The organism is Streptomyces sp. NPDC059696, from assembly GCF_042733745.1.
Taxonomy (GTDB): domain Bacteria; phylum Actinomycetota; class Actinomycetes; order Streptomycetales; family Streptomycetaceae; genus Streptomyces.
In genome coordinates, this window is record NZ_JBHWFG010000001.1 from 139,018 (window position 1) to 195,492 (window position 56,475).

The window sequence follows — 56,475 nt, forward strand, 5'->3', positions numbered from 1 at the left end:
CCGAAGCATGTCCTGCATGTCACGCAGTTCTTCGGGCGGTTCGTTCTCGGGGTCGGACCACAGCATGAGTCCAGCGTGCGGCCTGGCAGGGCGGGGCGCCTGAGTAGCGGTACTCAAATCGGCGCCCCGCGTCCGTTCCACCGTGCGCGGTTCCCCGCGCGCCCCTGGGGGCGGGAGTGCTAGCCCGGCCAGTAGGTGCGGCCCCAGGCCGACGGCCCCGGCTGGGGCAGGCGGTGGGCCGCGATGCGGGACGGGTCGGACCAGGAATCGCGGGAGGCCGGCGCGCCGGGCGGGACGGCTGCCGCCGCCGCGGCGCGGGCCCTGACCACCGCCAGGGCGGCGGCCAGCTCCTCCGGGGTCGGGTTGCCCCGTACGACCTTGATCGTCATGTGGGCCTCCTGGGCTCGCTGCGGGCTAGAGGGGGATGTTGCCGTGCTTCTTCGGAGGCAGGGATTCCCGCTTCGTACGCAGTTGACGCAGGCCCCGTACGACGTGCCGGCGGGTCTCGGACGGCATGATCACGGCGTCGATGTAGCCGCGCTCGGCCGCGACGTAGGGGTTGAGGAGGGCGTCCTCGTACTCCTGGATCAGCCGGGCCCGGACCGCCTCCAGGTCCTCGCCGTTCGCCTCGGCCTCCGCGAGGGTGCGGCGGTGCAGGATGTTGACCGCGCCCTGGGCGCCCATCACGGCGATCTGGGCGGTCGGCCAGGCGAGGTTGAGGTCGGCACCGAGGTGCTTGGAGCCCATGACGTCGTAGGCGCCGCCGAAGGCCTTGCGGGTGATGATCGTGATCAGCGGGACGGTCGCCTCGGCGTAGGCGTAGATCAGCTTGGCGCCGCGGCGGATGATGCCGTCGTGCTCCTGGTCGACGCCGGGCAGGAAGCCGGGGACGTCGACGAACGTGATCACCGGGACGTTGAACGCGTCGCAGGTGCGCACGAAGCGGGCGGCCTTCTCGCTGGCCTTGATGTCCAGGCACCCGGCGAGCTGCGTCGGCTGGTTGGCGATGATGCCGACCGGGTGGCCCTCGACCCTGCCGAAGCCGGTGACGATGTTGGGCGCGTACAGCGGCTGCGTCTCGAAGAACTCGGCGTCGTCCAGGACGTGCTCGATCACCGTGTGCATGTCGTACGGTTGGTTCGCGCTGTCCGGGACGATGACGTCCAGCTCGCGGTCCTCGTCGTTGACCTCCAGGTCGGCCTCCTCGGGGAAGACCGGTGCCTCGGAGAGGTTGTTGGACGGCAGGTAGGACAGCAGCTGCTTGATGTACTCGATGGCGTCCTTCTCGTCGCCCGCCATGTGGTGGGCCACGCCGGAGGTCGCGTTGTGGGTCCGGGCGCCGCCCAGCTCCTCGAAGCCGACGTCCTCGCCGGTGACGGTCTTGATGACGTCGGGGCCGGTGATGAACATGTGCGAGGTCTGGTCGACCATGACCGTGAAGTCGGTGATGGCCGGGGAGTAGACCGCGCCGCCCGCGCACGGCCCGACGACCAGGCTGATCTGCGGGATGACGCCGGAGGCGTGGGTGTTGCGGCGGAAGATCTCGCCGTAGGCGCCGAGCGAGGCCACACCCTCCTGGATGCGGGCGCCGCCGGAGTCGTTGATCCCGATGACCGGACAGCCGGTCTTCAGGGCGAAGTCCATGACCTTGACGATCTTCTGACCGTAGACCTCGCCCAGCGCTCCGCCGAAGACGGTGAAGTCCTGCGAGAACACGGCGACCGGGCGGCCGTCGACGGTGCCGTACCCGGTGACGACCCCGTCGCCGTACGGGCGGTTCTTGTCGAGGCCGAAGTTGGTGGAACGGTGCCGGGCGAACTCGTCCAGTTCGACGAAGGAGCCCTCGTCGAGCAGGAGCTCGATCCGCTCACGGGCCGTCAGTTTGCCTTTGGCGTGCTGCTTTTCGACGGCACGAGCGGAGCCGGCGTGCGTCGCTTCCTCGATGCGTCGCTTCAGATCCGCGAGCTTGCCCGCGGTCGTGTGAATGTCGGGCTGCTGCTGCTCTTCCGGCTCGGACATCGGGATGCGGCTCCCTGCCTGCTCAAAAGGGGGGACGGTTACTCATCCGTAGACTAGTGGGGTGCCTCCACATCGGCAGTGCGGCGTTTACCACACCTAGGGTGGCTTGCATGACGCCGCGAGATGCATCAGAGCCCAACGGAAGCCGATGGTCGGACCTGGACCGTCCGCCCCTCAACATCACCGCCCTGCGCCGGGGTCTGGTGCGGCAGGGAGGGCTGTGGTCGGAGGTGGACGTGGTGCAGCGCACCGGCTCCACGAACTCCGATCTGGTGGCCCGGGCGGCGAAGGGGGAGACCGCCGAGGGCGCGGTGCTGGTCGCCGAGGAGCAGACGGCGGGCCGCGGCCGCCTCGACCGCCAGTGGACGGCGCCGCCCCGCTCCGGCCTCTTCTTCTCCGTTCTGCTCACCCCGGGCGAGGTGCCGGTGGCGCGGTGGGGCTGGCTGCCGCTGCTCACGGGGGTGGCGGTGGCGACGGGTCTGTCCCGGGCGGCGGGCGTGGACACGGCTCTGAAGTGGCCGAACGACCTGCTGGTCACGGTGGGCCGGAACGAGCGCAAGGCCGGCGGGATCCTGGCCGAGCGGGCCGGTGACGGCGGGGTCGTCATCGGGGTCGGCGTCAATGTCTCCCTGCGGGAGGACGAGCTGCCCGTACCGACGGCGGGCTCGCTGGCACTGGCCGGAGCGGTGAGCACGGACCGGGATCCGCTGCTGCGGGGGATGCTGCGCTCCCTCGAGGACTGGTACGGCAGGTGGCGTGCGGCCGGGGGCGACGCCGGCGCGTGCGGGTTGCACGAGGCATATGCGGCGGGGTGCGCGACGCTCGGCCGGGAGGTGCGGGCGGAGTTGCCGGGGGACCGGTCGATCGTGGGGGAGGCCGTCGCGGTGGACGGGGACGGGCGGCTGGTACTGGCGACGGAGGCGGGCGTGCAGGAGCCGGTCGGGGCCGGGGACATCGTGCATCTGCGGCCGGCGTGAGCCGGGGCCGGGTGGGACCGCAGCCCGGCGTGGCGGAATGCCGCTGCGCCCACCGGTGCCGCCCTGGGCGGCGCAAGCGCCCGCGGCCCGCAGACCCGGCGGTGGTGCACTTCCAGCCCGTCCGGCGATGGAGGACGAGGCCGGTTCAGCCGATCGGGGGCCCAGGGGGCGGAGCCCCACGAGGCGGCGGCGGACCTGCCCGGTTTCCTGTGCGGCCCGGGAGCCGCACCCCCGACGGCTGAACCTGACGGAGTGAGCTGGCGCACACCTGCCGTAGAGTTGAGGCCGGTCGATACATGACCGTGACAGATCGGAAGGGCAACACGCGTGACCGTCGACGACTCGGGTTCCGGCGAGGACGCGCAGGGCGCCGACTCCGGCGAGGATCCGCTCGCCCTGCGCCTCGAAGGGCTCATCCTGGGCGCCGAGCGCCGCTACACCCCGTTTCAGGCGGCCCGCAGCGCCGGTGTCTCCATGGAACTGGCCTCCCGCTTCTGGCGCGCCATGGGCTTCGCCGACATCGGCCAGGCCAAGGCCCTCACCGAGGCCGACGTCCTCGCGCTGCGACGCCTGGCCGGTCTCGTCGAGGCGGGGCTGCTGAGCGAGGCGATGGCCGTCCAGGTGGCCCGGTCCACGGGGCAGACCACCGCGCGGCTCGCCGAGTGGCAGATCGACTCCTTCCTGGAGGGGCTGACCGAGCCGCCCGAGCCGGGCATGACCCGCACCGAGGTGACGTACCCGATCGTCGAGCTGCTCCTGCCCGAGCTTCAGGAGTTCCTGGTCTACGTCTGGCGCCGGCAGCTCGCCGCGTCGGCCGGACGGGTCGTGCAGGCGGCCGACGACGAGGAGATGGTCGACCGGCGGCTCGCCGTCGGCTTCGCCGACCTGGTCGGGTTCACCCGGCTGACCCGGCGCATGGAGGAGGAGGAGCTCGGCGAGCTGGTCGAGGCCTTCGAGACCACGGCCGCCGACCTGGTGGCCGCGAACGGCGGGCGGCTGATCAAGACCCTCGGCGACGAGGTGCTCTACGCCGCGGACGACGCGGGCACCGCCGCCGAGATCGCCCTGCGGCTGATCGAGACGATGGCGCACGACGAGACGATGCCGGAGCTGCGCGTCGGCATGGCGTTCGGCACGGTGACCACCCGAATGGGTGATGTGTTCGGTACGACCGTGAACCTGGCCTCCCGGCTGACGTCGATAGCGCCGAAGGACGCCGTGCTGGTCGACACCGCCTTCGCCGAGGAGCTGATCCGTACGCAGGACGCCCCCGCCTCGGAGGCGGAGGCGGCCGAGGAGGCCGCGGCGGCGGAGAAGGAGGGCGAGGAGCCCCCGACGTACCGTTTCGGGCTGCAGCCGATGTGGCAGCGGCCGGTGCGTGGCCTGGGCGTGGTGGAGCCCTGGCTGCTCACGCGGCGCGACGGCACGCCGTAGCGGCTCGTCGGGTCCCCCTGCCGCAGTACGTCGCTGCCGAGTGTCAGTGGCGGCCGATCGGTGGATCCACGCAGAGCCCGACGACCGGGACGCACAGGCCCGGGTCGTGCGGTGGTTTCTCCTTCTGGGGTGGTGCGGGTGCCGGGGCCGGTGTGGTCCGGGCCGGCGGTGCGGGGGGAGTCGTGCCCGGGCGTGGGGCGTCGCCGATGTGCGAGGCCGTGGGCAACGGGGCCGGGGCCTCGGCGTTCGGCGCGTCGGGGATGGTCGTGGTCGTGGTCGCGGGGGCGGTGGTGGTGGCCGTCACCGGGACGCCGGCCGCCGTGGACGGGGACGGCCGGGCGCCCTGGGTGACCGGTGACGGGGTCGGGTCTCCCAGGGTCGTGGGGGAGGAGGGGCTCGCGTCGGGGACGGCGGGGAAGGTGGCGGCGGCCCGGGTGGCGCCGTCCGTCGCGGTGGCGGCAGGGTCCGGGCGGGGCCCCGCTTCGAGCGGGCCGGTCCCGGCGCCCGGGCCGGAGGTCAGGCGCAGAAGACTGAGAGCGCCGGCGGCGAGGGCGAGGCCGCCGGTGGCGAGCAGGACCTTGCGGGGGCGGGGCTTGCGGTGCCGGCCCCGGCCTCTGCCGCGCGCAGCGAACGGACCGGTCGTACCCGGCGCCGGCGAGCGGGGCGCGAGCGGTTCACGTCGGTGAGGTGCGGTGCTGCTCTGAGTGGTGCTGCTCTGAGTGGTGCTGCTCTGGTGGGGTGCCGGTTCGCGTCGGACCGGTGGCGTGGGGTGCTGGCCGGGTGTGGGCTCGCGTCGGGGCTGTGGCGCGGGGGCTCGGCGGGGTGCGGACTCGCGTCTGACCGGTGGCGTGGGGTTCTGGCGGGGTGTGGGCTCGTGTTGGGCTTGTGGCGTGGCGGTCCTGGTGTCTCCGCGTGGCGTCGCCGTCGTGTCCGTCGTCATCCCCATCCCCATCCCCATCCCCTCCCCGAACCCTCTCCGGTGCGCGCACGCCCCCTGTGCGCCGTGAAGGATGCACGCTATGCGCTCCCATGGGCGGTTGGGTTGGAGTTGGGGGGATGTCACTCGAACGGGTGGGCGGGGGGTTGCGCGGACCCGGGCGCGTCCGCCCTTTCGCGGGCGGGGCGCGGCTGCGATGATCGGGGCGTCGACCTTGTTAACCCGCGTTAACCGGAGGGTGTCATGAGTGAGGAACGGTTCGGGGAGTTCGTGCTGGTGCGTCGGCATGAGCAGGGGCACGTCGCGGAGCTCGTCCTCGACCGGCCCAAGGCCATGAACGCGGTGTCGACGGAGATGGCGCGGTCCCTCACCGGGGCGTGCGCGGCGCTCGGTGAGGACCGGGACGTACGGGCGGTCGTCCTCACCTCGACGCACGAGCGGGCCTTCTGCGTCGGGGCGGACCTGAAGGAGCGCAACTCCTTCAGCGACGCGGATCTGCTGCGGCAGCGGCCGGTGACGAGGGCGGCGTACACCGGCGTGCTGGAGCTGGCGGTGCCGACGGTGGCGGCGGTGCACGGGTTCGCGCTCGGCGGCGGGTTCGAGCTGGCGCTCGCGTGCGACGTGATCGTGGCGGACCGGACGGCTGTGGTGGGTCTGCCGGAGGTGTCCGTCGGGGTGATCCCCGGAGGCGGGGGGACGCAGCTGCTGCCGCGGCGCGTCGGGGCGGCCCGGGCGGCCGAGCTGATCTTCACCGCGCGGCGGGTGGAAGCCGCGGAGGCGGCCGAGTCGGGGCTGGTCGACCGGCTGGTCGAGGAGGGGCGGGACCGGGAGGAGGCGCTGGCGCTGGCGACCCGGATCGCCGGGAACTCGCCGGTGGGGCTGCGGGCGGCCAAGCGGGCGCTGCGGCTCGGGCAGGGGCTGGACCTGCGGGCCGGGCTGGAGGTCGAGGACGCGGCGTGGCGGACCACGGCGTTCTCGGGCGACCGGGCGGAGGGCGTCGCGGCCTTCAACGAGCGGCGCACACCGCAGTGGCCGGGCGAGTGAGCGAGCGGCGCACACTGCCATGCCCGGGCGGGTGGGCGAGCGGTGCACCTCGCAGTGGCCGGGCGGGTGGGCGAGCGGGCGGCGTACATCGAGGTGGCCCGGGGCGAGTGAGCGAGCGGCGCACACCGCCATGCCCGGGCGGGTGAGCGAGCGACGCACCTCGCAGTGGCCGGGCAGGTGAAACGAGCCGTGCATGCCGCGGTGGCCCGGGGGAGTAGGCGGCTTCGGACGCGCAGCGGTCGCGTGGGCGCAGGCTCGGGTGGCGTGCGCGGTGGTCCGGTGCGACGGAGCGGGAGGCGGGTGACAACCGTCGTCCCCGTTCGCGTCGTAAACAGGTCAGTCTGGCTGGAAACTCCCTAGCCTGGAGTGATGGGTGAGGACAGACGGCTCGCGGCCGTCGTCGCGTTGGCTCAGGGGATGGCGGCCGCACACGGGTCGCGTGAGGCGTGGCGCGCCGCGGCCACCGGGGCGTGCCGGGCGCTGGGTGGGAGTTTCGCCGCGCTGTCGGTGTGGGAGCGCGAGCTGGGGCGGCTGCGGGTCCTGGTGAACGTCGGGGAGCTCGCCGAGGGGGAGGAGGAGTTCCCGGAGGACGAGGCCTACCCGGTGCACCAGTTCGCGGAGATCACTGAGTTCCTGCACGAGCAGTGGGCCGGCGGCGGGGAGCCCGACGCGTGGGTGGAGACCGCCGAGGGGCCCGCCGCCGGCCGGCCCGGCTACTGCCACCAGCGGGTCGCCGCCCTGCGCCGCCGCGGGCGCGGCTGCTGCGTGGTCGCGCCCATCGTGCTGCACGGCCGGGCGTGGGGCGAGCTGTACGTGGCCCGGCCGGCCGGGGAGGCCGTCTTCGGGCGGGCTGACGCCGACTTCGCCACGGTCCTGGCCTCCGTCGTGGCCGCCGGCATCGCCCAGACGGAGCGGCTGGAGGAGGCCCGGCGGCTCGCCTTCACCGATTCCCTCACCGGGCTGGCCAACCGCCGTGCCGTGGACGTACGCCTGGAGCGGGCGATCGAACGGCACCGCCGGGACGACGCCGTGGTCAGCCTCGTCGTCTGCGACCTGAACGGGCTCAAGCGGGTCAACGACACGCATGGGCACGCCGCCGGGGACCGGCTGCTGGAGCGGTTCGGATCGGTGCTGTCGCTGTGCGGGGCCATGCTGCCGGGGGCGTTGGCCGCGCGGCTCGGCGGGGACGAGTTCTGTCTGCTCGCGGTCGGGCCGCCCGCCGACCAGGTCGTGAAGGCGGCGGGCGAACTGTGCCGCAGGGCGGCTGAGTTGGAGCTCGGGGACGGGGTGGCCTGCGGGGTCGCGTCCACCGAGGATCCGATCGGGCCGGTGCGCTCGGCCCGGCGGCTGTTCCGGCTGGCCGACGCCGCGCAGTACCGGGCCAAGGCCGAGCGGGCGGACCGGCCGGTGGTGGCGGGCCGGGCCGGGCCGGACGACCCCGTCCTTCGGCTGGCGGACGAACCGCCCACGGAGGCGGGCGGAGAGCGGCGGCGGTTCCGGGGCCGGCACGCGCCCTGACCTCGGCGACGTGGGTGGTCGCCGGGGTGTGACGTATTCGGTAAGGGGTGAACGCCGCGCCCAGTGGTGACACATTCGAATTCACTGCGTACGCTCCTGAATATGGATATGCACACTGTGGTGGTGGGGACGTCCGGCGTGACCGCGTCCGACGTGCTCGCCGTGGCGCGCGGCGGCGCCCGCGTCGAGCTCTCCGAGGAGGCCGTGGCCGCCCTCGCCGCGGCCCGCGAGATCGTGGACGCGCTGGCGGCCAAGCCGGACCCCGTGTACGGCGTGAGCACCGGCTTCGGCGCCCTGGCGACCCGGCACATCAGCCCCGAGCTGCGCGCCCAGCTGCAGCGCAACATCGTCCGCTCGCACGCCGCCGGGATGGGCCCGGCCGTGGAGCGGGAAGTCGTCCGCGCGCTGATGTTCCTGCGGCTGAAGACCGTCTGCTCCGGGCACACCGGCGTCCGGCCCGAGGTCGCGCAGACCATGGCCGACCTCCTCAACGCCGGGATCACCCCGGTCGTGCACGAGTACGGCTCCCTCGGCTGCTCCGGCGACCTCGCGCCGCTGTCCCACTGCGCGCTCGCGCTGATGGGCGAGGGCGACGCCGAGGGCCCCGACGGCGTCGTGCGGCCGGCTGCCGAACTCCTCGCCGCGCACGGCATCCGGCCGGTCGAGCTGCGCGAGAAGGAGGGCCTGGCCCTCCTCAACGGCACCGACGGCATGCTGGGCATGCTGGTGATGGCCCTGGCCGACCTGGAGACGCTCTACCGGTCCGCCGACGTCACCGCCGCCCTGTCCCTGGAGGCGCTGCTCGGCACCGACAAGGTCCTCGCGCCCGAGCTGCACGCCATCCGGCCGCACCCGGGGCAGGCCGCCAGCGCCGCCAACATGCTGGCCGTGCTGAAGGGCTCGGGCCTGACCGGGCATCACCAGGACGACGCCCCGCGCGTCCAGGACGCCTACTCGGTGCGCTGCGCCCCGCAGGTCGCCGGCGCCGGGCGCGACACCATGGCGCACGCGCGGCTGGTCGCCGACCGCGAGCTGGCCGCGGCGGTGGACAACCCCGTGGTGCTGCCCGACGGGCGGGTGGAGTCCAACGGCAACTTCCACGGGGCGCCCGTCGCCTACGTGCTGGACTTCCTGGCCGTCGCGGCCGCCGATCTCGGCTCGATCGCCGAGCGGCGCACCGACCGGCTGCTCGACAAGAACCGCAGCCACGGCCTGCCGCCCTTCCTCGCCGACGACGCCGGTGTGGACTCGGGCCTGATGATCGCTCAGTACACGCAGGCCGCGCTGGTGAGCGAGCTGAAGCGGCTCGCCGTACCGGCGTCCGCCGACTCGATCCCGTCCTCCGCCATGCAGGAGGACCACGTCTCGATGGGCTGGTCGGCGGCGCGCAAGCTGCGCACGGCGATCGACAACCTCACGCGTGTGATCGCCATCGAGCTCTACGCCGCCGCACGCGCGGTGGAGTTGCGCGAGGGGCTGACCCCGGCGCCCGCGTCGCGGGCAGTCATCGACGCCGCACGGGAGGCGGGAGTCCAGGGGCCCGGTCCGGACCGGTTCCTCGCGCCCGACCTCGCCGCGGCGGACGCGTTCGTGCGCGACGGGCGGCTGCTGGCCGCGGTCGAGAAGGTCACCGGGCCGTTGCAGTAGGGCGAAGGGCCCGGGCGTCGGCAATGCGGCGGGGCCCGGCCGTCGGCAAGGCGGAGGAGCCGATCGTCGGCAATGCCGGGGCCCGGTCGTCAGCCGTCAGCCGGGCAGGGGTCCTCGTCAGCAGGGCGGCGGGGCCTTCCGGGCGGTGGGCCCTGCCTCAACCGCCGTCAGAGACCGAGTCGTTCCCGGCGCACCGAGTACACGACGAAGCCGGCGCCGAGCGTCAGGCAGAAGGTCCCGCCGATCACGTACGGGGTGCTGTCGAAGCTGCCCGTGTCGGCGAGACGGGTGTCGCCGACCGAGGCGTCCGCGGTCGTGGCCGCGATCCGCGCCTGCTCCGTGACCTGCGGCGACGGACTCGTCGAGACCGCGTCTCTCACCGGGGAGTCCGACGTCGCGTTCGCGGACGGGACGAACCACAGGGCGCCCAGCAGGGACGCTGCGGCGGTGGCGGTCAGCAACGGACGGCGAGCGGATGACACGGAATATCGATCCCCTTGTGACGCTGGCGAATTGGCCGTGTGGGGCGATGTTAGTGAAAGTCGCGGGTCACGGGAAAGTCACGGGAGGGCCTGGACGTACGCTCCCGCCATGAGCACTCCAGAGACATCACGTTTTGTACGGCTTCGGGTGGAACTCGTTGTCGAGGTCGACGACGCGGACGCGGTCACCAAGTCCGCGCTGCGCCGGATCGCCGACGAGGCGGACATGCCGGCGGCGGAGAGGACCCACGCCGAGAGCGCTGTGACGGAAGACACCGCGGAGGCCCTCGCGTACCTCGTGGACCCGTTCGACCTGGTCAGCCAGGTGCCCGGGGTGGAACTCCAGCAGGCCTCCTGGAGCAGTGAGCGGATCGACTACGACCCCGACTCGCCGGACTGGGACCTCGACGAGGATGATGGCGAGGACAGTGACGGCTGAGCTGCCCGGAAACCCGTGACCCCGGGCGGCAACCGCCGCCCGGGGTCTTCGCGTCTCAAGCGGCGCACCGACCGCACCCGCACCGACCGCACCGACCGACCGACCGCGCCGTCCGTCCGACGACCGCACCGCCCGTCACGGACGTGTTGATCCCCACACCGGCGTGAACTGGGGAACCGAGCGCACCGGTCGTAGCGTTGAACGTTCCGGATGAGGACTCACGAGTCCCGGCGGGGGCACTCAGTGGTGACGGGGACACTCGGAGTTTTGGGGAAATCGGCAACGATGGAGAAGCGTGTGATGACGGTCAGTAAGCGGCGCAAGGGCCTGACGGTCGCGTCCGCACTGCTCGGCGGGGTTCTGGTGCTCTCGGCCTGTTCCGGTGGTGACGACGACGCCTCCGGTGGCGGCGGCGACAGCTCCCAGTCGAAGGTCGACGAGGCCGCGGCGAAGAAGACCTCCGAGGCCCAGATCAAGATCACGCCTGAGGACGGCTCCGACAACGCCTCCATCAACAACTCCGCCACCGTCACCGTGAGCAAGGGCACGCTCACGGACGTCAAGATGACGACGTCCGAGGGCACCGAGGTGAGCGGCCAGATATCCGCCGACAAGACCAGCTGGAAGCCGACCGCCCAGCTGGAGCGGTCCACCACCTACAAGCTGGCGGCCGAGGCGAAGGACTCCGACGGCCGCGTGGCCCACGAGAACGCCTCGTTCACCACGGTCTCCCCGGCCAACAGCTTCATCGGCAACTTCACGCCGGACGACGGCACCACCGTCGGCGTCGGCATGCCGGTCTCGATCACCTTCGACAAGGCGATCACCAACAAGGCCGCGGTCCAGAAGGGCGTCAAGGTCAGCACGACCAGCGGCCAGGAGGTCGCCTGCCACTGGTTCAACGCCAACCGCATGGACTGCCGGCCCGAGGACTACTGGAAGGAAGGCTCCACCGTCACGCTGAAGCTCGCGCTCGACGGCGTCGAGGGAGCCAAGGGCGTCTTCGGCGTCCAGCAGAAGACGGTCACCTTCAAGATCGGCCGCAACCAGGTCTCGTACGTCGACGCGAAGACCAAGCAGATGAAGATCACCCAGGACGGCAAGACCGTCCGCACGATCCCGATCTCCGCCGGCTCGCCCGAGAACAAGACCTACGAGGGCATCATGGTGATGTCCGAGAAGTTCAAGGAGACGCGCATGAACGGCGCGACCGTGGGCTTCACGGACGACGACGGCAAGGGCGAGTACGACATCAAGGACGTGCCGCACGCCATCCGCCTCTCCAGTTCCGGCACGTTCATCCACGGCAACTACTGGGGCGCGAAGTCCATCTTCGGCAGCGTGAACACCAGCCACGGCTGCGTCGGTCTGCAGGACGCCAAGGGTGCCGACGACCCGAACACCCCGGGCGCCTGGTTCTTCAAGAACTCGATGCTCGGTGACGTGGTGGTCGTCCAGAACACCGGCGACAAGACGGTCGCCCCGGACAACGGCCTCAACGGCTGGAACATGAGCTGGGCCGACTGGAAGGCCGGTTCGGCGGTCTGACGGTCCGCCGGTCCCCACCAGGGCCTCACCGGACGCAAGGCCGCCGCCCACCCCGCACAAGGGGTGGGCGGCGGCCTTTCCGCTGTTCTCCTCCACCTCGTTCTCCTCCACCTCGTTCTCCTCCACCTCGTTCTCATCCACCTCTTATGCGCGGCTCAAGCTCTCATCACGGACCGTCCCTAGCTTGCGGCCATGTTCTTCACCTATCTGAGGCGCGAGTTGCGCCGCCGCAGAAAGGCGGCCCTCGTCGTCGCCTCCGGACTGGCGCTCGGTATCGCGCTGGTCATCGTCGTCACGTCCGTGTCCGCCGGTATGAGCAGGGCGCAGGACAAGGTCCTGCAGTCGCTGTACGGGCTGGGCACGGACATGACCGTCACCAAGGCCGCGGCGCCCGCCGCGAGCAGCACCGAGCGGCCGCGGTTCCGCTTCGACGCCCAGGACGACGGCTCCACCGGTGAGCAGAGCAGCGACCGGGTCATGGTGCGGGGATTCCAGACGCTGGCGAGTTCGACCGTGAGCGAGGTCGGGGACCAGGACGGCGTCGCGGACGCCGTGGGCGGGCTGAGCCTCCAAGTCGTCAAGGTCAGCGGCGCGTTCACGCGGGGCCGCTTGGAGCAGGGCGGGAGCGGCGCGCAGGAGCCCGGCCGGGGCGGTGCCCAGCCCTCGCCGCAGGGCCGGGTCGAGGGCGGCGGCGCCGACTTCGACGTCAACAGCTACTCCGTCTTCGGCACCGACGTCACCAAGCCCTCCCTCGGCCCGCTGACCTCCTCGAAGATCACCAGCGGCCGGACCTTCACGACGGCCGAGACGAACGCCCGGGTCGCCGTCGCGGACTCGGCGTACGCCAAGGAGAAGAAGCTCAGGACCGGCTCCACGGTCACCATCAAGGGCAGCAGGTTCAAGGTGGTCGGCATCGCCACGGCCGACAGCGGGGACGCGGCCGCGAACCTCTACGTGCCGCTGAAGCAGGCGCAGACGCTGGCCGGCGCCAAGGACAAGGTCACCACGGTCTACGTCAAGGCCACCGGCTCGCAGCGGATCGCCGACGTCAAGTCGGAGATCCAGAAGAACGTCCCGGGCACGACGGTCACCACCTCCGCCGACCTCGCCTCCACCGTCTCCGGCTCGCTGTCCACGGCCTCCTCGCTCGCCGCGCGCGTCGGCACATGGCTGTCGGTCGTGGTGCTCGTGGCCGCGTTCCTGGTGGCGGGCCTGCTCACGTCCTCGGCGGTCTCCCGCCGGGTGCGCGAGTTCGGCACGCTCAAGGCGCTGGGCTGGAGGTCGGGCCGGGTGACACGGCAGGTGGCCGGAGAAGCGATGGTCAACGGCCTGGTGGGCGGTGTGCTGGGGATCGCGCTGGGGCTGGCGGGCGCGTACGCCGTGACGGCCGCGAGTCCCACCCTGCAGGCGCAGTTGGGCGCCGGCGGCGGGAGCGAGGGCCCGCGGGGCGGCTTCGGCGGCCCGGGCCGGGCGGCGGCCACGCAGACCCTCGACGTCGCCCTCACCGCACCGGTGAGCCTGACAACCATCGTGCTGGCGGTGGCCCTGGCCGTGACGGGCGGTCTGGTCGCCGGCGCGTTCGGCGGCTGGCGGGCCTCGCGGCTGCGCCCGGCGGACGCCTTGCGCCGAGTCGAGTAGCGCCCCTCAGGGGCGCGGGGCTGTATCGCCATGCGGCTCCGCCGCGTGAGCGCGACCAGTCCCCACGGCCCGCACCCGAAAGACGATCCAAGGAGCCCGACCATGTACGAACTCAGAGCTGTCACCAAGCACTACACCCGGTCCAAAGACACCGTCCGCGCCCTCGACGGCATCGACCTCACCATCCCCGACGGCGACCGGCTGGTCATCCAGGGCCCCACCGGCGGCGGCAAATCCACGCTGCTGCAGATGCTCGGCGCTCTGGACCGCCCCACCGCGGGTGAAGTCGTCCTCGACGGCACCGATCTCGCCGCACTGCCGGAGGCGCGACTGACCCGGGTGAGAAGCGAAAGCATCGGCTTCGTCTTCCAGTCCTTCAACCTCATCCCGACGCTCACCGCGCAGGAAAACGTGGAGACGGCACTCGTCCCTCTCGGGGTGAAGCCGAAACAGCGACGCGAACAGGCCGCCGAGGCACTGAAATCGGTCGGTCTCGGCGAGCGACTCGCCCATCTGCCCGGCGAGATGTCCGGCGGCCAGCAGCAACGCGTGGCCATCGCCAGGGCCCTGGTGAAACGGCCGAAGGTGCTGCTCGCCGACGAACCCACCGGAAATCTGGATGAATCGATGCGCGACGAGATCATGGACGTACTCGAACGCATGTGGGAGGAACTCGGTCTCACCTTCGTGATGGTCACCCACGACTCGGCGATAGCGGGCAAAGCGCCGCGCGTGGCGACGATCCGCAAGGGCCGCATCACTGTCAAGGAGAACGCGCGTGCGTAACCGTGCGGCCCTGTAACGGAGTTCCGTCGGCCGTGTAACAGTCGGCCGAAGGATTTCTTACCGTCATCTCATCTATTGAGCACCTGATCACCCGTCGGCATACTGCGTATTCCGGGGGGTGTACGTGCAGACGTACGAGACCGCCCCCGGCCGGGTGAACGGGGAATTCGCCCGGTTCTTCTGCAAGGGGGAAACTTGCGCAGACAAGTGAAAAGGGCGTGCGCGGCCACGGTCGCCACTGCGGCGGCCGTGGCCCTGGCGGCGGGCATGACCAGCCCGGCGTCGGCCGACGGCGAGCGGGCGGCGACGTCCGCCACGCCGGCATCCCTGACCGCCAAGCACCGCGTCACACTGATCACCGGAGACCGGGTCGTCCTGGACGCCAAGGGCCGTGTCATCGGCCTGGAGCACGCCAAGGGCCGTGAGAACGTACCCGCCCAGGTCCGCAGGGCCGACGGTCACACCCTCGTGATCCCGGCCGACGCGGCCCGCCTGGTCGCCACCGGCAAGCTCGACCAGCGGCTCTTCGACGTCACCGAGCTGAACAAGTCCGCGACCCGCAAGGCCCAGAAGAAGGGCCTGAAGGTCATCGTCGGCTACCGGGGCAGCGCCGCGGCCACCAAGGCCGACGTCCGCGAGGCCGGCACCCTGCGCCACGCGCTGAAGTCCGTCAACGCGGACGCCGTGCAGACGCCGCAGCAGGACGCGCCCGAGCTCTGGGACGCGGTCACCGACGGCGAGAAGACCGCCTCCGGCATCGCGCACGTCTGGCTCGACGGCGTCCGCAAGGCCAGCCTCGACAAGTCCGTCCCGCAGATCGGCGCGCCCAAGGCGTGGGCGGCCGGCTACGACGGCAAGGGCACCAGGATCGCCGTCCTGGACACCGGCGTCGACGCCACCCACGACGACCTCAAGGGCCAGGTGGTCGCCGCCAAGAACTTCACCACCTCGCCCGACGCCTCCGACAAGGTCGGGCACGGCACGCACGTCGCCTCCATCGCGGCCGGAACCGGCAAGAAGTCCGGCGGCACATACAAGGGTGTCGCGCCCGGCGCGAAGATCCTCAACGGCAAGGTCCTGGACGACGGCGGCTTCGGCAGCGACTCCGAGATCCTCGCCGGCATGGAGTGGGCGGCCGCCGAGGGCGCCGACGTCATCAACCTGAGCCTGGGCGGCGGTGACACGCCCGCCATCGACCCGCTGGAAGCGGCGGTGAACAAGCTGTCCGCCGAGAAGGGCGTCCTGTTCGCCATCGCGGCCGGCAACGAGGGCGACTTCGGCGACCAGACCATCGGCTCCCCGGGCAGCGCCGCCGCGGCCCTCACCGTCGGCGCCGTCGACGACAAGGACAAGCTCGCCGACTTCTCCAGCCGCGGCCCCGGTCTGGACGGCGCCCTCAAGCCCGACGTGACCGCGCCCGGCGTGGACATCACCGCGGCCTCCGCCCCGGGCAACCAGATCGCCCAGGAGGTCGGCGAGAAGCCGGCCGGCTACATGGCGATCTCCGGTACGTCGATGGCGACCCCGCATGTCGCGGGCGCGGCGGCGATCCTGAAGCAGCAGCACCCGGACTGGAAGTACACCGAGCTGAAGGGGGCCCTCACCGGCTCCACCAAGGGCGGCAAGTACACCCCGTTCGAGCAGGGTTCGGGCCGGATCCAGGTCGACAAGGCCATCAAGCAGTCCGTGATCGCCGAGCCGGTCTCGGTGAGCTTCGGGGTGCAGCAGTGGCCGCACACCGACGACAAGCCGGTCACCAAGGAGCTGACGTACCGCAACCTCGGTACGAAGGACGTCACGCTGAAGCTGGCGTCGACGGCCACCAACCCCAAGGGCCAGGCCGTCCCGGCCGGCTTCTTCAAGCTCGGCGCCACCTCGGTGACGATTCCGGCCGGCGGCAAGGCCTCCGTGCCGTTCACCGTCAACACCAAGCTCGGCGGCACGGTCGACGGCGCGTACGCGGCGTACGTGACGGCGACGGGCGGCGGCCAGACCGTCCGCACGGCGGCGGCCGTGCAGCGCGAGGTCGAGTCGTACGACGTCACGCTGAAGTTCCTCGACCGCGCCGGCAAGCCGGCGAAGAACTACAGCGCCGACCTGACCGGCATAGCCGGCCTGGGCAAGGGCAAGGGGGCCGCGCCGTACGACGAGGACGGCACCGTCACCGCCCGCGTCCCCAAGGGCACCTACGTCCTCAACACGAACATCTACGTGGGCGACGACCCCGAGAAGTACGAGGGCGCGGACTGGCTCGCCCAGCCCAAGCTGAACGTCACCAAGAACAGCACGATCACGCTGGACGCCCGCAAGGCCAAGCCGGTGGACATCACCGTCCCGGCCACCGGCGTCAAGTCGGAGTTCGCCTCGGCCGACTACACCGTGGGAAGCGGTGACGACGGCTACATCTTCGGCTGGTGGCTGGAGTCCTACGACAACTTCCGCAGCGCCCACGTCGGCCCGCAGATCACCGACGGTTCGGTGACCCAGCAGTGGGACGGCCACTGGACCAAGGGCGGCACGGAGGAGTACGACGTCGTCGCCGGCGGCCCGGTCAAGCAGCTCGCCACCGGCTTCACCAAGCACTACAAGGCGAGCGAACTCGCCACGGTGAAGGCCGGCCTCGGCGCCTCGGCGAGCGGCAAGAAGGGCGCGATCAACGCGGTGGGCTGGATGCCGTGGAGCAGCGGCGCCTCCTCGATCGGCATCCCGCAGACCCTGCCCGGCACCCGGACCCTGCACCTGTCCACCCAGGGCGGCGTGAAGTGGCAGCTCGAGTTCAACCAGTCCGGCGGTGTGGACGAGGAAGGGTTCCCGGTCGACGAGGCCGCCTACACGCTGGGCGAGCACACGTACGCGGCCGGCAAGAGCTACTCCAAGACCGTCAACACGGCCGTCTTCGGACCGCGTCTGAGCGGCGACTTCGGCGTCATCCGTGAGGGCAACCAGATCTACGGCTCCCTGCCGCTGTTCGCCGACGGCAAGGGCAACGTGGGCTGGTCGAAGTTCTCCGCGGTCGACACGACCCTGTACCGCAACGGCACCAAGGTCGGCAGCAACGACGACCCGCTGTTCGGTGACAAGCAGTTCAAGGTCCCGGCCGCCGACGCCGAGTACAAGCTGACGACGTCGGTCAAGCGCAGCGTCAAGGTCGCCGCGGCCTCCACCCGCGTCGACGCCGGCTGGACGTTCCGCTCCAAGAAGACCAGCGGCATCACCAAGCTGCCCGTCTCCACGGCACGCTTCCTCGCGACCACGGACCTGGGCAGCAAGGCCCCGGCCGACCGGACCGTCAAGGTCCCGGTCACCGTCGAGGGGGCGGCCAAGGGCAGCAACCTGAAGTCGCTGTCGGTGTACGTGTCGTACGACTACGGCAAGACCTGGAAGAAGCTGACCGTCAAGGACGGCAAGGTCAGCGTCAAGAACCCGGCGAAGGGGAAGGGCATCTCCTTCCACGCCAAGATCGCCGACAAGAAGGGCAACAAGTCGACGATCTCGATCTACAACGCGTACTACGGCAAGTAAGCGGTAGCCCCAACGCGTTGACGGCCCGTCGGAAGCCACGGCTTCCGGCGGGCCCGCCGCGTCAGTGGCGTCCTCGTAAAACCGGCGCCGTGACCGCCATGATCACGGCGACCGTCGACCGAGGCACGACGGTGAAGGCCGACCGAGGCACAACGGTGAAGGCCGACCGAGGCACGACGGTGAAGGGCGCACCGGTGCCGCTCAGTCCGACGGTGTCGACGCCCTGGTGCCCGAGCGGGTCGCGTCCGTGCCCCAGCTCGCCAGGAGGCGCAGGGCCTCCGCCGAGGGGGTGCCGGGCTCCGCGTGGTAGGTGATCAGGGACTGTTCCGCGTCGTCGACCAGGCGGAAGGTCTCGAAGGACAGCGTCAGGTCGCCGACCAGGGGGTGGCGCATGCGCTTGACGCCATAGCTCTTCTCCTTGACGTCGTGGGCGGCCCAGAGGCGGCGGAACTCCTCGCTCTTCACCGACAACTCACCCACCAGCGCGGACAGCTGCGGGTCGTCCGGGTGACAGCCCGCATCCAGGCGCAGATAGCCGACGATGTCGGCCGCCTTCTGGTCCCACTCGACGAACAGCTCGCGGTACTCGGGGCGCAGGAACACCATCCGCGCCCAGTTCCGCTCCTGGGCCGGCAGGTCCGCCCAGTCGCCGAAGAGGGCCGCGGCCATCCGGTTCCAGGCCAGGACGCTCGAGCGGCGCCCGACGACGTACGCCGGGACGCCGTCCATCGAGTCCAGCAGGTGCCGCAGCGCCGGCCGCACCTGCTGGCTGCGCGCCACCTGCTTCTTCTTGTGCTGTTTCGGCTTCGCCAGATGCGTCAGGTGCGCGTGCTCGGCGTCGCTCAGCCGCAGGGCCCGCGCGATCGCGTCCAGCACCTCCGCCGAGACGTTGCGGCCGTTGCCCTGCTCCAGCCGTGTGTAGTACGCCACGGACACCCCGGCCAGCTGCGCCAGCTCCTCGCGGCGCAGCCCGGGCACGCGCCGCCGCCCGAAGTCGGGCAGCCCCACGTCCTCGGGCTTCAGCCGGGCCCGCCGGGTGCGCAGGAACTCACTGAGCTCGGCACGCCGGTCCAGGCCGCCGCCGGTCGTCCGCGCGGATTCGGGCTGTTCGTCCATGCCGTCCAGTATTCACGGTCGTACGCACACGAGCCTGACCCCGCCAGTGGTACGCACCGTGTGCGTACGCAAAACCGTGGTCTGGGTGAGTCCCGAGGGAACGGGCACGCTGGTGATCGTGCCCGGTCAGAAGATCCAGAAGGCGGCCGGGCCACGACCCCGCTAGGAGAACCCCGGCATGACCACGACTGCTGCGTACGCCGCTCCCGCCCCCAAGGCTCCGCTGGAGCGCACCACCATCGAGCGCCGCGAGGTCCGCGAGTTCGACGTCCTGATCGACATCAAGTTCGCCGGTATCTGCCACTCCGACATCCACCAGGCCCAGGAGGGCTGGGGCGAGGCGATCTTCCCGATGGTCCCCGGCCACGAGATAGCCGGTGTCGTCTCCGCGGTCGGCCCGGGCGTCACGAAGTTCGCCGTGGGCGACCGCGTGGGCGTCGGCTGCATGGTCGACTCCTGCCGCGAGTGCGAGAACTGCAAGGCCGGCCGGGAGCAGTACTGCGTGCAGGGCAACGTCCCGACGTACAACGGCATCGGCAAGGACGGCGAGCCCACCTACGGCGGCTACTCGCAGAACGTCGTCGTCGACGAGAACTTCGTCGTCCGCATCCCCGACGGCCTCTCCCTCGACGTCGCCGCTCCGCTGCTGTGCGCCGGCATCACCCTCTACTCCCCGCTGCGGCGCTTCGGTGCCGGCCCCGGCAAGAAGGTCGCGATCGTCGGCCTGGGCGGCCTCGGCCACATGGGCGTGAAGATCGCCCACGCGCTCGGCGCCGAGGTGACCGTGCTGTCGCAGTCCCTGCGCAAGCAGGAGGACGGCCTGCGGCTGGGCGCCGACCACTACTACGCCACCAGCGACCCGAAGACCTTCGAGGAGCTCGCCGGCACGTTCGACCTGATCGTGTCCACGGTGTCCGCCCCGCTGGACTTCAACGCCTACCTCTCGCTGCTGAAGACCGAGGGCACGCTGGCCAACGTCGGCGCCCCCGAGGAGCCGATCTCCCTCAACCTCTTCTCGGTGATCGGCGGCGGCAAGACCCTCGCCGGTTCCATGATCGGAGGCATCGCGGAGACCCAGGAGATGCTGGACTTCTGCGCCGAGCACGGTCTCGGCGCCGAGATCGAGCTGATCCGCGGCGACCAGATCAACGAGGCGTACGAGCGGGTCCAGTCCAGCGACGTCCGCTACCGGTTCGTGATCGACACGGCGACGATCTGACGTCGGGCCCGTGTGCGGCAGCCCTGGGCCCCGGCGCGTGCCGGGGCCCAGGGCTTTCCTGATGCACGGCGGGCCGCACGCGGGGTACACGTGGGGGAGTGCACCAGAGGGGTTCACCGCTACGTCAGGGGAGGCCCGCCATGACCGTGCAGCTGAACCACACCATCGTCGTCGCCCACGACAAACGCGTGTCCGCCCGGTTCCTCGCCGACCTCCTGGGACTCGACGTGAGCCCGCCCTACGGCCCGTTCCTCCCCGTCGAGCTCCCCAACGGCGTGACGCTCGACTTCATGGACAGCCCCGGCGCCATCACGCCGCAGCACTACGCCTTCCTCGTCTCGGAGGAAGAGTTCGACGAGATCTTCGGCCGCATCCGGGAAGCCGGACTGACCTACTGGGCGGACCCGTTCCACAGCCGCCCGGGGGAGATCAACCACAACGACGGCGGCCGCGGGGCCTACTTCGACGACCCCGACGGCCACCGCCTGGAGATCATCACGAGGCCCTACGGAAGCGGCAGCTGAGGAGCGGGCCGTCGCCGAGCCGGGCCGATGCGCACCACCCGGAAAAGCAGCCCCCGGACCCCCGAGCCCGGGGCACCGGGACCCTCGGCCCCACGAGCCCCGGGCCGCGGACTCCGGGCTCCCTGGACCCCGGCCCCACGAGCCCCGGGCCTCGGACTCCGGACCCGCTGGACCTCGGCCCCACGAGCCCCGGGCCTCGGACGCCCGGACCCCCGGGACCCCAAGACGCCGGGGGCTTCAGGGACCCGGAAGCTCAGGACGGGTGGCCCGTTTCCGTGGGCCGGTCCTGCTGCTCGAAGGTCCATACCGCGCGGGTCCCCGGTCCGACGCGAGGGAGCGTAGGGCGGGAGGAAACGCTTCCGCTGCGGATTTCGCCTGCGCGTGCTCAGGCCTTGGCCAAGGGGTCGGCCGGTGGCGGTGCCGCCGCCGCGGGCTCCTGCCCGCCCTGGTCGAGCCGGAACGGCGGGTACGCGTCCGTCAGCAGCGCCGCGTAGGCCGCCACCCGGGCCGCCCAGCGGGCGAGGCCGATCAGGAAGTCGAAGAGCGGCCGCGGGTAGCGGGCGGTGAAGAGCAGGATGACCACGGCGACCAGCGAGAGAAACGGCAGCAGCCCGGCTCCCCGCCAGTCGTCGCTGTCGCCCCAGCCGCCCCCGACGATCATCGCGACGACGATGTACTGCGGGATCGCCAGCAGCCACCACTTGACCAGCACCAGCCCCCGGGACAGCCGCTCGGGGTAGACGACGTCGAAGCGCGCCGGGTAGTCGGGCACGTCGGCGAGGGTGAACGGCGGGTACCGGTCGGTGCCGAGCACGGTGTGGGCGTAGTAGCCGACCCGCCAGTTCCAGCGCAGCACTCCGACGCTGAAGTCGAAGAGGGAGCGCGGGTAGCGGGCGGTGAACAGGACGGCGAAGAAGGCGATCACCGTCACGACGACGAACGCGATCCACAGGAAGAACAGCACGAAGTAGTGCGGGATGGCGAGCAGCCACTTCACCAGCCACATCCACCGGGACAGGCGGGGGTCGACGGAGGCTTCCAGTCGTACGGGTGACACGGCGGCAGGAATCATGAGGCGGCACTCCTCTCGCCTGCAGCCTCGCAAGCGGGAGTCGGCCCCGCGACCCGGGCGGGGCCGTTCGCGCGCCCGGCCCCCCGGCCGCCGGGCCTCTCAGGACGGGACGGCGGCCCCGGGGTCCGGCTCGTCCGCGTCCGCTTCGGCGTCCGGATCGGCGAGCTGCTCGCGCACGTAGTTCCAGACCACCGCGATCAGCGCGGCCACCGGCACGGCGAGCAGGCTGCCGACGATGCCGGCCAGGTTGCCGCCGAGGGTCACCGCCAGCAGGACGACGGCCGCGTGCAGGCCCAGCCCGCGGCTCTGCAGCATGGGCTGGAAGACGTTGCCCTCCAGTTGCTGCACCACGACGATGATGACCAGCACGATCAGCGCGTCCGTCACACCGTTGGAGACGAGCGCGATGAGCACCGCGACGAACCCGGCGAACAGGGCGCCGATGATCGGCACGAACGCCGAGACGAAGGTCAGCACCGCCAGCGGCAGCACCAGCGGCACGCCCAGGACCCACAGGCCGATCCCGATCAGGACGGCGTCGAGCAGCCCGACGGCCGCCTGGGACCGCACGAAGGCGCCCAGGGTGGCCCAGCCGCGGTCGCACACCGTGGGGACGTCGGTGGCGAGCCGGCCGGGCAGCTGGCGGGACAGCCACGGCAGGAACCGCGGGCCGTCCTTGAGGAAGAAGAACATCAGGAAGAGCGCGAGGACGGCGGTGACGACACCGTTCACCACCGTGCTCACGCCCGTCACGACCGCGCCCACCATGCTGCCGACGCCTTCCTGGGCGCGCGAGACCGCGCTGTCGAAGGCCTTGTTGATCTGCGCGTCCCCGATGTTCAGCGGCGGCCCGGCCGCCCACTCGCGCAGCTGCTGGATCCCCTTGACGACCCCGTCGGTCAGCTCCCCGGACTGGGACGCCACCGGCACCGCGATCAGCGCCACCACACCGGCGGCGACCAGCAGGAACAGCACGGTCACGACCGACGCGGCCAGCGCGGGCGGCCATCCGCGCCGGCGCAGGAGCCGGGCCGCGGGCCAGGTCAGCGTGGTCAGCAGCAGCCCGACGACGAGCGGCCACACCACCGACCACATCCGGCCCAGCAACCACAACGCCAGGGCCGACACGGCGAACACCAGCAGCACATCGAGGGAAACGCGCGCGGATATCCGCAGCGCGGCACGGGATCGGTCGGAACTCAAAGGCGCAGTCACGCAGGCACCCTACGGGCTGACCGCGCGACCGCAGCAGCCCCGTGCACCCCAGGAGCGGGGCCGTCAGCGGACGGTGTACATGCCGAAGATGTGCAGAAGGGCCGCAGCGGGCTCAGTGCGGCAGGCTCGCCGGGCTGCCGCCGTTCGCCTCGTAGCCCGCCACCGCCAGAGCCCGGTACACCGCGAACTCCGCCGCCGGATCCGCGGACAGGGTCCAGGGCAGGGCCCCCACGTGGCCGTCCACGTGCACCAGCTGGCTCATGGCCTCCGACCAGCGCTCGCCGCGCACCAGGAAGAACACCAGCATGTGCCGGACATGGGCGAGCATCGGGTCGTCGGGGCGGGCCGAGTGCACCGCGTGCAGCGCGCCGTGGACCGCCTTCGTGACGACCTCGCTCTGCCAGAAGCTCGCGACGAGGGTCACCTCCGGGAGATGCTCGAACACCGCGAAGAGCGGCATCGCCGACAGGAGGGAGCCCCGGGGCGCCCGCGCGGCCGCGGCCTCGGCGAACGCGTACGCCTCCGCGCGCGAGCCGTGCCACTTCTCGCACCAGTAGTGCAGCGCCGCCAGGTGCGCCCCCATATGGGCCGGGGCGCGGTCCAGGATCTTCAGCCAGAGCTGCTCGAAGTCCTTCTGCGCGTAGCCGAGGCCGCGGGCCACCGACAGCTCGACGACGTACGGGATGGGGTCACCGGGGGCGAGCAGTGCCGCCTCGCCGCACGCCGTCCTCGCCTCCTCCATGATGATCCGGAACTCGTCCGTCCCGGGCGTCGCCGTACGCCACGCCTGCTGCACCAGGAACTCGGCGTGCACCGCCGCACCGCCCGCGTCCTTGGGCGCCTCGGCGCGCCACACGCGCAGCCACTGCCCGCCCGGCGCCTCGCTCACCCCGCCCGGCCGCCGCGACAGCTCCAGCGACGCCGCGCCCGCGAAGGCCTGCACGCGCTGCCAGCGCCGCTCGCCCTCCGTCTCGGTGCCCGCCAGGAGCTGCTGCGCCGCGCGGTAGTCCTGCGTGCGCTGCACCACGTCCAGGACGTCCAGCAGGTCCTGGTCCGGCCCCGGCATGCGGATGTCGAGCTCTTCCTCCAGGACGAAGCCGTAGTTCGCCGGGTCCGCGGCGTCCGGGTGGTCCGGCGAGACCAGCCCTATCGCACCGCCGCGCTTGCGCCGCAGAAAGGGGAGCAGCACGAAGCCCAGCATGACCAGCGCGATCAGGACCCAGAGAATCTCCATGCGTCAAGCGAACCAGACCGCGCCGACAATTGGCCAACCTGCTCCCGGAACCTGTGGAAAACCCCGCGCCGCCCCCGTCCCCCCGCGCGCTGCGTCTTCGCGCATTACCCTCGGTGCCCATGAGCGACAGGCACATCAGTCAGCACTTCGAGACGCTCGCGATCCACGCGGGCAACACCGCCGACCCCCTGACGGGCGCGGTCGTCCCGCCGATCTACCAGGTCTCGACCTACAAGCAGGACGGCGTCGGCGGGCTGCGCGGCGGCTACGAGTACAGCCGCAGCGCCAATCCCACCAGGACCGCGCTGGAGGAGAACCTCGCCGCCCTGGAGGGCGGCCGCCGCGGTCTCGCGTTCGCGTCCGGGCTGGCGGCCGAGGACTGCCTGCTGCGTACGCTGCTCAGCCCCGGCGACCACGTGGTCATCCCGAACGACGCGTACGGCGGGACGTTCCGCCTGTTCGCCAAGGTCGTCGCCCGCTGGGGCGTCGAGTGGTCGGTCGCCGACACCGGCGACGCGGCCGCCGTGCGGGCCGCCATCACGCCCAAGACCAAGATCGTCTGGGTGGAGACGCCCTCCAACCCGCTGCTCGGCATCACCGACATCGCCGCCGTCGCGCAGGTCGCCCGGGACGCCGGTGCCCGCCTCGTCGTCGACAACACCTTCGCCACGCCCTACCTCCAGCAGCCGCTGTCGCTGGGCGCGGACGTCGTCGTGCACTCGCTGACGAAGTACATGGGCGGTCACTCCGACGTCGTCGGCGGTGCCCTGATCACCGGTGACGCGGCCCTCGGCGAGGAACTGGCCTTCCACCAGAACGCGATGGGCGCGGTCGCCGGACCCTTCGACTCGTGGCTGGTGCTGCGCGGGACCAAGACCCTGTCCGTCCGCATGGACCGGCACAGCGAGAACGCGGCCAAGGTCGCCGACATGCTCACCCGGCACGCGCGCGTGACGAGCGTGCTGTACCCGGGCCTGCCCGAGCACCCCGGCCACGAGGTCGCCGCCAAGCAGATGAAGTCGTTCGGCGGCATGGTCTCCTTCCGCGTCGAGGGCGGCGAGGAGGCGGCCGTCGCGGTCTGCAACCGCGCGAAGATCTTCACGCTGGGCGAGTCCCTGGGCGGTGTGGAGTCGCTGATCGAGCACCCCGGCCGCATGACGCACGCCTCCGTGGCCGGCTCGGCCCTGGAGGTCCCGGGCGACCTGGTGCGGCTGTCCGTCGGCATCGAGAACGCCGAGGACCTGCTGGAGGACCTGCAGCAGGCACTCGGCTAGCAAGACCGCGCCGGCCGGACCGGCCCCCACGCGGGGGTCACCAGCCGGTGAGGGGTGGGGTCGTGTCGGACGGCGGCTCCACCCACGGCCGGGCCGTCAACGCCCACACCGTGAACGCGACGGCCGCCGCGCACAGCAACAGCCACATGGCGCGGCGGGCGAGCGTCCTGCGCCGCAGCATGCGACCGCCGCGGCGCACCGCCTCCGCGTGGATCTCGGGCGGCACCGGCAGTGACGGGCCCTGAAGGAGCCTGCGTACGGCCGCGTCGCGGTCGTTCCCGCTCATGCCGGCCTCCCGCCTGCCGGCCTCCCGCCTGCCGGCCTCCCGTCTGCCGGACTCATGGCGTCGCCTTCGCGGGCGACACCGCGGGCGCCGGGCCCCCGCGAGCGGTGCAGCAGGGCCGACGTCGCCCGGTGCGAGATCGCCCGGACGCGTTCCGGGGACAGCCCTAGCAGGGCCGCCGTCTGCTCCTCGGCGACACCCTCGTGCAGCCTGAGCACCAGGATGAGCCGCTCCTGCGGGGTGAGCGGCGCGAGAGGGCTCGCGGGGTGCGGCCGGGAGCGGCCGAGTACGCCGTGGTGGTGCCAGGCGCCGCGCGCGAAGCGGATGGCCAGTTGCCGGCGGGTGTGGTCGTAGGGGTCTTCGCCGTGCAGCCGGTCCCAGCACGCGTACGTGTGGGCCAGCGACCGCGTCAGCAGGCGCCGCGCGCGGGGGTTGTCGTCGGGGGACTCGGCGGTGAGCAGTGTGGCGGCGTGCAGCAGCCGCCCGGCCGCGCCCGCGACGAACGCCTCGAACTCCCGGGCGCGACGGGTTGCCCGGGACGCATGCCGCTCCAGCACTGCGCCTCCCGCCTGACGGCGACCCTGAGGATGCGGGCCCCGGCCGCGCGCGACGGGGGCCCGGTCTCATATCAGGCCAGTGACGGCCCCCCGGTCAAGAGCCGCGCAAGGGTCGCTGGGCGCCACGCGCGCGTGCGACGCCGGTCGTCGTGCGGGAGAGGGACAGGAAGCGGGCGCGAGAGGCTTCAGGGCGTGGCCGGGAGCGGCTTCAGGGCGTGGCCGGGAGCCGGGCTGCGGGGGCGTTCGCGACGCGGTCGGGACGGTCCCAGGCGCGTACGCGACGCTGTCCGGACGGTGCCCCGGGGCATTGGCGACGCGGTCCGGACGCGTGATCACGGGCGTTCGCGACGGGGGTCGGGACGGTGCCCCGGCGCGTCGGCGACGCGGTCCGGACGGTGCCCCGGGGTGTTCAGGGCACGGCCGGGAGCCGCGGCGCGGGGTGGTCAGGACGTCGACGGCGCCTCCGGACCCGGTACGCCCTGTGCGCTCATCCGGGAGGACAGCGCGGTGTTGAAGCGCGTGAGGAGGTCGCAGAAGGCCTCGCGCTCCTCCGGCTCCCAGTCGTGCGTCAGTTCGGCCATCAACTGGCGCCGGGAGGAGCGCACTTCCTCCAGGCGGGCCTGGCCGCGCGGGGACAGCTGCAGCACCACCGCGCGCCCGTCCTCGGGGTGCGAGGTGCGTTTGACCAGACCGGTGTCGACGAGCGGAGCCACCTGCCGGGTGACCGTCGAGGAGTCGATCCCCATGCTCGCGGCGAGCGCCTTGACGCCCATCGGGCCTTCTTTGTCGAGGCGGTTGAGCAGCAGATACGCGGCGCGGTCCATGGAGTTGCGCACCTGCCCGACCCCGCCGAGCCGGGTCTGTTCGGCACGGCGGGCGAACAGCGCCACCTCGTGCTGCAGCGTGTCGAGAAGACCGGTGTCACCGACGGTCGTCATGTCCATCGACATTTCAGGTGTTGTGGGCATGGCCGGGGGCTCACTTCGTGGAGGGCTGGCAGATTGGGGGACAGGGTACGCGGCCGGAAGGCAGGCCGTACCGGCGCTGCGCAAAGCGGGTCTCGGAGGTTGGTCACAACGGCCGTTCCCGCCTGTGAACTGCGATGCTGGAGTCATGAGCTACAGCACGGCTGACTCCTTTCGGCCCGTCACCCTCGACGACGTGCGCGGCGCGCAGAAGATGCTGTCGGGTGTGGCGCGGGTGACCGCGATGGAGGGCAGCAGGCACCTGTCCCAGATGGTCGGCGCGCCGGTGCACCTCAAGTGCGAGAACCTCCAGCGGACGGGCTCGTTCAAGCTGCGCGGCGCGTACGTCCGGATCGCGGGCCTGCTGCCGGAGGAGCGTGCCGCCGGTGTCGTCGCCGCGAGCGCCGGCAACCACGCGCAGGGGGTCGCCCTGGCGTCGTCCCTGCTGGGCGTGCGCTCGACGGTGTTCATGCCCAAGGGCGCCCCGCTGCCGAAGGTGAGCGCCACCCGGGACTACGGGGCGGAGGTCCGTCTGCACGGCCAGGTGGTCGACGAGACGCTGGCCGCCGCGCAGGAGTACGCGGCCGAGACGGGCGCCGTGTTCATCCACCCCTTCGACCATCCCGACATCATCGCGGGCCAGGGCACGGTGGGCCTGGAGATCCTGGAGCAGTGCCCCGAGGTGCGCACGGTCCTCGTCGGTATCGGCGGGGGCGGGCTGGCCGCCGGCATCGCGGTGGCGGTGAAGGCGTTGCGGCCGGAGGTGCGGGTCGTGGGCGTGCAGGCGGCGGGCGCGGCGGCCTACCCGCCCTCGCTGGCGGCGGGCCGGCCGGTGGCGGTGGAGAATCCGGCGACCATGGCCGACGGCATCAAGGTGGGGCGGCCGGGCGACGTGCCGTTCAGGATCATCGACGAGCTGGTCGACGAGGTGCGCACGGTCAGCGAGGACGAGCTGTCGGCCGCGCTGCTGCTGTGCCTGGAGCGGGCCAAACTGGTCGTCGAGCCGGCCGGGGCGAGCCCGGTCGCGGCGTTGCTGAGCGATGCCGGCGCCTTCGAGGGCCCGGTCGTCGCGGTGCTGTCCGGCGGGAACGTCGATCCGGTGCTGATGGAGCGGGTGCTGCGGCACGGCATGGCCGCGCAGGGCCGCTACCTGGCGGTCCGGCTGCGGCTGACGGACCGGCCCGGTGCCCTTGCCACTCTTCTGGGCGTGTTGTCAGTGGTCGACGCTAACGTCCTCGATGTGAGCCACGTGCGGACCGACCCACGGCTCGGGCTCACGGAGGCGGAGGTCGAGCTGCACCTGGAGACGAAGGGCCCGGCGCACTGCGCCGAGGTGGGTCAGGCACTGCGCGAGGCGGGCTACACGGTCATCGGCTGAGCGGGCCCCGACCCGGTCGCGGGACCCTGCCCGGACCCGTCAAGATCCTTTCGTCTCACGGAGAGCAACACGGAAAAACTCATTGTGAGACGCGATACATCGCGTTATGGTGTGTTGGTGAGACAAAGCTTCGCCGGACATCCGTCCGGTCATCCCCGAAGACGTGGAGACTCATATGCCAGGCGCCATCTACGCCGAAGGTCTGGTGAAAACCTTCGGTGACGTAAAGGCCTTGGACGGCGTCGACCTCGACGTGCCCGAAGGCACGGTCCTCGGCCTGCTCGGGCCGAACGGCGCGGGCAAGACCACCACCGTCCGCTGCCTGACCACCCTGCTGCGGCCCGACAGCGGGCGAGCGGTCGTCGCGGGCATCGACGTGCTCAAACAGCCGGACGCGGTCCGCCGCTCCATCGGCCTGTCCGGCCAGTTCGCGGCCGTCGACGAATACCTCACCGGCCGGGAGAACCTCCAGATGGTCGGCCAGCTCTACCAGATGCGGGCGAAAGCGGCGAAGGAGCGCGCGGCCGAACTGCTCGAGCAGTTCCACCTCACCGACGCCGCCGACCGCCCCACCAAGACCTACTCGGGCGGCATGCGCCGCCGCCTCGACCTCGCAGCCGCCCTGGTCGTCTCGCCGCCCGTGATGTTCATGGACGAGCCGACCACCGGCCTCGACCCCCGCAACCGCCAGCAGCTGTGGGAAGTCATCAAGCAGCTGGTCTCCGGCGGCACCACCCTGCTGCTCACCACGCAGTACCTGGAGGAGGCCGACCACCTGGCCCACGACATCGCCGTGGTCGACCACGGCAAGGTCATCGCCAAGGGCACCTCCGACCAGCTCAAGGCCCGCACCGGCGGCGAGCGCGTCGAGGTCGTGGTGCACCAGCGCGAGCACATCCAGGCCGCCGCCGACGTCCTGGCCGGCTTCGGCAAGGGCGAGACCAGCGTCGAGGAGCACATGCGCAAGCTCACCGCCCCGGTGACCGGCGGTGCCAAGCTCCTCGCCGAGGTCATCCGCGAGCTGGACACCCGCGGCATCGAGATCGACGACATCGGCCTGCGCCGGCCGACCCTCGACGACGTCTTCCTCTCCCTGACGGGACACGTGGCCGAGACCAAGGACCAGGAGAACGACAAGGAGGCCGTCCAGTGAGCGCCGTCACCGACACCGTGCGGGTCGCGCCGGCCGCGAACCCGGTCAGCCAGTCGATCCGGGACTCGATGGTCGTCGCCAAGCGCAACCTGCTCCGCATGTCACGGATCCCGAATCCTGTTCGCTCGGGTCGGTCAGGACTCATCTCGTCGCGGACCCGAGAACTGCACGTGAGCGCCGGGAAGGGGCAGGCGAAGTGAGCGCTGTGAGCGATTCCCTGGTCGTCACTCGCCGGAACCTAATTCGGATGAGCCGGATTCCCGAGATGATCATCTTTGGGCTTGTCCAGCCAATCATGTTCGTCGTGCTGTTCACCTATGTGTTCGGCGGCTCGATCCAGGTCGGCTCGTCCACCTCCACCCAGGCCTACCGCGAGTTCCTGATGGCGGGCATCTTCGCCCAGACCGTCACCTTCGCCACGGCGGGCGCCGGCGCGGGCATCGCCGATGACATGCACAAGGGCCTCATAGACCGTTTCCGCTCCCTGCCTATGACGCGTGGTGCGGTGCTGACAGGCCGGACCATCGCCGACCTCGCGCAGACGGCGCTCACCCTCGTCGTCCTGGCGGTCGTCGCCCTGATCGTCGGATGGCGCACGCACGAGAACCTCGGCAAGGTGCTCGCCGGATTCGGCCTGCTCCTACTCCTCGGCTATGCGTTCTCGTGGATCGGCGCACTCATCGGCCTGTCCGTGCGCACGCCTGAAGCGGCGACCTCGGGCGGCCTGATCTGGCTGTTCCCGCTGACATTCATCTCGAATGCCTTCGTCGACGCGAACATGATGCCGTCGTTCCTGCGGCACATCGCGGAGTGGAACCCGTTCAGCGCCACTGTGCAGGCGTGCCGTGAGTTGTTCGGAAACCTCCCCCCGGGCTTCAAGGCGCCCGACGCCTGGCCCATGCAGCATCCTGTGTGGGCGTCGCTGATCTGGTCGGTCGTGATCATCCTGTTCTTCCGCACGCTGGCGGTCCGCAAGTACCGCCAGGCGTCTGGTTGATGGCCTCGTCTCATGGCCCCCGGCTCGGTGGCGGATTCAAGGGGTCGTCGCAACACGTGGTGTGTTGATCAAGCCGCGAGCAGTTTGGACAGACGCTCGGCTGGGGTTTCCCAGCCGAGCGTCTTGCGTGGGCGGCTGTTGAGCTCGGCAGCGACGGTGGCGAGGCGTTCGGGGGTGTGGGCGGACAGGTCGGTGCCTTTGGGGAAGTACTGCCGCAGCAGACCGGACGAACTGGACTCGGCGACCACGACCACGCGACACTTCGACAACAGGGCCTCTTGCTTCTCGCTGGACTCGACGTCCGCGAGCTACCAAGAGGCCCTTCCTTCATGCACTCGCCCTGGACAACTCACCCGAACCAGGCTCCCGTTCGAACCTGTCCGACCGCGCGAGCGGATAGAGAACAGGCAGTAAAGCCTCATAGGCCGTCGGCTCCCAGCCGGAGGGATGAACCCCTGCTCTGGACAGTGCAGATCGGCTCGGGAATCGCTTGGCCAGTGCTCGGCTGGGAGATCATCATGTGGGAATGCCTGAGAACCCATCCTCCGTGGCACCGACTGTGGTGCGCCTTGCCCGGTACACGAAGGCGGACCAGGAGGAGATCCTTGGCAACAGCGATGATCCCTTCGGTGTCGCCTGGACCGGTCTGACCTGGCTGCCGAAAGATGACCACTTCGGCATCAGACGCGACGACCGGCTCGTGGCGCACGCTGGCCTGCTCCGACTGCCTATCGCAATCGGTCACGCCGAGACAGAGGTGGTGGGCGTCGGTGGGGTGGCCGTCGCACCGGGCATGCAAGGTCAGGGGCTGGCGCGGCTCATCGTCACGGCTGCATTGGAGCACGCCCGCACGATGGGGCCTCAGCACGCACTCCTGTTCTGCCGACCTCCCCTCGTGCCGCTCTACCAGCGCCTCGGATGGCACCCGCTCGACAAGGACGTACTCGTCGAACAACCCGGAGCCCGCCTGGTGACCATGCCGCTGCGGACCATGGTGACGCCCCTGTGTGACGGCGCCCGCTGGCCTTCAGGGCCAGTGCGGCTGTTCTCGCTCCCCATGTGACGGCCTCTTGCAACACACGGTCACGGAAGCGGCCTGGCGTTATGTCGGTTCCGGCTGCACCCCTGGAGAGGCTGCCTTCGCTCTCGGCATTGCCGAAGACCTGGCAAACCTGCGCGAGATCAGGCGGCACATGATCGCCGAGGGGTGGAAATATGCCGAGCGAGGAGCGCCCGGAGAAGGAAAGAAGAGAACCATGCCCCGGCGAAGTGACCTCCCATTGGCGTCCTGTTGAGTGGACCGAGGCGCAAATGATTCGCCTAGCAACGCTCTTGATCGAGTTGATGCCCAATAATCCGCTATCGCATAAGAGTTGAGCGAGTAAAGCCAGACCGTGAGGCCACCTCACGAATTACGATGTGCAAAAACAACGCGACCCCGGCGGGAGATTAGGGCCTGCCGCTGGGGTCGCTGGCCAGTCGTGGAGGACTGACTATGGCGAAGCGTACCCTTGCGCGCTCCCTTCAGCAGAGGACCCTTCGGGTTGCCATCTATCTGCGGGTGTCGACGGCGCAGCAGCTCGAAGCTTACGGGCTCAAGGTTCAGGAAGAGCAGTGCCGCGCCTGGCTGGCGTACGCCCTGCGCGACGTGCCTCACACCATCGTTGACGTCTACGTGGACGGGGGCGTGTCGGGCAAGCTTGCCAACCGCCAAGACCTCGACCGCCTCACGGCTGACGCTCTTGGCGGCCGTCTGGACTTGATCGTCTTCGGCAAGCTGGACCGCATCGGACGCACCATGAAGAACATCCACCGTTGGGTCTACGACGTGACGGACAAGGGTGTGCGTGTGGCCACCGCTGACGGCCGGATCGACTCCGATGATGACATGTTCGGCATCCAGCTCTCTTTGCTCGCATACCTTGCCGAGGTAGAGCACGCCCTGATCTTGGAGCGTACGTCCGGCGGTCGGATGCAGAAGGCTGCGGTCGGAGGCTGGCCTCTGGGTGAGCCGCCCTTCGGCTACATGCTCGACGCTGACGGGAACCCTGCGCTCAACCCCGCAGAGATCGAACAGATCGAGAAGTTCGCAGACTTCATGATCGATTCGCCTGAGCCGGTGACTCGGGAGGGCGGCGCCCGCCACCTCAGTGCCCTTGGCTACCGAACGCGCCGGGGCAGGGAGTGGGAGGGCGGAAACCTCGTCGGCCGTGTCATGGCTGCTCTCAAGGGCTACGTTGAGTTCGTTTTCGCCGGAGAGAACGAGGACGGTGAGGAGATCACCACCACCTTCCGCATTGACCTCCCCAAGGCATTGCCGGAGAACCGAGCGGAGGAGCTGAGGGCCGCCCTCGCGCGCGGTGCCCGCGTCAAGGGCAAGCACGGCAAGTACCTGCTCTCGAACCGTCTCTTCAGCGTCTGTGGTGCGCACCGCACGGGCGCGATGGTCACGGAGAGTCGCTCGACTCATACGGCTGGCCGCTACTACCGATGCATGGCCAGCCGCACGGACGGAGAGGTGCCCGAGTCCCACGCGGACTGCTGGGAGATCCCCTGTGACGAGGTGGACGAGGCAGTCTGGGCTGAGGTCGAGAAGCTGATGTCCGACAAGGACAAGCTCCGCAGGCTGGTGGAGGAGTCCTTGGGGACCGTGCCCCAGCGATCCGCGTCCTATCGCCGACGGCTGGCGGAGTTGGACGAGCAGATCGAGAAGAAGCGTGCCAGTCGCAAGCGCAAGACTGCCCTCCTCCTCGCCTCCATCGATGACCGGGACGACGATGACGACGCCAAGCTTGTCGAAGAGATGAAGGCGGAGCTGAGGCAGCAGGAAGCCGACCTTGTTGCCGAGCGTGAGCGTGTCGCCGAGTGGCTGTGCGAGGTTGAGGGGCAGGAAAGCCGCACTCAGAACATGCTCGCCAAGATCGAGAAGGTTGACGGTCGCTTGGACGACTTCACGTTCGAGCAGAAGCAGGACCTGTTGGACCTGCTGGATGTGCGTGTGCAGATCACTGGCAAGGGCGAGTCTCGCCACAAAGGCGTGACGGACCCGATCGCTGCGTGGCACCAAGAGACCGGCGTGACCATCCCTGTCGCGATCACAGACGAGCAGCGGCACGAGATCGAGGGCATCGTCTCACCCAGCCGTCAGTGGAAGGACGTCCGGGACGGCTTTGAGGCGATGCTGGACAAGGTGCGTTCCGGGAAGAAATGGAAGGACTACGACGGCTCGGAGCAGATCGGGGGACGGGGCTGGGCGGCCCTGTATCGGCGTGCACAGCACTGGTGGGGCAGTGGCGAGTACGAGGCTGCGCTAGAGGCTCTGGCGCCCTACGAAGGCGTTGCACCGCCGCCCCTGTACGTGCTGCCCCCTATGGAGGTGACGGGCGCATCCGATCCGGAGTACACCGCCGAACGGGCTGGTCGGAGGGGCAGTGACGCCGAGTGCAACAGCGCGAAGATCGGGGCAGACGTTTCCCGATGATCATCTACGGCCTGATCCAGCCGATCATGTTCGTGGTGCTGTTCACCTACGTCTTCGGCGGCTCCATGCAGATCGGCAACAGCACCGGCGCCGCCGACTACAAGAACTTCCTGATGGCGGGCATCTTCGCGCAGACCGTCACATTCGCCACCGCCAGCTCCGGCGCCGGCATCGCCGACGACATGCACAAGGGCCTCATCGACCGCTTCCGCTCCCTGCCGATGGCACGCGGCGCGGTGCTCACCGGCCGTACCCTCGCCGACTCCGTGCAGACGGCCCTCATTACTCCATCCTGATCCTGGTGATCTTCCGGACCCTGGCGGTGCGCAAGTACCGCTCGGCGACGGCATGACAAGGCCCCCGGCACCGCTGCGGCGCCGGGGGCTCTGGCAGGGTCGGGCGGCCGGTCAGCCCTCGTACGGCTCGGCCTTGAGGATCTTCACCAGGGCCTTCTTGCCGTTCGGCAGCTCGTACTCGGCGTCCTCGCCGACCTTGTGGCCGATCACGCCGCTGCCCAGCGGGGACTGCGGCGAGTAGGTCTCGATGTCGGAACTGGCGTACTCCCGGGAGGCGAGCAGGAACGTCAGGGTGTCGTCCTCGTCGCCGTCGAACGCGATCGTGACGACCATGCCCGGCGCCACCGCACCGTCCGCCGCGGGCGCCTCACCGACCTTGGCGCTCTCCAGGAGCTGGGTGAGCTGGCGCACGCGGAGCTCCTGCTTGCCCTGCTCCTCCTTGGCCGCGTGGTACCCGCCGTTCTCACGCAGGTCGCCCTCTTCGCGCGCGGCGGCGATCTTCGCGGAGATCTCCGCCCGCGCGGGACCAGTAAGGTGCTCAAGCTCAGCCTTGAGCTTGTTGTACGCCTCCTGGGTCAGCCAGGTGACGTTCTCGCTGGTCTGGGTCACAGGTGCTCCTCGTAGGTACTGGGAATACAAAGCATCGCCCTACCCAGAAGAATGTTCCTTCACGGAAGGGCGAAACCACGAGCCTAACAATTCAGGGGCCCGAGGGGGAGGACATATGCGACGTCAATCACGTCAATGCAGGTCAGGCTCTACGTATTCCAGGTGAGGTCGAGCGGTCTCAGCCGGTGTGGCAGCCCAGCAGCTCGGCGGTGGTCCCCGGTGAGGTCGTACGCAGGGTGACGACCTTGTCGATGCGGGTCCCGTCCCCGTCGAAGCGGAAGTCGGCCCGGCCCACCTCGGCGCCGCTCTCGGCCTGCGAGCGCACGGTGCAGTAGCCGTCGGTACCGGCGTCCTTGCGGACCTCCAGATGCACCCGGACGGACTTCTCGCCGGGCTCGAAGCTGATCACCTCGGCGCTGATCTCGTTCTTGGCGACGTAGTGGTAGCCGAACCAGCCGATGAGTCCCAGCAGTGCCACCGCCAAGACGGCGCCCACGACCTTGAGCGTGCGGTCGGCGCGCTCGTCCGAGGAACGGCCGTAACGGCCCTCGGGCGGTCGCGTGCTCGCCGTACTCATGATCGTCCTCCTGGAAGGGCCGGGACGAGGGTCCCGGAAGGGGCTCCGGGACCCGGGCCCCGGAATTATTCGCCCCCCGATTCGGTCACTATAGAAGCCGCTGATTGCGCCGACGCACACAGGGCGCCGACTTACTGAGGATTGAGTCTTGACTGACCAGTTGCGACTGATGGCCGTTCACGCCCACCCCGACGACGAGTCGAGCAAGGGCGCCGCGACCATGGCGAAGTACGTGTCCGAGGGGGTGGACGTGCTGGTCGTGACCTGCACGGGCGGGGAACGCGGCTCCATCCTCAATCCGAAGCTCCAGGGCGACGCGTACATCGAGGAGCACATCCACGAGGTGCGCAAGAAGGAGATGGACGAGGCCCGGGAGATCCTGGGCGTCAAGCAGGAGTGGCTCGGCTTCGTCGACTCCGGGCTGCCCGAGGGCGACCCGCTGCCGCCGCTGCCGGAGGGCTGCTTCGCCCTGGAGGACGTGGACCACGCGGCCGGTGAGCTGGTGCGCAAGATCCGCGCCTTCCGCCCCCAGGTGATCACCACCTACGACGAGAACGGCGGCTACCCGCACCCCGACCACATCATGACCCACAAGATCTCCATGGTGGCGTTCGAGTCGGCCGCGGACACCGAGAAGTACCCGGAGGCCGAGTACGGCCCCGCCTACCAGCCGCAGAAGCTGTACTACAACCAGGGCTTCAACCGCCCGCGCACCGAGGCCCTGCACCAGGCGATGCTCGACCGCGGCATGGAGTCCCCGTACGGGGACTGGCTCAAGCGCTGGGAAGAGTTCGGCATGAAGCAGCGCACGCTCACCACGCACATCCCGTGCGCCGAGTTCTTCGAGATCCGTGACAAGGCGCTGATCGCCCACGCCACGCAGATCGACCCGGACGGGGGCTGGTTCAAGGTGCCCATGGAGATCCAGAAGGAGGTCTGGCCGACGGAGGAGTACGAGCTGGCGAAGTCCCTCGTCGATACCTCCCTCCCCGAGGACGACCTCTTTGCGGGCATCCGCGACAATGCCTGACATGAGCGCAAGCGCAAGCCTGGCAATGACGCATCTCGTCTCCTTCGCCAAGGAGGTCGACGAGGACAAGGTCACCCCCGGAGTCCTCGGCTTCATCGTCTTCGCGGCGATGGCCGTGGCGGTGTGGGCCCTGATGAAGTCCATGAGCCGGCACATGAACCGGGTCGACTTCACCCAGGTCCCGGACCCCGAGGCCGAGCAGCGGGACCAGTCGGCGACGGAACCGTCCCCGGCGAAACCGTCCGCGGCGACCCCGGCGGCAGAGCCCTCCGGCGGGACCGGCAAGAAGCAGAGCTGACGCCCCCGAGGGGGCGCCCTCGTCGACGGGGACCGCACCCGTCGACGAGGGCGCCCCTGCCGGGATCGCCGGCGTGCGGGGGTGCTCCGCGCCGCGAGGCCTATGCCCTCGGTGTCACCGGCACCCCCATCACCTCGCGCGCGTGCCGGTTCGGGACCATGCCGAGGCGCCAGGCCTGCCAGCCCGCCTCAAGGGTCACGCCGCGCTCCAGCAGCAGCCGGTAGGCGTCGAGGTAGTCGTCGAGTTTGGCGTCGCGCAGGTCGTGGCCCGTGCGGGACAGGTGCGCCAGTTCCTCCTGCGCCACCGCCGTCCCCACCTCGATGCCGCCCGGGGCGGCGTAGGGGAGCAGGGTGCAGCGCAGGAACCGGGCCCAGTCCTCGCCCCGGCGGTCGCCGTAGGACGTGAACAGCTCCACCGCCTCGTCGCACAGGGCCAGGGCCTGCTGGACGCGGGCGTTGCCCGCGTCGACGACCACCAGCTCCAGGCACGTCCACGCCTCCCCGTGGGCGACGCCGATGCGCTGGAAGTCGGCCCGGGCGTCGACCAGCAGCTGGCGGGCGAAGCCGGAGTTGCGCAGGGAGCCGGTCTGGGCCGCCCGCTGGTCCCGGGTGACGCGGGCCGAGTGGTGGCGTGCGCAGGCCAGGCCGTAGACGTCCCGCATGCGGGAGAACATCGTGCGGGCGCGTTCCAGTTCACGGACGGCCTGGTCGAGGTCGCCGGTCTCCTCCAGGGCCTGGCCCAGGTAGTACAGCGTCCAGGCCTCGCCGCGCGCGTCCTCGTTGTCGCGGTGGCGCGCGGCCGCCCCGCGCAGCTCCTCCACCGCCGGGGACGCGTCACCCGCGACCAGCAGCGCCCGGGCCAGCTGGGTCAGCGCCCAGGCCTCACCACGGGCGTCACGGGTGCGCCCGTACAGGTCCAGGGCCGCCCGCAGCTCGGCCTGCGCACGCGGGACGTCACCCATGCGCAGCCCCAGCTGGCCGAGCTGGAAGTGCGCCCACGCCTGGCCGTGCACGGATTCGCCCGCGCGGTGCAGGACCAGTGACTCGGTCAGCAGGTCCAGGGCCTCGCCCACCCGTGCGCGGTCCCGCTCGACCGCGGCCAGGGCGTGCATCGTCCAGGCGCGGTCCGTGGCCAGCTCGGGGGAGGCCTGCAGCGCCAGGGCCTCGCGGAGCTTCTCCGACGCCTCGGTCAGATTGCCCTGGTGGTGCAGGGTGATGCCGAGGGAGCACAGCGCGCGGGCGGCACCGGCGTCGTGGTGGGCCTCCCGGTAGAGGTCCACGACCGACGCGAGGGTGGTGCGGGCCTTGTCCAGTTCGCCCAGCTGCCGTGCCGCGATACCCGTGCGCCACTGCACCGAGCGGACCAGCAGGCCCTCGTCCACCGCCTGCGCCAGCTCACTGATCTCGCCCAGCCGGTACAGGTCGCCCCGCAGCAGGCAGTAGTCGCACAGGGCGCCCAGCAGGTTCAGCACCGCCGCCTGGTTCACGCCCTCGGCGTGCCGCAGCGCCGCCGTGATGAAGCTCGACTCGTCGTCCAGCCAGCGCAGCGCCTCGTCGAGGGAGGTGAAGCCGTACGGGCTGAAGCGGTTGGTGCGTGTCGACATGTTGCCGTCGACCATGCGCAGCACCGAGTCGGCCAGCTCGGCGTAGTTCACGATCAGCCGCTCCTGCGCGGCGGTGCGTTCGGCCGGCTCCTCCTCGTCGAGGAGGCGGGCCTGGGCGAAGGAGCGGACCAGGTCGTGCAGCCGGTAGCGGTCGCCCCGGACGTGGTCGATCAGGCCGGCCCGGGTCAGGATCTCCAGATGGCGTTTGGCCTCCGCCTCGTCGGTGGCCAGCAGCGCGGCGGCCGCCGCGGCACCCAGCGAGGCCCGCCCGGCCAGGGCCAGCCGGCGCAGCAACCGCCGCACGGTCTCCGGCTGGTCGGTGTAGCGCAGCCACAGGGCGCGCTCGACCGGCTCGACGGGGCCGTACGCGTCGAGGTCCGTGGCCAGCGCACGCGGGGAGCGCGGGCCGAGGCAGGAGCCCGCGATGCGCAGTGCCAGCGGCAGCCCGCCGCACAGCTCCCGGACCCGGTCGGCGGACTCCGCGTCGTACGGTCCGGTGCGGTCCTGCGCGGCCGCGCCCAGCAGTTCCTCCGCACCGGCGGCGTCCAGCGGCTCCACCGCCAGCCGGTGCACCCGGGCGGGCAGGCCGTCCAGCTCCAGCGGGCCCCGCGCGGTCACCAGCACCAGGCTGTCGGACCGCTCCGGGACCAGCGCACGGATCTGCTCCGGGTCCGAGGCGTCATCGAGGACGACCGTGACGGGCAGGCCCGTCAGATGCTGGTGGTACAGCTCGCTCAGCCGTTTGACCTGCTGGTCGGGGGACGAACGCTCGCGGAACAGGAGCTGCTCGCGGGGCGCGCCGAGCCGGTTCAGCAGATGGAGCAGGGCCTCACGGGTGGACAGCGGGGATCCCCCCGGCCCTTCGGCGCGCAGGTCGACGACACAGGCGCCGCGGAAGTAGTCCCGCAGATCGTGCGTGGCGTGCACCGCGAGCGCGGTACGGCCGCTGCCGGGCTCGCCGTGCAGCACCACCACGGTCGGCTGGGTCTCCGTGCTCGCCCGGGCCGCCTGCACCCACTGCCGGATCTGCGCCAGCTCGGCCCGCCGCCCGGCGAAGGGCCGCGCGGGCTCGGGGAGCTGCCCGAAGGACTGCTCCAGCACGTTGCGCCCGCGAGCCGCCGCGCTCTTGTCCGCGCCGCGCAGCCGCGGGCCCGTCTTCGTGGGCCCGGTCGAGGCCGCGAGCACCCGCTGCTGGTCCAGGAACGGCCGGATGCCGCGCACCTCCAGCGCCGTCAGCCACTGCAGCCGCAACTGCTCGGGCCCGCCCGGCTGGCTCGCGGCCCCGGCGCGATGGTGCGCGGCCGGCAGATGCGACCCCACGACCTTCAGCACCGTCGCCGCGGCCCCCACGACGCCCACCGTGGCACCCGCCCCGAGCGCGGTGCCGGTGCCCGTGCCCAGGGCCATGTCGGCGACGACGGCCGCGACCGCCGCCACGCCGGCCACCAGCAGCGGTGTCCCGGCGCCCTCGCGGGCGTAGCGCTGCCCGAAGGTGAGCTGGCCGGCCGCCGCCTCGTCCAGGGCGCGGGTGTAGGCCTCGTACTCCTCGGACGCGTTGCGTGCCATCACGTCGAGCGCGCCGCGCGCCCGCGCGAGCAGCACGTTCCCGTCGGTGCGGCCGCCCGTGCGGCGCACCTCCTCCTCCACGGCTCTTCCCAACAGCCGCTCGGCCTCCGCCCGATGACCGTCCCGCATGTCAAGGTCCCCCTCCGGCCACAACTCCTGTGCCTACGAGTGTCCTTGGTGGGAGGCGTGAGCGCGAGGGGGCGACGATCAACGGTGCGTCCGGTGCCCCCAGCCGCTCACCGGAGGGCGGGAACGCCGCGGGAACGGGACGGGAAGCCGCGTCCGGCCACGTCGGCGTCCGGTGGTACCGAGCGCGTAGCTCCTCACCGGGGCCCGGTACCGGACCACTACCGGGCGGATCCCGCGCACCGGCTGGAAGGTGGAGCGGAGCGGATCCCGCGCACCGGCCGGAAGGGGGAAGGGAGACCGCGGCAGGCGCCGCGCGACGCCTGACGCGTGCGGGGCCGGGTACTGCGGCAGGATGGACACCATGCCGAACCGACTGGCGCACGAAACGTCCCCCTACCTCCTTCAGCACGCCGACAACCCCGTCGACTGGTGGCCCTGGTCGGAGGAGGCTTTCGACGAGGCCCGGAAGCGGAACGTGCCCGTTCTGCTCAGCGTCGGCTACAGCAGCTGTCACTGGTGTCACGTGATGGCGCACGAGTCCTTCGAGGACCAGGAGACCGCCGAGTACCTCAACGCGCACTACGTGAGCGTGAAGGTCGACCGCGAGGAGCGTCCCGACGTGGACGCCGTCTACATGGAGGCCGTGCAGGCCGCGACCGGGCAGGGCGGCTGGCCCATGACGGTCTTCCTCACCCCGGACGCCGAGCCGTTCTACTTCGGTACGTACTTCCCGCCCGCCCCCCGCCAGGGCATGCCCTCGTTCCGGCAGGTGCTCCAGGGCGTGCACCAGGCGTGGGAGGAGCGGCGGGACGAGGTGACCGAGGTCGCCGGGAAGATCGTCCGGGACCTGGCCGGGCGGGAGATCTCCTACGGCGACGCGCAGACCCCGGGTGAGGAGGAGCTCGCGCAGGCGCTGCTCGGGCTCACCCGGGAGTACGACCCGCAGCGCGGCGGCTTCGGCGGGGCGCCGAAGTTCCCGCCGTCCATGGTGCTGGAGTTCCTGCTGCGCCACCACGCCCGCACCGGCGCCGAGGGGGCGCTGCAGATGGCGCGGGACACCTGCGAGCGCATGGCCCGGGGCGGCATGTACGACCAGCTCGGCGGCGGCTTCGCCCGCTACTCCGTCGACCGCGACTGGGTCGTGCCGCACTTCGAGAAGATGCTGTACGACAACGCCCTGCTGTGCCGGGTGTACGCCCACCTCTGGCGCTCCACCGGCTCCGAGCTCGCGCGCCGGGTCGCCCTGGAGACCGCCGACTTCATGGTGCGCGAACTGCGCACGAACGAGGGCGGGTTCGCCTCCGCGCTGGACGCCGACAGCGACGACGGCACGGGCCGGCACGTCGAGGGCGCGTGCTACGTCTGGACGCCCGGGCAGTTGCGGGAGGTCCTCGGCGAGCAGGACGCCGACCTCGCGGCGCAGGTCTTCGGCGTCACCGAGGAGGGCACGTTCGAGGAGGGTGCGTCCGTCCTGCAACTACCTGTACGGGACGGTGTGTTCGATGCCGGGAAGGTCGCCTCGATCCGGGAGCGGCTGCTCGCGGCGCGGGCCGAGCGGCCCGCGCCCGGCCGGGACGACAAGGTCGTCGCCGCCTGGAACGGCCTCGCGATCGCCGCGCTCGCCGAGACCGGCGCCTACTTCGACCGGCCCGACCTGGTCGAGGCCGCCGTCGCCGCGGCCGACCTCCTGGTCCGGCTGCACCTGGACGAGCAGGCCCGGCTCACCCGCACCAGCAAGGACGGCCACGCCGGCGCCAACTCCGGTGTCCTGGAGGACTACGCCGATGTGGCGGAGGGCTTCCTCGCGCTCGCGTCCGTCACCGGGGAGGGCGTCTGGCTGGAGTTCGCCGGGTTCCTCCTCGACCACGTCGTGGTCCGCTTCACCGACCCCGAGTCGGGCGCGCTGTTCGACACCGCGGCCGACGCGGAGCGGCTGATCCGGCGCCCGCAGGACCCGACCGACAACGCGGCCCCGTCCGGCTGGACGGCGGCCGCGAACGCCCTGCTGAGTTACGCCGCGCACACCGGTTCCGAGCCCCACCGCACCGCCGCCGAACGGGCGTTGGGGGTCGTGAAGGCGCTGGGACCACGGGTGCCCCGCTTCATCGGCTGGGGACTGGCCGCGGCCGAGGCCGTGCTGGACGGTCCGCGGGAGGTGGCGATCGTGGGTCCGGCCCTGGACGACGAGGGCACAAGGGCCCTGCACCGCACGGCACTTCTGGGCACCGCGCCCGGTGCGGTGGTCGCCGCGGGCGTGCCCGGCAGCGAGGAGTTCCCCCTGCTCGCGGACCGTCCGCTGGTCGGCGGTGAACCGGCCGCGTACGTCTGCCGTAACTTCACCTGTGACGCCCCGACGACCGACCCCGATCGGCTCAGTACGGTCTTGAGTGGCTGAAGTCACGTATCAACGGAAACATGGTCTTTATCTGAACAGCCCCCGTGCTTCACAGTTCCCCCCTAATCTCTGCACAGTGACGTGGCGGACGAGGCCGCACCGGCCCACCGTCACGACAGGGGGTTCTGGGATCTGGGGGGATCTGTTTGCTGACGTCTGTCTTCATCGCTGCCGTTTCGCTTGCCCTGTTCTGGATGGCGGCGTTCACCCTGTGGTGGCAGATGCACGCCTGGCGTACGCCGGAAGTGCTCGCCTCCACCCGGTTCAGCAGCCCGGACGGGGACGGGCACGTCTCCTTCTCGCTGCTGCTGCCCGCCCGGCACGAACAGGCGGTGCTGGACCACACGATCCAGCGGCTGCTGGAGTCGAGCCACACCGACTTCGAGATCATCGTGATCGTCGGACACGACGACCCGGAGACCACCGCGGTCGCCGAGCGGGCCGCCGCGCGTGACCCACGGGTCCGGGTCGTCGTCGACACGCACGAGAAGAAGAACAAGCCGAAGGCGATGAACACGGCGCTGCCGCACTGCCGTGGCGCCGTCGTCGGGGTCTTCGACGCGGAGGACCAGGTCCACCCCGAGCTCCTCGCCCACGTCGACCACGCCTTCCTCACCACCGGTGCGGACGTCGTCCAGGGCGGGGTGCAGCTGATCAACTTCCACTCCAGCTGGTACAGCCTGCGCAACTGCCTGGAGTACTTCTTCTGGTTCCGCTCGCGGCTCCACCTGCACGCGCAGAAAGGTTTCATTCCGCTCGGCGGCAACACCGTCTTCGTCCGCACGGACGTCCTCAGGGAAGCCGGCGGCTGGGACCCGGACTGCCTCGCCGAGGACTGCGACCTGGGCGTGCGCCTGTCCAGCGTCGGCAAGAAGGTCGTCGTCGCCTACGACTCCGACATGGTGACCCGCGAGGAGACCCCGGGTTCGCTGATGTCCCTGCTGAAGCAGCGCACCCGCTGGAACCAGGGATTCCTCCAGGTGTACCGGAAGAAGGACTGGAAGCAGCTGCCCACCCTCGGGCAGCGCCTCCTCGCCCGCTACACCCTCATGACGCCGTTCATGCAGGCCTTCACCGGCCTGATCATCCCGCTCAACGTGGCGATCGCCCTGTTCCTGGACGTGCCCGTCGGCATCGCCTTCGTCACCTTCCTGCCGGCCGTCACCGCCCTGGTCACGTTCGTCTTCGAGATCGTCGGACTGCACGACTTCGGCAAGCAGTACGGCCTGCGGGTCCGCTTCGCGCATTACCTGAAGCTGATCGTGGGCGGCCCCTTCTACCAGGTCCTGCTCGCCGGCGCGGCCGTGCGGGCCGTCTGGCGCGAGCAGCGCGGCCGCAACGACTGGGAGCTGACGACCCACGTCGGCGCGCACCTCGACGAGACGGCAGTGACCCGAGAGGACGTTCCCGCGTGACCTCCACCCTTCCCGCGGTGACCGCTGCGAAGGTCCCCGCGCAGCGCGGGCCTGCGCCCCGCGCCGGTGCGCACCGGCGCGTCGAGCCGCCGAGCCGGCTGCGCTCCTCCCGGCCCGACCTGCTCCTGTGCGGTGTCCTCCTCGCGGCGATCCTCGTCGTGCAGGGCTGGAACATCGCCGACTACCCGGCCCTCAGCGACGACGAGGGCACCTACCTCGCCCAGGCCTGGTCGGTCCAGCAGGGCGACGGACTCGCCCACTACACCTACTGGTACGACCATCCGCCGCTCGGCTGGATCCAGATCGCCCTGCTGACCTGGATCCCCGCGCTGATCAGCCCCGAGTCGATGACGGTGGGCACCATGCGCGCCGCGATGCTGGTGATCAGCGGCATCAGCGCGGTCCTGGTCTTCGTGCTGGGCCGGCGCCTGGCGCTGCCCCGCTGGGCGGCCGCCCTCGGCATGGTGTTCTTCGGGCTCTCGCCGCTGTCGATCGTGCTCCAGCGGGAGATCTTCCTCGACAACCTCGCGGTGATGTGGACGCTGCTGGCCTTCACGCTGGCCGCCTCCCCGAGCCGCCACCTCTGGCACCACTTCGGCGCGGGCATCGCGGCCGCCACGGCCGTCCTCACCAAGGAGACGATGCTCATCGTCCTGCCCGCCCTGTTCCTCACCATGTGGCGCCACAGCCACCGCGACACCCGCAAGTTCGCCCTCACCGGAGCCGTCACGGCCTGCGCCCTGATCGGCTTCTCGTATCCGCTGTTCGCCCTGCTCAAGGGCGAGCTGCTGCCGGGTGCCGGGCACGTGTCCCTCTGGGACGGCGTCAAGTACCAGATGACCAGACCCGGTTCGGGCTTCATCCTCGACCAGGGCTCCGGCTCCTGGGGCGTGCTCCAGTCGTGGCTCTACTACGACCGGATCCTGCCCCTCGGCGGCCTCGCGGGCGCCCTGCTGCTGCTCCTCACCTGGCGCTGGTCGGTCACCGCCCGCGCCCTGGCCGGACCCGCCCTGGCCGTCGCGATCTTCGCCGCGCTGGCCCTGCGCCCCAACGGCTACCTGCCCGCGATGTACGTCATCCAGGCCCTGCCGTTCCTCGCGCTGGTCCTCGCCGGGGGCACCGCCTCCGTCGCCCACGCGGTGCTGAGCCGCTGGCGCTCCGAGGCGGAGAAACGGTACGTCAGCGTGGGCCGGTACACCCTCGCCGCCGTCCTCGCCCTGGCCGCCGGCGCCTACGTCGTCCCGCACTGGTACGACGGTGCCCGCACGGCCGTCACCACCGACGCCAACGCCCCCTACAAGGCCGCCTCGACGTGGCTGGCCACGGAGGTCGAGGACCCGGAGAAGACCCGGGTGCTGGTCGACGACGCGCTCTGGCTGGACCTGGTGCACCAGGGCTACCGGCCCGGCCTCGGCGTCATCTGGTTCTACAAGGCCGACCTCGACCCGGCCGTGACGAAGACGATGCCGCACGGCTGGAAGGACCTCGACTACGTCGTCGCCTCGCCGACCGTGCGGCGGGACGCGGCCGACCTGCCCAACGTCAAGGCCGCCATGGAGCACTCCGAGCCGGTCGCCACCTTCGGCACCGGTGAGGACCGCATCGAGATCCGCCAGATCCAGACGTCCGCCGGAGGCGCGCGATGAGCCAGGAGCACACCGTCCCCGGCGAGGTCGTCGGGACCGAGCCCACCGAGATCCCCGAGCCGGGCGCGGTCACCATCGTCGTACCGACCTTCAACGAGTCTGCCAACGTACGGCAGTTGCTGCACCAGATCACCGAGGCCGTCCCGGCCCGGCTGCCCTGCGAGGTCGTCTTCGTGGACGACTCCACCGACGACACGCCCGCGGTCATCGAGAAGGCCGCGCAGGACTGCCCGTTCCCCGTCACCGTGCTGCACCGCGAGGAGCCGGTGGGCGGGCTCGGCGGCGCGGTCGTCGAGGGTCTGAAGGCGGCCACCTCGGACTGGATCGTCGTGATGGACGGCGACTGCCAGCACCCGCCGTCCCTCGTGCCCGACCTGGTCGCCACCGGCGAACGGGCGGGCGCCGGACTGGTCGTGGCCTCCCGCTACATCAAGGGCGGCAGCCGGGCCGGCCTCGCGGGCAGCTACCGCATCGCCGTCTCGCGCGGGGCGACCTGGCTGACCAAGGCGCTCTTCCCGCGCCGGCTGCACGGCATCAGCGACCCGATGAGCGGCTTCTTCGCGATCCGCCGCAGCGCGGTCACGGCGGACGTCCTCCAGCCGCTCGGTTACAAGATCCTCCTCGAACTCGCCGTCCGCAGCCGCCCGCGCACGGTCACCGAGGTGCCCTTCGTCTTCCAGGACCGGTTCGCCGGCGAGTCCAAGTCGACCGCTCAGGAGGGCCTGCGCTTCCTGCGTCACCTGGCCGGACTGCGCACCGCCTCCCCGGTCGCGCGCATGATCGGGTTCGGCCTGATCGGGCTGACCGGCTTCCTGCCCAACCTGGTCGGCCTGTGGGCGCTGACCGCCGTCGGCATGCACTACGTCCCGGCGGAGATCCTCGCCAACCAGCTCGGCGTCGCCTGGAACTTCCTGCTCATCGAGCACCTGCTGTTCCGCGAGCGACGCCGGCACCGGCGCTGGTTCGACCGGGCCGGACGGTTCGCGCTGCTCGCCAACGCCGACCTGGTGCTGCGCATCCCGCTGATCGCCCTGTTCGTGCACCAGCTCCATCTGGGCGTGCTGTCGGCCACCGCGCTCGCGCTGGTGACGACGTTCGTCCTGCGCTTCGCCGGGACCGAAGCGCTCGTCTATCTGCCGCGCCGGGGCCGGAACAAGCCCGTGCGCGGGAGCACCGCACAGCAAGGAGAGCCGTTTGACTCCTCCCCCTCCTGAAGAAGGGGGATTCCTGGCTCAGGCTGCCTCCGGGAGCAGCGCTCCCGGGGGGCTTACGCCCTCGGCACCAGCCGGGTTGAGACCAGCCCGGACCAGCATCACGCGTGCGGAGTTCTTGTCCCGAGGGGATACGGCTTTGCACGCGGTGCAGGTGTAAGTACGTTCCGAAAGAGGAAGTGCGTGCTTGGTTCTCGCTCCGCAGGACGCGCATTCCATGGTGGTGTGCGCGGGGTGAACGAGGCGGATGTCCCGCCCGTGCTTGCGGCCCATCTCGATCAGGGCCGTCTTGGTAGCGCCGATGGCGGCGTCGGCGGCTTTGCGGGCCATGGTGGTCCTCGAGAGGAACTTCGGCCGGAAGTCCTCGACGGCGATGGCGTCGTGGTCGCGGACGACCCGCTTGGCCCACTTACGGGCGGTGTCCTGCCGCTGCCGGGCGACCTTCTTGTGCAGCTTCGCGACCTGCGCCCGGGCTTGCCGGTAGCCCTTGGACGCGGCGTGCCCCCGCGTGGGCTTACGGCGGGACGTCATCCGCTGGTAGCGGGCGAGCTTGTGCGCCGCGGTCTTCCCGTGCTGGGCGTGCGGCAGGTCGTGCGCGTCGGATGTGGTGGTGGCGGTCTCCTTGACGCCCCAGTCCACGCCGAGCACACGGCCGGTCTCGGGGAGCGGCTGGACCTCGGCGGCGGCGACGAACGACGCGTACCAGTGTCCGAGGCTGTCCCGGTACACACGCACCGAGGACGGCACGGACGGCAGATCCCGCGACCACACCACCGTCAGCACGATCCCGCCCGCGAGATGCAGACGGCCATCTTTCAAGCGGAAGCCCCGGACGGTGTAGTTCAGCGTCGGCAGCGCTTGGCGCTTCTTCCTTACCCCGGGCATGCCCGCGCGCTGCCGGATCGGCAGGCGCGTGTCGATGTCCTTCAGCGCCTTGGAACGGGCCGTGCCGAAGTCGCGGACGGTCTGCTGCTGCGGCACCGAGGCGCCTTCGCGGAGCCAGGGGAGTTTGGCGCGGGCCTCGGTCAGCATCTTGTCGAGCTGGGCTGGGCCACACGTCAGCTTGTCGTCCGGGTGCGCGCGGTTGTGGGCGTATATCCGCCGGGACTTGGCAACGCACTCATTCCAGATCCAGCGGCAGCGGTCCCACTCGGCGAGCAGCGCGGTGCGGGCCGTGGACGACACGCGGAGCCGGTAGGTGTACCGGGCGTGCCCCGTACCCTCCGCCGTCTTCCGTTGTGTCGTCATGACACCATTCTACCACTAAACTTGGGGTATGGATCATGAAGAAGTACGCATCACGCTCCGTTTGCCCGCCGACCTTCACGCATGGCTGGTCTCCGAGGCCAAACGCGCCCGCAGGTCCCTCAACTCCGAGATCTTGCACCGGCTTGAGGGCGGTGGTGGCCCAGTCCCGGCAGACGAGCAATCGCCCTGACGGCAATTGCTCTTTCCTTGTCCTGCTCCGCAGGAGTCTGATTCCTCCCCTGCCTGAAGGCCGGGGCATCCTCGGAGGCTCCCGGTGAACAGACTTCGTAGAGGTACCGCGTTCCTGGCCGTGGCGGGCCTCACCGCGGGCCTGCTCCTGACCGCACCTCAGCCCGCCTCCGCCGCCAACCTCATCAAGAACCCCGGTTTCGAGACCGCGGGCGCCGACGGCATGCCGTACTGCTGGGAGAAGTCCGGCTGGGGCGACAACGACTTCACCTTCACCACCACCTCCGACGCGCACACCGGCTCCCAGGCCATGAAGGTCGAGCTGACCCGCCGCGTCGACGGCGACCGCAAGGCGCTGATCACGGAGTCCGCCGCGTGCGCCCCGGTGGTGACGCCGGGCAAGCAGTACGACCTCGGCCTCTGGTACAAGACGACGACCCCGGACGCGGCGATCACCCTCTTCCGGCACGACACGACGGCCGGCTGGCAGTACTGGACCGACCTCAAGACGCTGGACCTGGCCGGGAACTGGACCGAGGCCACGGTCCGCACGCCCGAGGTCCCGGCCGGCACCGACCGCATCACCTGGGGCGTCTCCGTCTACGGCACCGGCTCGGCCACCACCGACGACTACCGCATGGACCAGGTGCCCGACCCGGTCCTGCCGCCCGCGTGCACGGGCACCGCCCAGCAGTGCGCCGACGGCAAGTGGGACGTGCTGCCCACGCGGAACCCGGTCCGCTCCATGCACTCCGTCGTCCTGAACAACGGCAAGGTGCTGCTGATCGCGGGCTCCGGCAACGACGAGTCGATGTTCGAGGCCGGCACCTTCACCTCGGCGGTGTACGACCCGCAGAAGGGCACCTACAAGGTCGTCCCCACGCCGAAGGACATGTTCTGCGCCGGGCACGTGCAGCTCCAGGACGGGCGCGTGCTGGTGATGAGCGGCAACAAGGCGTACCCGGTGCCGGGCGGACACGGCTACGAAGGGTTCAAGGACTCGTACATCTTCGACCCGAAGACCGAGACCTACGCCAAGACCAACGACATGAACGACGGCCACTGGTACCCGTCGGCGACGATCCTCGGCAACGGTGACGTCATCTCCTTCGGCGGGCTGCGCGAGGACTCCACCGGCTCGGTCACCGCCGAGCTGTTCTCCGAGGCCGAGCAGCGGTGGCAGCCGCTGTGGAAGGTCAACCAGACCTGGTCGTACTGGGGCCTGTACCCGTCGATGATCCTCATGCAGGACGGCCGCCTCTTCTACTCGGGCAGCCACGTCTTCGGCAACAACATCCCCGGCACCGGCTCGGCGATCTACGACTACGGCGCCAACACCACCACCCAGGTGCCCGGCCTGCGCGACAAGGACGAGCGCGACCAGTCGGCGAGCGTGCTGCTGCCCCCGGCGCAGGACCAGAAGGTCCTCACCCTCGGCGGCGGCAACATCGACTCCAACCCGGAGGCCAACCGCCTGACCGACATCATCGACCTCAAGCAGCCGAACCCGTCCTACGTGGCCGGGCCGCCGATCCCGCAGGGCACGGTCGACCTCGGCAACGGCCCGGTCCCGCAGACCGGCGACCAGGGCAAGATGTACGTCTCCGCCGTGCTCATGCCCGACGGCAAGGTGCTGGAGACGGGCGGCGCGCTGCACAACCGTGCCAACCCGGTCCACGAGACGTCGATCTTCGACCCCGCGTCGCAGACGTTCGACCCGGTGGCCGCCGACCCCGAGGCACGCGGCTACCACTCGTCGGCGTTCCTGCTCCCCGACGGCCGCGTGATGACCACCGGCGACAACCCGGGCAACGGCACCTGGAACCACGACGTGTCGGTGTACAGCCCGCCGTACCTGTTCAAGGGCCCGCGCCCGGCGATCACCTCCGTCATCGACACCGAGTGGACCTACGGCGACACCCAGCGCATCACCGTCGACCGGCCCATCGCCAAGGCCGAGCTGATCCGCCCGGCCGCCGTCACGCACTCCTCCGACCCGAACCAGCGGTTCGTGGACCTGCCGCTGTCCGTCGACGGCGACAACGTCGACCTCAACGTGACGAGCAACCCGAACCTGGCCCCGCCCGGCTGGTACATGCTCTTCGCGGTCGACGCCAACGGGGTTCCCTCGGTGGCCAAGTGGGTGCACCTCCAGGGCCCGCAGGCACTCAAGGCGACCGACGCCTCGGCCCACGTCCACGACTTCGCGGACGAGCCCACGGGCAAGGTGGTCGAGCCCGGCAAGAAGCGGACGTCGCAGAAGGTCAGCCCGACGCTCTCCGGCTGCGCCCGCCACTACGGCTCGATCAACGTCTGCGTACCGACGGACTTCCCGGCGGAGGTGAAGAAGACGACGGCGGCCCGCTGCGAGTGGCTGAAAACGAACGACTACGGCCGCCTGCGGATCAACGGCAAGGACGACCCGCTGGGCCTGGACAGGAACAGGGACGGCATCGCCTGCGGCAAGAAAGACCTGACCAGGCGCTGACGCCCCCTCCCGGGGCGCGGGGAACTGCGCGACCAGCCACGACGGCCGCGCGGTTCCCCACAGCGCTCGACCCGCAACGGCGCTCGACCGGCAACGGCGCTCGACCCGCCACGGCGCTCGACCGGCAACGGCGCTCGACCCGCTACGGCGCTCAACCCGCAACGGCGCTCTCCGCTCAACCGCGCTCAACCCTCGATCGCGCTCCGGGAGAAAGCGACCGCCTCCTCCACGATGGCCTCCAACTGCTCGTGATGCGCCCCCCGCCAATACGCCCGCCCGCACGCCGTGCACTGCGCGAACACGTCGTACGTCGCATGCGTACCGTGCTTCAACTGATCGGCGACCTCGTCCTTCGTCGCCTCACGCAGCACCCCGTTGCAGGCCGTGCACCGCGTCCAGGGCCGCAACCCGGGCCGGAACCGGTCCAGCACGTCCCGCAACTGCTCCTCGGGCCGCGTGCTGTACACGAACGCCCCGGCCCACAGTTCCCGGCGCCGCAGCAGCCCCCGGTCGCGGCTCAGCATCACCCGCCGCTCGGCCGCCGAACGCGCGGCCAGCGCCGGATCCCCGATGTCGGTCGACTCGTACGCCGTGTCCACGCCGAGCAGGCGCAGCCGCCGGGCCAGCGTGCCGAGGTGCACGTCCAGGAGGAAACGCAGGGGAGCGCCCGGGACCTGCTGGGGCCGGGCGACGGACCGGACCGTCACCGACTCGCCGGCCGCGGGGACGTGCGCGAAGGGCACCTCACGGCCGTCGACGACCAGCGCGCCGACCTCGGTCAGCGGCACCCCGAGGGACTCGACGACTTGCCCCAGGCTGGAGACGCCGTCGGTGGCGGCCCGCACGGCGCCCGCCTGCCGGGCACGGGGCACGAAGACGTGCAACTCGGGGGCGAACTCGACCTGGATCTCGGGACCGTTCACCCGGTCAGGATGCCATGGCGCAAGGGCGCCGGCCTCAGGGTTTCGCGGCCGGCAGGCCGTGTTCGAGGACGGCCAGGGGCGCGGTCGACGAGATCCCGGACGTCGTGGCGGTGGCCGGTCTTTCACCTCGGGCTCCTCGGCGAGGCTGCTCCTCGACGAGCGCGTAGGCCGCGGCGCGGATCGCCCCGCGGGTCTTGATCTTCTTCCGCTCCCGGAGCCCCGGCCGGGACCGGTCGGCGGGGGTCGTGCTCGGAGCCGTCATGGGGTCATTGTCGGCCATCACCGGGGGCCGGACATGCGAAGGGCCACGGCCGGCAGCCGTGGCCCGACGGGGGAGGGAGGGTGCTACCCGTGCTGGTAGGCCACCAGCGAGATCCCCACGTAGTGCGTGATGAAGGCCGCGAGCGTGAACGAGTGGAACACCTCGTGGAAGCCGAACCAGCGCGGTGACGGGTTCGGCTTCTTGATCCCGTAGACCACGCCGCCCGCGCTGTAGAGCACACCGCCGACGATGACCAGGACGAGGACGGCGATGCCGCCGGTTCGCATGAAGTCGGGCAGGTAGAAGACGGCCGCCCAGCCCATCGCGATGTAGCAGGGCGTGTAGAGCCAGCGCGGGGCGCCGACCCAGAAGACGCGGAAGAGGATGCCGGCCACGGCCGCGGTCCAGATGCCCCATAGCAGCCACTGCCCCTTGGCTCCCGGCAGGAGCAGCATGGTCAGCGGCGTGTAGGTGCCCGCGATGATCAGGAAGATGTTGGCGTGGTCGAGCCGTCGCAGGACGCCGTCCATGCGGGGGCTCCAGTTGCCCCGGTGGTACAGCGCGCTCACGCCGAACAGCAGGCAGGCCGTCAGAGCGAAGATCCCGCAGGCGACGCGTCCTCTGGTGGAGTCGGCCAGGGCGGTCAGCACCAGGCCCGCGATCAGTACGGCCGGGAACATGCCCAGGTGCAGCCAGCCGCGCAGCTTCGGCTTCACCGGGTGCGGCAGGGAGAGCGCCTTCGGACCGTGGCCGTCGGCCGCCGAGTCCGTGGGCGCGTCGGGGACGTACGCAGTCATGGCCGAATGGTAGCTACGGAACCGTAAGTCACGTATCAGTGCCTCCGCTTGGCAGGCGAAGAGTGGCCATCCTCTCGTCACCGTTCTGCGGCGGTCACGCAAACGGACTCCCAGGTGAACGCAACGTGCACGTAAAGAGGCCGCGGGAAACCGTGGCGAGCCTCACGTTGCTCACCTGTGCGCTCCTCTGGACAGATGGGCGCATACGTCGGATGATCAAATGAGTGCGGTCGGCACCGGATGAGCGCCAAGATCCACCCAGAAGCATCCGGGTCGCAGCCCCCACGGGGCCTCCACATCACAAAAAATCCCTCATTTAGGAGCAATCGTGGCGCGCGACATCGCGGCTCCCACCGTCCCCACCACCCATCAGGGGCTGATCTCGTGGGTGAACGAGATCGCCGAACTGACGCAGCCGGACAACGTGGTCTGGTGTGACGGATCCGAGGCCGAGTACGAGCGACTGTGCGAGGAGCTCGTCGAGAAGGGCACCTTCCGCAAACTCGACCCGATCAAGCGCCCCCACTCCTACTACGCCGCCTCCGACCCCACCGACGTCGCGCGCGTCGAGGACCGGACGTTCATCTGCTCCGAGAAGGAGGCGGACGCGGGCCCGACCAACCACTGGAAGGCCCCCGCCGAGATGCGGGAGATCTTCCAGGGCACCGACGGCCAGGGCGGCCTGTTCCGCGGCTCGATGCGCGGCCGCACCATGTACGTCGTGCCCTTCTGCATGGGCCCGCTCGGCTCGCCGCTGTCCGCACTCGGCGTGGAGATCACCGACTCCGCGTACGTCGCCGTCTCGATGCGCACCATGACGCGCATGGGCCAGGCCGTCCTGGACGAGCTCGGCTCCGACGGCTTCTTCGTCAAGGCCGTGCACACCCTGGGCGCCCCGCTGGAGCCCGGCCAGGCGGACGTCCCCTGGCCCTGCAACCAGACCAAGTACATCTCCCACTTCCCCGAGGACCGCGAGATCTGGTCCTACGGCTCCGGCTACGGCGGCAACGCCCTGCTCGGCAAGAAGTGCTACGCCCTGCGCATCGCCTCCGTCATGGCCCGTGACGAGGGCTGGCTCGCCGAGCACATGCTCGTCCTCAAGCTGACCCCGCCGCGCGGCGAGGCCAAGTACGTCGCCGCGGCCTTCCCGAGCGCCTGCGGCAAGACCAACCTCGCCATGCTGGAGCCGACCGTCCCCGGCTGGACGGTGGAGACCATCGGCGACGACATCGCCTGGATGCGCTTCGGCGAGGACGGCCGCCTCTACGCCATCAACCCCGAGGCGGGCTTCTTCGGCGTCGCCCCCGGCACCGGCGAGCACACCAACGCCAACGCGATGAAGACGCTCTGGGGCAACTCCGTCTTCACCAACGTCGCCCTCACCGACGACAACGACATCTGGTGGGAGGGCATGACGGAGGAGACCCCGGCCCACCTGACGGACTGGAAGGGCAACGACTGGACGCCCGAGTCGGGCGTCCCGGCCGCGCACCCCAACGCCCGCTTCACCGTCCCGGCCTCGCAGTGCCCGATCATCGCGCCGGAGTGGGAGGACCCCAAGGGCGTGCCGATCTCGGCGATCCTCTTCGGCGGCCGCCGCGCCACCGCGGTGCCGCTGGTGACGGAGTCCTTCGACTGGAACCACGGCGTCTTCCTCGGTGCCAACGTGGCCTCCGAGAAGACCGCCGCCGCCGAGGGCAAGGTCGGCGAGCTGCGCCGCGACCCGTTCGCGATGCTGCCGTTCTGCGGCTACAACATGGGCGACTACATGGCCCACTGGGTCGACGTGGCCAAGGACAAGGACCAGTCCAAGCTGCCGAAGATCTACTACGTCAACTGGTTCCGCAAGAACGACGAGGGCAAGTTCGTCTGGCCCGGCTTCGGTGAGAACAGCCGCGTCCTGAAGTGGATCGTGGAGCGCCTGGAGGGCAAGGCCGAGGGCGTCGAGACCCCCATCGGCATCCTGCCGACCAAGGAGGCCCTCGACACGGACGGCCTGGAACTGGCCGAGTCCGACCTCGACTTCCTGCTCACGGTCGACAAGGAGGTCTGGCGCGAGGAGGCCGCCCTGGTCCCCGAGCACCTCAACACCTTCGGCGACCACACGCCGAAGGAGCTGTGGGACCAGTACCGCGCGCTGGTGCAGCGCCTGGGCTGAGACCCACCCCGAACTCCGCGGCCGGCCCGAACCGACAGTGCCCTGACCAGCAACATCGTCACGGCCGGCCGCGGAACCGACTGGCGGGACCCGTACAACGGCGTGCGGGGTCCGGGGCCGGTCACCGCGCCCTCCGTCCGCCCCGACGGAAACCAGCGACGACCGGCCCCCTCCCGCCCGCTTCGGCGCGGCCCCCCAGGCGGGCTCACGAACGTGCCGATGAATGACCGAGCGCTCCGGCCGACGGCCTACGTCGACCGGAGCGCTCGGGCGTTCTCGAGGTGCGGGTATCGATGCCGGCGTCGGCGTCGGCGTGGGTTTCGGTTTCGGTTTCGGTTTCGGTGAACAGCTCGCACCACACCGTCTTGCGACCCGGCTCCTGCTCCACACCCCACCGCACGGCCAGCGCGTCCACCAGTGCCAGCCCGCGCCCCGACTCGGCTTCGGTGCCGACGCCCGCGACCAGAACGGGCAACACCCGGGGGTCGGGATCGCTGACCCCCAACCGGATCCGCCCGCCTTCCTCGCGCCACACCCGCACCGTGACGGGGACGGCCTCCCCGACGTGTCGGACCACGTTCGTGACGAGCTCGCTCGCGCACAGCTGCACATCGGTCCCGTACGGGCGCAGCGCCCGCCGCACGCCGGACACCCCGGCCGGGGTCGCGAGCAACTCCAGCGTCGTCACCGGCGGCATCACGCGGCACGCTGCCGCAGGGCTGCGGCCAGGGCCTGCGCGGTCAGGAGATTGCAGGCTCCGAGCGTGATCAGCGGCCGCGCGGGCCGGGAGGCGAGGGCCGGGAGATCGAGTCCGAGGGACGGCAGGGTGATGCCGTGTGCGGCGAGCGCGGCTCGCAACTCCTCGACGCAGGCGTCGGCTTCGGCGGGGCTGTGCATGGGGGTTCACACCTTACCTTCCAGTGCGCTGTGTGACGAACCCCTCACACTCTGCCGCCGTCGGCCGTAGCGTGACAGCCGTTCGGTCTCCCGCTCCTGAGCTGCGCGTATGCGCCGCTGGATCCGGTAGCGGGCGGTAACGGCACACCAAGGACGGTGAACGATGGGTCAGCGCAAGGACATCGACGGTTCGACGGGCGTCCCGACCTTCTACGGCAGTGAGTTGCGCTTCAAGCGGGAGGAGGCCGGCCTCACCCTCCAGCAACTCGTCGAGGGCAG

The 56,475-nt window shown here is 70.9% G+C and carries 49 protein-coding genes and 3 pseudogenes (2 of these 52 cut by a window edge); 30 read left to right on the plus strand and 22 right to left on the minus strand.

Annotated elements, in window-relative coordinates:
• The 3 genes from mmpB to ACFV20_RS00645 form a co-directional block, all read right to left on the minus strand.
• A protein-coding gene (mmpB, locus tag ACFV20_RS00635) for a morphogenic membrane protein MmpB (RefSeq protein WP_086025112.1) crosses the window boundary here: on the minus strand, positions 1-66 show its 5' portion. 63 nt of this gene lie to the left of the window's left edge; only the first 66 of its 129 coding nucleotides appear in the window; it begins with the start codon at positions 64-66; its stop codon lies off the left edge, out of view.
• Between the two features lie 113 nt (positions 67-179).
• Positions 180-389: an acyl-CoA carboxylase epsilon subunit gene (locus ACFV20_RS00640; RefSeq protein WP_385650716.1), complete on the minus strand. Its 210-nt coding sequence runs from the start codon at positions 387-389 to the stop codon at positions 180-182.
• A 25-nt stretch (positions 390-414) separates the two neighbouring features.
• Positions 415-2,019, minus strand: a complete 1,605-nt coding sequence (locus tag ACFV20_RS00645) for an acyl-CoA carboxylase subunit beta (RefSeq protein WP_385650719.1) — start codon at positions 2,017-2,019, stop codon at positions 415-417.
• A 110-nt stretch (positions 2,020-2,129) separates the two neighbouring features.
• On the opposite strand from ACFV20_RS00645, the gene ACFV20_RS00650 reads away from it, so the two are divergent.
• Both ACFV20_RS00650 and ACFV20_RS00655 read left to right on the plus strand, forming a co-directional pair.
• The gene (locus ACFV20_RS00650) at positions 2,130-2,996 is read left to right on the plus strand and encodes a biotin--[acetyl-CoA-carboxylase] ligase (RefSeq protein WP_385650722.1); all 867 of its coding nucleotides are present in this window, start codon (positions 2,130-2,132) and stop codon (positions 2,994-2,996) included.
• 327 nt (positions 2,997-3,323) lie between these two features.
• Entirely contained in the window at positions 3,324-4,430 is a 1,107-nt protein-coding gene (locus ACFV20_RS00655; protein WP_385650724.1) for an adenylate/guanylate cyclase domain-containing protein, read from the plus strand.
• Between the two features lie 43 nt (positions 4,431-4,473).
• Here ACFV20_RS00655 and ACFV20_RS00660 read toward each other — a convergent pair whose 3' ends face one another.
• Positions 4,474-5,370, minus strand: coding sequence for a hypothetical protein (locus tag ACFV20_RS00660; protein ID WP_385650727.1), 897 nt, complete (start codon positions 5,368-5,370; stop codon positions 4,474-4,476).
• A gap of 240 nt (positions 5,371-5,610) precedes the next feature.
• Here ACFV20_RS00660 and ACFV20_RS00665 point away from each other — a divergent pair, with 240 nt between their 5' ends.
• The 3 genes from ACFV20_RS00665 (at position 5,611) to hutH (ending at position 9,576) form a co-directional block, all read left to right on the plus strand.
• Positions 5,611-6,411, plus strand: coding sequence for an enoyl-CoA hydratase/isomerase family protein (locus ACFV20_RS00665; RefSeq protein WP_385650730.1), 801 nt, complete (start codon positions 5,611-5,613; stop codon positions 6,409-6,411).
• Positions 6,412-6,780: 369 nt separating this feature from the next.
• Positions 6,781-7,929, plus strand: a complete 1,149-nt coding sequence (locus tag ACFV20_RS00670) for a diguanylate cyclase domain-containing protein (protein WP_385650732.1) — start codon at positions 6,781-6,783, stop codon at positions 7,927-7,929.
• A gap of 108 nt (positions 7,930-8,037) precedes the next feature.
• Entirely contained in the window at positions 8,038-9,576 is a 1,539-nt protein-coding gene (gene hutH, locus ACFV20_RS00675; protein WP_385651260.1) for a histidine ammonia-lyase, read from the plus strand.
• 167 nt (positions 9,577-9,743) lie between these two features.
• Here hutH and ACFV20_RS00680 read toward each other — a convergent pair whose 3' ends face one another.
• The gene (locus ACFV20_RS00680; protein ID WP_385650734.1) at positions 9,744-10,058 is read right to left on the minus strand and encodes a hypothetical protein; all 315 of its coding nucleotides are present in this window, start codon (positions 10,056-10,058) and stop codon (positions 9,744-9,746) included.
• Positions 10,059-10,167: 109 nt separating this feature from the next.
• Between ACFV20_RS00680 and ACFV20_RS00685 the strand changes: the two genes are divergently transcribed.
• The 5 genes from ACFV20_RS00685 (at position 10,168) to ACFV20_RS00705 (ending at position 17,991) form a co-directional block, all read left to right on the plus strand.
• Entirely contained in the window at positions 10,168-10,497 is a 330-nt protein-coding gene (locus ACFV20_RS00685) for a hypothetical protein (protein WP_385650736.1), read from the plus strand.
• Between the two features lie 300 nt (positions 10,498-10,797).
• Positions 10,798-12,045 carry an Ig-like domain-containing protein gene (locus tag ACFV20_RS00690; RefSeq protein ID WP_385650738.1) on the plus strand — a complete coding sequence of 416 codons (1,248 nt, stop codon included), beginning with the start codon at positions 10,798-10,800 and terminating at the stop codon, positions 12,043-12,045.
• Positions 12,046-12,237: 192 nt separating this feature from the next.
• Positions 12,238-13,683 (plus strand): ABC transporter permease, encoded by a 1,446-nt coding sequence (locus ACFV20_RS00695; RefSeq protein ID WP_385650740.1) that lies wholly within the window; start codon positions 12,238-12,240, stop codon positions 13,681-13,683.
• A gap of 102 nt (positions 13,684-13,785) precedes the next feature.
• Complete coding sequence (locus tag ACFV20_RS00700) at positions 13,786-14,469, plus strand: ABC transporter ATP-binding protein (RefSeq protein WP_385650743.1); 684 nt, start codon at positions 13,786-13,788, stop codon at positions 14,467-14,469.
• A gap of 207 nt (positions 14,470-14,676) precedes the next feature.
• A complete protein-coding gene (locus ACFV20_RS00705; RefSeq protein WP_385651262.1) occupies positions 14,677-17,991 on the plus strand; it encodes a S8 family serine peptidase in 3,315 nt (1,104 codons plus the stop codon).
• A 201-nt stretch (positions 17,992-18,192) separates the two neighbouring features.
• On the opposite strand, the gene ACFV20_RS00710 is transcribed toward ACFV20_RS00705, so the two are convergent.
• Positions 18,193-19,107, minus strand: a complete 915-nt coding sequence (locus tag ACFV20_RS00710) for a helix-turn-helix domain-containing protein (RefSeq protein ID WP_385650745.1) — start codon at positions 19,105-19,107, stop codon at positions 18,193-18,195.
• Positions 19,108-19,285: 178 nt separating this feature from the next.
• Between ACFV20_RS00710 and ACFV20_RS00715 the strand changes: the two genes are divergently transcribed.
• Both ACFV20_RS00715 and ACFV20_RS00720 read left to right on the plus strand, forming a co-directional pair.
• Entirely contained in the window at positions 19,286-20,326 is a 1,041-nt protein-coding gene (locus ACFV20_RS00715) for an NAD(P)-dependent alcohol dehydrogenase (protein ID WP_385650747.1), read from the plus strand.
• Between the two features lie 140 nt (positions 20,327-20,466).
• Positions 20,467-20,850: a VOC family protein gene (locus ACFV20_RS00720; RefSeq protein ID WP_385650749.1), complete on the plus strand. Its 384-nt coding sequence runs from the start codon at positions 20,467-20,469 to the stop codon at positions 20,848-20,850.
• A gap of 385 nt (positions 20,851-21,235) precedes the next feature.
• Here ACFV20_RS00720 and ACFV20_RS00725 read toward each other — a convergent pair whose 3' ends face one another.
• The 3 genes from ACFV20_RS00725 to ACFV20_RS00735 form a co-directional block, all read right to left on the minus strand.
• Entirely contained in the window at positions 21,236-21,922 is a 687-nt protein-coding gene (locus ACFV20_RS00725; protein ID WP_385650751.1) for a DUF4389 domain-containing protein, read from the minus strand.
• A gap of 99 nt (positions 21,923-22,021) precedes the next feature.
• Positions 22,022-23,125: an AI-2E family transporter gene (locus tag ACFV20_RS00730; protein ID WP_385651263.1), complete on the minus strand. Its 1,104-nt coding sequence runs from the start codon at positions 23,123-23,125 to the stop codon at positions 22,022-22,024.
• A gap of 124 nt (positions 23,126-23,249) precedes the next feature.
• Entirely contained in the window at positions 23,250-24,371 is a 1,122-nt protein-coding gene (locus tag ACFV20_RS00735) for a hypothetical protein (RefSeq protein ID WP_385650754.1), read from the minus strand.
• Between the two features lie 119 nt (positions 24,372-24,490).
• On the opposite strand from ACFV20_RS00735, the gene ACFV20_RS00740 reads away from it, so the two are divergent.
• A complete protein-coding gene (locus tag ACFV20_RS00740) occupies positions 24,491-25,645 on the plus strand; it encodes a cystathionine gamma-synthase (protein ID WP_385650756.1) in 1,155 nt (384 codons plus the stop codon).
• Positions 25,646-25,682: 37 nt separating this feature from the next.
• On the opposite strand, the gene ACFV20_RS00745 is transcribed toward ACFV20_RS00740, so the two are convergent.
• The 3 genes from ACFV20_RS00745 to ACFV20_RS00755 all read right to left on the minus strand — a co-directional run bounded on the left by ACFV20_RS00745 (position 25,683) and on the right by ACFV20_RS00755 (position 27,435).
• Positions 25,683-25,931 carry a hypothetical protein gene (locus ACFV20_RS00745; RefSeq protein ID WP_385650757.1) on the minus strand — a complete coding sequence of 83 codons (249 nt, stop codon included), beginning with the start codon at positions 25,929-25,931 and terminating at the stop codon, positions 25,683-25,685.
• A complete protein-coding gene (locus tag ACFV20_RS00750) occupies positions 25,928-26,485 on the minus strand; it encodes a sigma factor-like helix-turn-helix DNA-binding protein (RefSeq protein ID WP_385650758.1) in 558 nt (185 codons plus the stop codon). The genes ACFV20_RS00745 and ACFV20_RS00750 overlap by 4 nt, the downstream gene beginning before the upstream one ends.
• A 443-nt stretch (positions 26,486-26,928) precedes the next feature.
• Positions 26,929-27,435 carry a MarR family winged helix-turn-helix transcriptional regulator gene (locus ACFV20_RS00755; RefSeq protein WP_385651265.1) on the minus strand — a complete coding sequence of 169 codons (507 nt, stop codon included), beginning with the start codon at positions 27,433-27,435 and terminating at the stop codon, positions 26,929-26,931.
• 163 nt (positions 27,436-27,598) lie between these two features.
• Between ACFV20_RS00755 and ilvA the strand changes: the two genes are divergently transcribed.
• From ilvA to ACFV20_RS00775, 4 genes are all read left to right on the plus strand, one after another.
• Positions 27,599-28,828 carry a threonine ammonia-lyase gene (gene ilvA / locus ACFV20_RS00760; RefSeq protein ID WP_385650760.1) on the plus strand — a complete coding sequence of 410 codons (1,230 nt, stop codon included), beginning with the start codon at positions 27,599-27,601 and terminating at the stop codon, positions 28,826-28,828.
• Between the two features lie 175 nt (positions 28,829-29,003).
• Positions 29,004-29,981 (plus strand): ATP-binding cassette domain-containing protein, encoded by a 978-nt coding sequence (locus tag ACFV20_RS00765; RefSeq protein ID WP_385650762.1) that lies wholly within the window; start codon positions 29,004-29,006, stop codon positions 29,979-29,981.
• Positions 29,978-30,181 (plus strand): integral membrane transport protein, encoded by a 204-nt coding sequence (locus ACFV20_RS00770; RefSeq protein ID WP_385650765.1) that lies wholly within the window; start codon positions 29,978-29,980, stop codon positions 30,179-30,181. The genes ACFV20_RS00765 and ACFV20_RS00770 overlap by 4 nt, the downstream gene beginning before the upstream one ends.
• Positions 30,178-30,978, plus strand: a complete 801-nt coding sequence (locus ACFV20_RS00775; RefSeq protein WP_385650767.1) for an ABC transporter permease — start codon at positions 30,178-30,180, stop codon at positions 30,976-30,978. The genes ACFV20_RS00770 and ACFV20_RS00775 overlap by 4 nt, the downstream gene beginning before the upstream one ends.
• Before the next feature lie 68 nt (positions 30,979-31,046).
• Here ACFV20_RS00775 and ACFV20_RS00780 read toward each other — a convergent pair.
• Positions 31,047-31,205: pseudogene (locus ACFV20_RS00780) on the minus strand (IS30 family transposase); the annotation flags it as partial.
• Between the two features lie 299 nt (positions 31,206-31,504).
• Here ACFV20_RS00780 and ACFV20_RS00785 point away from each other — a divergent pair.
• From ACFV20_RS00785 to ACFV20_RS00795, 3 genes and pseudogenes are all read left to right on the plus strand, one after another.
• Positions 31,505-32,041: a GNAT family N-acetyltransferase gene (locus tag ACFV20_RS00785; RefSeq protein ID WP_385650769.1), complete on the plus strand. Its 537-nt coding sequence runs from the start codon at positions 31,505-31,507 to the stop codon at positions 32,039-32,041.
• Between the two features lie 432 nt (positions 32,042-32,473).
• Positions 32,474-34,459, plus strand: a complete 1,986-nt coding sequence (locus tag ACFV20_RS00790; protein ID WP_385650770.1) for a recombinase family protein — start codon at positions 32,474-32,476, stop codon at positions 34,457-34,459.
• Positions 34,456-34,740: pseudogene (locus ACFV20_RS00795) on the plus strand (ABC transporter permease); the annotation flags it as partial. The gene ACFV20_RS00790 and the pseudogene ACFV20_RS00795, both read left to right, overlap by 4 nt.
• Before the next feature lie 126 nt (positions 34,741-34,866).
• Here ACFV20_RS00795 and greA read toward each other — a convergent pair.
• Both greA and ACFV20_RS00805 read right to left on the minus strand, forming a co-directional pair.
• On the minus strand, positions 34,867-35,364 hold the full coding sequence (gene greA / locus ACFV20_RS00800) for a transcription elongation factor GreA (RefSeq protein WP_385650772.1): 498 nt from the start codon (positions 35,362-35,364) through the stop codon (positions 34,867-34,869).
• 178 nt (positions 35,365-35,542) lie between these two features.
• Positions 35,543-35,941: a DUF4307 domain-containing protein gene (locus ACFV20_RS00805; RefSeq protein ID WP_385650774.1), complete on the minus strand. Its 399-nt coding sequence runs from the start codon at positions 35,939-35,941 to the stop codon at positions 35,543-35,545.
• Positions 35,942-36,089: 148 nt separating this feature from the next.
• Between ACFV20_RS00805 and mca the strand changes: the two genes are divergently transcribed.
• Together mca and ACFV20_RS00815 are read left to right on the plus strand one after the other, a co-directional pair.
• A complete protein-coding gene (gene mca / locus ACFV20_RS00810; RefSeq protein ID WP_385650776.1) occupies positions 36,090-36,971 on the plus strand; it encodes a mycothiol conjugate amidase Mca in 882 nt (293 codons plus the stop codon).
• On the plus strand, positions 36,964-37,269 hold the full coding sequence (locus ACFV20_RS00815; protein WP_385650779.1) for a hypothetical protein: 306 nt from the start codon (positions 36,964-36,966) through the stop codon (positions 37,267-37,269). Before mca ends, ACFV20_RS00815 begins: the two co-directional genes overlap by 8 nt.
• Before the next feature lie 100 nt (positions 37,270-37,369).
• Here the strand turns inward: ACFV20_RS00815 and ACFV20_RS00820 are convergent, their stop codons facing one another.
• Positions 37,370-40,567 (minus strand): tetratricopeptide repeat protein, encoded by a 3,198-nt coding sequence (locus tag ACFV20_RS00820; RefSeq protein ID WP_385650782.1) that lies wholly within the window; start codon positions 40,565-40,567, stop codon positions 37,370-37,372.
• A gap of 361 nt (positions 40,568-40,928) precedes the next feature.
• On the opposite strand from ACFV20_RS00820, the gene ACFV20_RS00825 reads away from it, so the two are divergent.
• The 4 genes from ACFV20_RS00825 (at position 40,929) to ACFV20_RS00840 (ending at position 47,237) form a co-directional block, all read left to right on the plus strand.
• Positions 40,929-42,962 carry a thioredoxin domain-containing protein gene (locus tag ACFV20_RS00825; RefSeq protein WP_385650785.1) on the plus strand — a complete coding sequence of 678 codons (2,034 nt, stop codon included), beginning with the start codon at positions 40,929-40,931 and terminating at the stop codon, positions 42,960-42,962.
• Positions 42,963-43,108: 146 nt separating this feature from the next.
• Positions 43,109-44,377 (plus strand): glycosyltransferase, encoded by a 1,269-nt coding sequence (locus ACFV20_RS00830; RefSeq protein ID WP_385650787.1) that lies wholly within the window; start codon positions 43,109-43,111, stop codon positions 44,375-44,377.
• Complete coding sequence (locus ACFV20_RS00835; RefSeq protein WP_385650789.1) at positions 44,374-46,023, plus strand: ArnT family glycosyltransferase; 1,650 nt, start codon at positions 44,374-44,376, stop codon at positions 46,021-46,023. Before ACFV20_RS00830 ends, ACFV20_RS00835 begins: the two co-directional genes overlap by 4 nt.
• Positions 46,020-47,237: a glycosyltransferase gene (locus ACFV20_RS00840; RefSeq protein WP_385650792.1), complete on the plus strand. Its 1,218-nt coding sequence runs from the start codon at positions 46,020-46,022 to the stop codon at positions 47,235-47,237. The genes ACFV20_RS00835 and ACFV20_RS00840 overlap by 4 nt, the downstream gene beginning before the upstream one ends.
• An 18-nt stretch (positions 47,238-47,255) precedes the next feature.
• Here ACFV20_RS00840 and ACFV20_RS00845 read toward each other — a convergent pair whose 3' ends face one another.
• Positions 47,256-48,482 (minus strand): RNA-guided endonuclease InsQ/TnpB family protein, encoded by a 1,227-nt coding sequence (locus tag ACFV20_RS00845; protein ID WP_385650794.1) that lies wholly within the window; start codon positions 48,480-48,482, stop codon positions 47,256-47,258.
• 28 nt (positions 48,483-48,510) lie between these two features.
• On the opposite strand from ACFV20_RS00845, the gene ACFV20_RS00850 reads away from it, so the two are divergent.
• Entirely contained in the window at positions 48,511-48,672 is a 162-nt protein-coding gene (locus tag ACFV20_RS00850; protein WP_385650796.1) for an Arc family DNA-binding protein, read from the plus strand.
• An 84-nt stretch (positions 48,673-48,756) separates the two neighbouring features.
• Positions 48,757-51,159: a galactose oxidase-like domain-containing protein gene (locus ACFV20_RS00855; protein WP_385650798.1), complete on the plus strand. Its 2,403-nt coding sequence runs from the start codon at positions 48,757-48,759 to the stop codon at positions 51,157-51,159.
• Positions 51,160-51,344: 185 nt separating this feature from the next.
• Here the strand turns inward: ACFV20_RS00855 and ACFV20_RS00860 are convergent, their stop codons facing one another.
• The 3 genes and pseudogenes from ACFV20_RS00860 to ACFV20_RS00870 all read right to left on the minus strand — a co-directional run bounded on the left by ACFV20_RS00860 (position 51,345) and on the right by ACFV20_RS00870 (position 53,141).
• Entirely contained in the window at positions 51,345-52,082 is a 738-nt protein-coding gene (locus ACFV20_RS00860) for a Mut7-C RNAse domain-containing protein (protein ID WP_385650801.1), read from the minus strand.
• A 145-nt stretch (positions 52,083-52,227) separates the two neighbouring features.
• A pseudogene (locus tag ACFV20_RS00865) lies at positions 52,228-52,344 on the minus strand (TetR family transcriptional regulator); the annotation flags it as partial.
• 83 nt (positions 52,345-52,427) lie between these two features.
• Positions 52,428-53,141 carry a hemolysin III family protein gene (locus tag ACFV20_RS00870; protein WP_385650804.1) on the minus strand — a complete coding sequence of 238 codons (714 nt, stop codon included), beginning with the start codon at positions 53,139-53,141 and terminating at the stop codon, positions 52,428-52,430.
• 328 nt (positions 53,142-53,469) lie between these two features.
• Between ACFV20_RS00870 and ACFV20_RS00875 the strand changes: the two genes are divergently transcribed.
• Positions 53,470-55,299 carry a phosphoenolpyruvate carboxykinase (GTP) gene (locus ACFV20_RS00875; protein WP_385650805.1) on the plus strand — a complete coding sequence of 610 codons (1,830 nt, stop codon included), beginning with the start codon at positions 53,470-53,472 and terminating at the stop codon, positions 55,297-55,299.
• A 205-nt stretch (positions 55,300-55,504) separates the two neighbouring features.
• On the opposite strand, the gene ACFV20_RS00880 is transcribed toward ACFV20_RS00875, so the two are convergent.
• Both ACFV20_RS00880 and ACFV20_RS00885 read right to left on the minus strand, forming a co-directional pair.
• Entirely contained in the window at positions 55,505-55,996 is a 492-nt protein-coding gene (locus ACFV20_RS00880; protein ID WP_385650808.1) for an ATP-binding protein, read from the minus strand.
• Complete coding sequence (locus ACFV20_RS00885) at positions 55,996-56,196, minus strand: hypothetical protein (RefSeq protein ID WP_358291478.1); 201 nt, start codon at positions 56,194-56,196, stop codon at positions 55,996-55,998. The genes ACFV20_RS00880 and ACFV20_RS00885 overlap by 1 nt, the downstream gene beginning before the upstream one ends.
• Before the next feature lie 163 nt (positions 56,197-56,359).
• On the opposite strand from ACFV20_RS00885, the gene ACFV20_RS00890 reads away from it, so the two are divergent.
• On the plus strand, positions 56,360-56,475 hold the 5' portion of the coding sequence (locus ACFV20_RS00890) for a helix-turn-helix domain-containing protein (RefSeq protein ID WP_385650810.1). The gene runs 739 nt beyond the window's last position; only the first 116 of its 855 coding nucleotides appear in the window; it begins with the start codon at positions 56,360-56,362; the stop codon falls past the right edge of the window.

What these genes read in the sequence shown, in the direction of transcription:
- ACFV20_RS00640 (WP_385650716.1), bottom strand. Translation starts at nt 389, where the DNA reads ATGACGATCAAGGTCGTACGGGGCAACCCGACCCCGGAGGAGCTGGCC.
- ACFV20_RS00645 (WP_385650719.1), bottom strand. Translation starts at nt 2,019, where the DNA reads ATGTCCGAGCCGGAAGAGCAGCAGCAGCCCGACATTCACACGACCGCG.
- ACFV20_RS00650 (WP_385650722.1), top strand. Translation starts at nt 2,130, where the DNA reads ATGACGCCGCGAGATGCATCAGAGCCCAACGGAAGCCGATGGTCGGAC.
- ACFV20_RS00660 (WP_385650727.1), bottom strand. Translation starts at nt 5,370, where the DNA reads ATGACGACGGACACGACGGCGACGCCACGCGGAGACACCAGGACCGCC.
- ACFV20_RS00665 (WP_385650730.1), top strand. Translation starts at nt 5,611, where the DNA reads ATGAGTGAGGAACGGTTCGGGGAGTTCGTGCTGGTGCGTCGGCATGAG.
- ACFV20_RS00670 (WP_385650732.1), top strand. Translation starts at nt 6,781, where the DNA reads ATGGGTGAGGACAGACGGCTCGCGGCCGTCGTCGCGTTGGCTCAGGGG.
- hutH (WP_385651260.1), top strand. Translation starts at nt 8,038, where the DNA reads ATGCACACTGTGGTGGTGGGGACGTCCGGCGTGACCGCGTCCGACGTG.
- ACFV20_RS00685 (WP_385650736.1), top strand. Translation starts at nt 10,168, where the DNA reads ATGAGCACTCCAGAGACATCACGTTTTGTACGGCTTCGGGTGGAACTC.
- ACFV20_RS00690 (WP_385650738.1), top strand. Translation starts at nt 10,798, where the DNA reads ATGACGGTCAGTAAGCGGCGCAAGGGCCTGACGGTCGCGTCCGCACTG.
- ACFV20_RS00695 (WP_385650740.1), top strand. Translation starts at nt 12,238, where the DNA reads ATGTTCTTCACCTATCTGAGGCGCGAGTTGCGCCGCCGCAGAAAGGCG.
- ACFV20_RS00700 (WP_385650743.1), top strand. Translation starts at nt 13,786, where the DNA reads ATGTACGAACTCAGAGCTGTCACCAAGCACTACACCCGGTCCAAAGAC.
- ACFV20_RS00710 (WP_385650745.1), bottom strand. Translation starts at nt 19,107, where the DNA reads ATGGACGAACAGCCCGAATCCGCGCGGACGACCGGCGGCGGCCTGGAC.
- ACFV20_RS00715 (WP_385650747.1), top strand. Translation starts at nt 19,286, where the DNA reads ATGACCACGACTGCTGCGTACGCCGCTCCCGCCCCCAAGGCTCCGCTG.
- ACFV20_RS00720 (WP_385650749.1), top strand. Translation starts at nt 20,467, where the DNA reads ATGACCGTGCAGCTGAACCACACCATCGTCGTCGCCCACGACAAACGC.
- ACFV20_RS00725 (WP_385650751.1), bottom strand. Translation starts at nt 21,922, where the DNA reads ATGATTCCTGCCGCCGTGTCACCCGTACGACTGGAAGCCTCCGTCGAC.
- ACFV20_RS00735 (WP_385650754.1), bottom strand. Translation starts at nt 24,371, where the DNA reads ATGGAGATTCTCTGGGTCCTGATCGCGCTGGTCATGCTGGGCTTCGTG.
- ACFV20_RS00740 (WP_385650756.1), top strand. Translation starts at nt 24,491, where the DNA reads ATGAGCGACAGGCACATCAGTCAGCACTTCGAGACGCTCGCGATCCAC.
- ACFV20_RS00745 (WP_385650757.1), bottom strand. Translation starts at nt 25,931, where the DNA reads ATGAGCGGGAACGACCGCGACGCGGCCGTACGCAGGCTCCTTCAGGGC.
- ACFV20_RS00755 (WP_385651265.1), bottom strand. Translation starts at nt 27,435, where the DNA reads ATGTCGATGGACATGACGACCGTCGGTGACACCGGTCTTCTCGACACG.
- ilvA (WP_385650760.1), top strand. Translation starts at nt 27,599, where the DNA reads ATGAGCTACAGCACGGCTGACTCCTTTCGGCCCGTCACCCTCGACGAC.
- ACFV20_RS00765 (WP_385650762.1), top strand. Translation starts at nt 29,004, where the DNA reads ATGCCAGGCGCCATCTACGCCGAAGGTCTGGTGAAAACCTTCGGTGAC.
- ACFV20_RS00785 (WP_385650769.1), top strand. Translation starts at nt 31,505, where the DNA reads ATGCCTGAGAACCCATCCTCCGTGGCACCGACTGTGGTGCGCCTTGCC.
- ACFV20_RS00790 (WP_385650770.1), top strand. Translation starts at nt 32,474, where the DNA reads ATGGCGAAGCGTACCCTTGCGCGCTCCCTTCAGCAGAGGACCCTTCGG.
- ACFV20_RS00805 (WP_385650774.1), bottom strand. Translation starts at nt 35,941, where the DNA reads ATGAGTACGGCGAGCACGCGACCGCCCGAGGGCCGTTACGGCCGTTCC.
- ACFV20_RS00815 (WP_385650779.1), top strand. Translation starts at nt 36,964, where the DNA reads ATGCCTGACATGAGCGCAAGCGCAAGCCTGGCAATGACGCATCTCGTC.
- ACFV20_RS00820 (WP_385650782.1), bottom strand. Translation starts at nt 40,567, where the DNA reads ATGCGGGACGGTCATCGGGCGGAGGCCGAGCGGCTGTTGGGAAGAGCC.
- ACFV20_RS00825 (WP_385650785.1), top strand. Translation starts at nt 40,929, where the DNA reads ATGCCGAACCGACTGGCGCACGAAACGTCCCCCTACCTCCTTCAGCAC.
- ACFV20_RS00840 (WP_385650792.1), top strand. Translation starts at nt 46,020, where the DNA reads ATGAGCCAGGAGCACACCGTCCCCGGCGAGGTCGTCGGGACCGAGCCC.
- ACFV20_RS00845 (WP_385650794.1), bottom strand. Translation starts at nt 48,482, where the DNA reads ATGACGACACAACGGAAGACGGCGGAGGGTACGGGGCACGCCCGGTAC.
- ACFV20_RS00850 (WP_385650796.1), top strand. Translation starts at nt 48,511, where the DNA reads ATGGATCATGAAGAAGTACGCATCACGCTCCGTTTGCCCGCCGACCTT.
- ACFV20_RS00870 (WP_385650804.1), bottom strand. Translation starts at nt 53,141, where the DNA reads ATGACTGCGTACGTCCCCGACGCGCCCACGGACTCGGCGGCCGACGGC.
- ACFV20_RS00880 (WP_385650808.1), bottom strand. Translation starts at nt 55,996, where the DNA reads ATGCCGCCGGTGACGACGCTGGAGTTGCTCGCGACCCCGGCCGGGGTG.
- ACFV20_RS00885 (WP_358291478.1), bottom strand. Translation starts at nt 56,196, where the DNA reads ATGCACAGCCCCGCCGAAGCCGACGCCTGCGTCGAGGAGTTGCGAGCC.